Here is a 55,400-nt window from a genome sequence, read left to right as displayed (position 1 = left end):
ATCCACAGCCGGGATGCGCGCCTGGTCCACTTGGCCGACCACCGTGGACAATCAATCAACTACCCTGTGTCACAGCCTTGAGGACGGCATCACGCTGGTCGGATATTCACCGACAAACGATTTGGCACATCTTTTCGGCGCGCCTTTCCACAAAATCGATCCAGAAAAACGGCGCGAAGATCCAGGGCAGCGCTATCCGGCGTTGGCCAGCAGACCCGGCCCCGACGGCGCGCTCGCCATCAGGCACGCGTGGCACGGCATCCCGCGCAACCCGTCCAGCACCTCGGCTTGGCCCGGCCGGATCGCCTCGCCGCACAGCGCCGTCAGGTGCTCCGGCACCGGGCCCGTGGGCACCGGGATCAGGTGACAGACTCGTCTGCTTTCGCCGACGACGCCTCGGCGTAGCCGCACCAGCGCGAGCATCCCACCGTTTTCACCCATTGGGGAAAGGTAGGCCGAACGGCCGACCGGGGCTTCGTGCTCGCGGCCCAACGATCTTCGCCGCCGGTGGTCCGGGACACCAAACCCTCAGGCCGCCGCCAGCACCGCCGCACCCAGCCGCCGGCACAGGTTCAGCGCCAGCTCGACGTCCAGCCGGCCCTCCGCGAGCCCGCGCGGCAGCAGCTCCTGCGCCTTGCGGACGCGGTACTGCACGGAGTTCTTGTGCATCGTCAGCTCGGCGGCCGACGCGGTGTAACTGCCACCGGAGGCCAGGAAGACGCGCAGGGTCTCGCGCAGCCGGGCGCAGTTCTCGTCGTCGGCGGCCAGCGGCCCGAGAGTGCTCGCCACCCACAGCCGGGCCGCGTTCAGGTCGCTCGTCATCAGCGCCACCGTGCCCACCTCCCGGAAGGTCAGCACCCGGTCGCAGTGCTCACCGGCGGCGAGGGCCAGCGCGTGCACCCGGCGGGCCTGCTGGTGGGTGTCGCGGAAGCCGTCGACGCCGGTGGCGGGGTCGCCGACCGTCACGCGCACCCCGGGCTCGGTGCCCTCGAGCGCCGCGTCGAGGTCTTCGCGGCGGACCGCCGCCCCCGGCGCGAGCGGGAGCCACACCCACGCGCCGGCTTCGTCGCGGGGCACGAAGAGTGGACGGCCCTGGCCCCCGAGGCGCTCGAGCACCGCACCCGCGGCCGACTCCAGCAGCGACAGCGCGTCGCCGGCGTAGCCCTCCGACGCGTGCCAGACGATCATCCCCACGTGCGTGCCACGCAGGCGGTAGCCGATCACGGCTTCGGCCGCGTCGACGTCGGGCGGGCCGCTGTTGTCACCGAGCAGGTCGAGCACCTTCGCCGCCCGCGCGGCGCTCCGGTTGAGCAGCCACTTGTCGCGTTCGTCCTGGTAGACGCTCACGAGCTGGCGGACTACCCGCGTGATGAACTCGTAGGCGACCTTGAGCAGCCGGCGCATCATGGCCCCGAGCAGGGCCGCGTCGTCGACCAGCCGGATGCACTCCTGGAACCCGAAGTCGAGCATCGCGGCCTGCCCGAGGTCGTACGCGCGGATCAGGTCGAACACCGGTGTGCCGCGCTGCGCCAGCCGGCGCGCGTACTCCACGGCCGCCGCGGGCGGCTCGACCGTCGCGGGGTCGATGCCGTGCCGGAAGATCTGCAGGGCGGTCTCGATGTTCTGGTAGACGCTCGCCGACAGCAGGCTCACCATGCGCTCGTCGTCGTTGACCAGCTGCGGCAGGTCGTTGGCGTAGAGCTGCACCAGCTCTACGGTCAGCTCGCCGGCCCGGTCCGCCAGCGTGGCGGCGATCTGCCGGATCCGCTCCGAGACGACTTCTTCGTCCAGCATGGAGCCACCCTACGGGGTGATGGATCATGCTCGCCGGAGGAACTCGTCGATCTTCGTGAACGTCTCGGCCGGGGCCTGGGCGTGCGGCATGTGCCCGGCGCCCGGCACCACCTCGAACCGGGCGTCGGCGAACCCGGCCGCGTACGCCTTGCCGAACGCCGGCGGGACGACGACGTCGTCTTCACCCCAGATCAGCAGCGCCGGGATCCGGACCCGCGCCAGCCGGCGCAGCAGCTTCGGGTCGCCGATCGCCGGACCGGCGTAGGCCCGCAACGTGGCCAGGTCGGCCGGCGCCGGGCCCGGCGCGCCGGGCGGCGGCTCCGGCATGCGCACGGGGTGGCCGTCGACCTCGGGGCCGATGCCGTCGAGCACCACCAGCGCGCGGATGCGCCGCCCGCGGTCGCGCACGGCCATTTCGGACGCCACCCAGCCGCCGAAGGAACTGCCCACCACCACGACGTCTTCGAGGTCTTCGTCGTCGAGGAGGTCGAGGTAGGTGACGGCGAGGTCGTCGACGCCGGTGAACCAGTCCGGGCGCGGGGTGCCGGCCCAGCCCGGGTGCGTCGGCGCGAGCACGCGGGCCTCCGGCTCGAAGTGCTCGACGATGGGCGCGACGCCCCGCGGGCCGGCGCCGCCGTGCAGCGCGAGCACGGCGCGGTTGCCGCTCCCGGTGTCGAGGAGGGTGATCTCCAGTCCGGGGTGGGGCCGGAGCACCCGGGTCTGTTCGGTCATCGTGGTGCCTTTCGGTCAGTGGTGGGCGGTGTGGGCCAGCATCTGGTCGACCATCGCGGCGGGCGCGTCCGGCCGGAAGCAGGCTTCGAGGTTGGCCGCCGAGTCCCGGGCCGCTTCTTCCGCTCGCGGGAACAGCGCGGCTTCGTAGGCCGAGAGAGCGCTTTCGACGTCGGCGTGGTCCGCGAGGGCGAGGGCCAGTTCGGTGGCGTCGAGCATGGCCAGGTTCGCGCCTTCACCGGCGAACGGCGACATCACGTGCGCGGCGTCGCCGAGCAGCGTCACCCCTGGCACCCGGTCCCAGCGGTGGCCGACCGGCAGGGCGTGGATCGGGCGGGGCACCAAGGTGCCGTCGCTGTCGACGAGGAGCGCCCGCAGTCCGGCGTCGAAGTCGGCGAAGAGCTCGAGGAGCCGTTCGCGGTCCGCGAGGCCGGTGACCGCGGCCGGGTCGTCGGTCTCCACCGCGGCGTACACGCGGATGCGCCCACCGCCGTTGCGCTGGGCGATCAGGCCCTTCCCGCCGGCCAGCGCGAACATCGACCCGGAGCCGACGAGCGCCGCCGCGGCCGGGTGCTTGCTGTCCACATCGGACAGATTGGCCTCCACGAAGGAGAGTCCGGAGTAGACCGGCACCGCGTCGGACAGCAGCGGCCGCACCTTCGACCACGCGCCGTCCGCGCCGACGACCAGATCGGTCTCGACAACTTCGCCGGTGGCCAAGGTGATCGCACCGGCGGACACCGCGGTCACCTTGCTCCCCCAGCGGACGACGCCGTCAGGCAGGGACCCCGCCAGGATCCGCTTGAGCTCACCGCGGTCCACCTCGGGCCGGGTGCCGCCACTTTCTTCCGCGGTCTCTTCGAACCGGACGACGCCGTGCCGGTCGAGGATCCGCAGCGCCTCGCCCTCCTCGCGGGCGACGGCGCGGAACTGCTCCGTCAGGCCGGCTTCGGCGAGTGCGCGCAGGCCGGACTCCTCGTGCAGGTCCAGCGTGCCGCCCTGGTCACGGGCGGTCGGGGACGCGTCGAGCTCGTAGACGGCCGACGTGATCCCGCGGGTGTGCAGGACCCGGGCCAGGGTGAGACCACCCAGGCCGGCACCGACGATGGTGATCGAAGGCATCAGGACTCCTCGGGTTCGGGGCGCGGGGTGGTGAGCGCGCCGTTCAGCAACGCGTCGAACGCCCACCGCGTGCGGGCGGGGCCGGAGCCGGACACCAGGTCGGCGGCCATGGCGGCGATGTGCGGATGGGTCCGCGGCGAGGCGGTGGCGAGCGAGTCGACCATGACCTCGTGCTCGCGGGCCGCCCCCGGCTTCTCGCGGCGGCTGCCGTGCTCGACGGCGGCCGCGGTGGCGGTCAGGAGCAGCACATCGACCGCCCAGGCGGCCTGCCCCGGCGCCATGCCGCCCTCGTCGAGCAGCGCCAGCACCGCCTCGACGACGGCGAGGTAGTGCGGTCCGCTGAGCCTGGTCACCAGCGCGACCCGGGCCAGGCTCGGGTGCGCGAACAGCACCGACCGATAGGAGTCCAGCACGGCCCAGAGCCGCTCGCGCCAGTCCCCCGCGCCGTCGAGGCCGACCTCCCCGAGCAGTTCGTCGAGCACCGCGGCGTGCAGTTCCTCGGTGTCCTTGACGTACACGTAGAGCGACGCGGCACCGGTGTCGAGCTCCTTGGCGAGCCGGCGCATGGTGACCCGTTCGACGCCTTCGGCGCGCATCACGGCGACCGCCGTCGTCACGATGCCTTCGCGCGACAACGCCGGCTTCGCCGGGCGCTCGCGCCGGTTGTAGATGCTTTCCGGAGCCATGCCTCCACCGTAGCGAACATGTTCGTTACGAGCACGTTCGGGACGAACATGTTCGCGTGATCCATGTCACCCCGGTCGGCGGCTCACGTGCGGGTTCAGGGACCGATCGACCGCGGGCGGCGGCGCTCTGGGAGTGTCAGCACCGCCCACACGACCTTTCCGCCGGTCCAGCGGGTGCTGCTGCCCCACGCCCGGGCGGTCTGCGCGACGATCCGCAGCCCGAGACCCGGCTCCAGGATGTCCGGCCGCTCGATCAGGACGGCGGGTCGCGAGTCGTCGTCGCTGACGGCGATGGTCAGCAGGTCGTCGCGAAGCTCGAGCCGCAGCCGCGGCTCGGACGAAGTGTGCCGGGACGCGTTGTCGGTGAGTTCGGCCGCGATCAGGGTCCCGTCGTATTCGAGCGCGGGCACGCCCCACTCCTCGGTCCGGTCCCGGACGAACGCCCGCGCCTGCGCGATCCCGGCCTCCCCGCGCGCCAGCGTCCGCCCGGCCCGCCGCCGGATCCGGTGCGGCAGCGCCTGTTCGGCGGTTTCGACGTCCGGGTGCACGGGCACGAACCGGTTGAGGCCGTAGTCTTCGAACGCCCGGAGGTGGCCGGGCTGCCGGGTCACGACGGCCATCGGGATGCCGGGCCACTCCTCGAGCCGCCGGGCGACCAACGGGAACACGGCCGGCGGCCGGCTCCCCAGTGCCAAGCCGTCGATGTCGGCGATCAGGCCGGGCGGGACGTCGGCGCCGATCTTCAGCAGGCCGTCGCGCAGGAAGGGGTAACCCGTGATGTCGAGCTCTCCGGTGACGGTCACCAGCGCGCTCGACGCCCGGGTCCGCAGCAGCAGCTCGATGCCTTCAGCCACGAGGACCGGCCGGGTGACGCCGTCTTTCCATGTGTTTCACGCTAGTCCCCCACGAGGCGGGCGCATAGGCCGGTGACCCAACCTCTCCCCACGCTCGCTCGCCACCGGTCCCCGACTCGGTCGCGTCGCCGGACTCATCCGATGGGCGCAGCGCGCTCGGCCATTCCCCATTGACCGCACTCCCGGCGAAAAGAATCGGAAACATTTCCGAAACCCGGACCAGTTCCCCAACTGGTCTGGACCACAATGCGAAGATCACCCGTCCGGCGGTTTCCCGTTGCCCGGCAATGGAGAGTCTCCGCCACCGGGTAATCGGTGACCCACTCATACCACCGGTCTGCAATTACTCCGAAATTGCTCCACGCGACTTTCGGGGGGTGTGAGAACATCGCACTGGCGGTATATCTGAAACGACCTGATCCGCAGTGACCGGCCGGACTCCCCCGGCCGGTTCGACGCCGCCCGCCCCCCGTTACCGGAGGCCCCCATGCACCGCCTCGACCCCGCCCGCGAGCACGTCATCGGGCTCTACCGCATCGTCATCGGCTTCCTCTTCGCCTGCCACGGCTTGAAAACGCTGTTCGGCCTGTTCGGCGCGAAGGCGACCGCCACGGTCGGCGCGTGGCCCGGCTGGTGGGCGGCGGTCATCCAGCTCGTCTGCGGCGCGCTCGTCTGCTTCGGCATCGGCACCCGGACCGCCGCCGTGCTGGGCTCCGGCTCGATGGCCTTCGCGTACTTCACCGCGCACCTGCCGGACGGCCTGTTCCCCATCCAGAACGGCGGCGAAGCGGCCACCCTGTTCTGCTGGGCCCTGCTGGTCGTCGCGTTTGTCGGCCCCGGCCGCTTCGCGCTCAGCAATCTCCCGGCGCTGCAACGGAATTCGCAGCGCCCGGGGACCCGCGTCACCGCTTAGGGACGGGAGATCCCGACGCCACTGCGCGCGTCGGGCCCGTACTTCGCCAGTTCCCCCGCGAGGTCGAGCCGGCCGATCGACGCACCCTTCGCGCGGTCCGCGTCGGTCAGCAGCTCGCGGGGGATGATCCAGACGACCTCGAACTCGAGGCCGCTGGGATCCTTGGCGTACAACGACTTCGTGGTGCCGTGATCGGACGAGCCGACCAGGGCGCCGGCCGCCTCGAGCCGGCCGGCGATCCGGTCGAGGTCGCCGAGGGTGTCGACCTCCCACGCGAGGTGGTAGAGCCCCACCGACGTCCGCCCGGCGCCCGAGTCCGCGGCTTCCGAGCCGATTTCGAAGAGGCCGAGGTCGTGGTCGTTGGTCGAGCCGGGCGCCCGGAGGAAGGCGGCGCCGCGGTGCGCGTCACCACCGTCGATGTAGTCGAAGCCCAGCACGTCGCGGTAGAACGCGACACTTTTGGCCAGGTCCCGGACGTACAGCACGGCGTGGTTCAGGCGAAAGATCGACATCGGCTCCCCGCGGCTGCCCACAGATAGGTTGAAGTTTCAACTTAAGGCTAGGCGCGAACCGAGGGCCGGTCAAGCGGTGCACGACGCCACCCGGAGTACCCACTCTCAGTGGGTCTGACGACACGACCGGGCGACAACCTTCGACACCGCATCGAGGCCTGGCCGGACGGCCCGCCGGTTCGTAAGGTGGGTTCACCGCAGGACGTCGTGTCAGCCGTCCAGCGGGCGGTGGTGCCCCCGGATCCGACCTTTCCCCGAAGCCAAGTCCGGGGCGCCACCGCGTTCGTCAGCTCACCGTGCCGCTCTCCCACCACCAGCTCTGCGAGCCGTACGCGTACTCGACCCGGCTGTCGACGTGCTGGTGCGCGTCCGAGAGCGTGTACCGCTCCAGCCCGGAGAACCCGCAGGCTTCGGCGAGGACGTAGACCTGGCGGGTGGTCAGCCCGCTGACGTAGATGTCCGCCGCGACACCGTAGAGGTGCATGCTGTTCGACGCGCCGCCGACGGACTGGTTGTGCGCGATGCTGCGGAAGCCGGACGAGATCGTGATCGCGCGGCCGCCCGCCTTGAGCCGCAGGGCTTCCAGCTTGTACATCAGCCGCCGGACGTTCTCCTTGACCGTCGCCGAGCCGACCTTGCCGCCGCCGAACCCCGCGCCGTCCTTCGACGTGAACTCGCCGAATTCGAAGTGCGCGGTCGAACCGTCGGCCGACTCCAAGGCGTTGAGCGCCGCGAAGTCGTCGGCGTCGGCGATGCCGGTGGCCGTCAGGTGGTTCGCCTGCTGGAAGCGGGTCAGCGCGGCGGCCGTCGCGGGCCCGAAGTCGCCGTCGACGGTGACGCACGCCTGCTTCGGACCGTCGGCGGCCCACCCGGCGACGCGGATCTGCAGTTCCTTCACGGCGGCACCGGTCGAGCCGGACCGCAGCGAAGCCGGCCACGAGTAGGCGGCGGCGACGCCGGGGACCGCCGCCATCGCGGCGAGACCGCCGGCGAGGACCACACCGGTCTTGAGCAGCGTGCGACGGGACGGACTCATTCAGACCTCCGGAGGTTTAGGGGGTCGCAGCAGACACCGGACGGCCAAACATCCGCCAAGCACAGGCCGGGCCCGCGCCGGATCCTGCCGCGGTCGCCACCCTGGCGGTGAATTCTTGCCCGACTTGGCGACCATTTACATACGTACTGAATGTATGTAACCTCGCGGCATGACGAACCGCAGCGAATCCCTGGGTCAGGAGCACCGCGTCCGGCTGCCGGCCGGCGAGGTGCGGTACTTCGAGCGCGGCGCCGGGGCTCCGGTGGTGTTCGTGCACGGGGTGCTGACGAACGCCGAGCTGTGGCGGAAGGTGGTGCCGGACGTCGCCGCCGCCGGCTTCCGGTGCCTGGCGCCCGACCTGCCGCTCGGGTCGCACGACCTCCCGATGCGCGCGGACGCCGACCTGTCCGTGCCCGGCAACGCCGACCTGATCGCGGACTTCCTCGAGGCCCTCGACCTGCACGACGTCACGCTCGTCGCGAACGACACCGGCGGCGCGCTGACGCAGGTCCTGCTCAGCCGCCGGCCGGAGCGGGTCGGGCGGGTCGTGTTCACCCCGTCCGACTGCTTCGACCACTTCTTCCCGCCGATCTTCAAGCCGCTGCCGGCGATCGCGCGGATCCCCGGCTCGGTCGCCGTGCTCGGGCAGCTGCTGCGGTTCCGGGCGCTGTACCCGCTGCCGTTCCTCTTCGGCTGGGTGGTCAAGCGGCCGCTGCCGGACGCCGTCGCGCAGGCCTACCTGGCGCCGCTGCGGAAGTCCGCCGGGGTGCGCCGTGACCTGCGCAAGCTCCTGCGGGACGTGCACCCGCGGCACACACTGGCCGCCGCGGAGGCGCTGCGCACGTTCGACCGGCCGGTGCTGCTGGCCTGGGCGACCGAGGACAAGCTGTTCCCGATCCGGCTGGCCCACCGGCTCGCCGCCCTGCTGCCGGCCGCAAAACTCGTCGAAGTGCCGGACGCCTACACGTTCCTGTCCGAGGACCAGCCCGCGGTGCTGGCCCGCCACGTCGTCGAGTTCGCGGGTGTCATGGCAGATTAGGCGGGTGCGACGTACCCAGCAGGACCGTTCCACCGGCACCAAGGCCGCCCTGGTCGCCGCCGCGCGCGAACTGTTCGCCGCCCGCGGTTACCAGGCCGTCCCGGCGGACGAGATCACCCGCGCGGCCGGCGTCACCCGCGGCGCGCTGTACCACCACTACGCCGACAAGCAGGGCTTGTTCCGCGCCGTCGTCGAGGAGCTGGAACGCGAGCTGACCGAAGAGGTCGAAGCCGCCTTCACGCAGGGGCCGGACCCCCTGACCGGCATGACGCTCGGCCTCGGCGTGTTCCTCGACGCGTGCCTGCGCGACGAGGTCCAGCGCATTTCGCTGACCGACGCGCCCGCCGTGCTCGGCTGGGACGTCTGGCGCGAGATCGAGGCGGAGTACGGCCTCGGCCTGATCACCGGTGTGCTCGAGCAGGCCAGGGCGGACGGGCTGATCGTGGACATGCCCGTCCGCACCCTGGCCCAGCTCGTGCTCAGCGCGGTGATGGAGGCGGCCCGGATGATCGCCGCGGCGGACGATCCCGCGCGCACGCGCACCGAGGTCCAGCAGGTGCTGGCCGGCTGGTTCGCGAGCCTCCTGCGGACCTAACGCGTCCGGTAGGTGCTGAGCACCGCCGGTCCGACCTGCTCGCTGGTCACCAGCCGGAGGTCGGCGGGCACCTCGCCGTCGAAGAGCCGCCTCCCCTCCCCCGCCAGGCTCGGGAACACGAGCAGGCGGTACTCGTCGACCAGGCCCTGCCGGGCGAGCGTTCGCGCGATCCCGATCGAGCCGATGACGATCAGGTCGCGCTCCTCGCGGGTGACCTCTTCAACCAGGTCTCCGTGCAGCAGCGAGGAATTGTTCCAGGCGCCGACGTCGGTCAGCGTGCGGGACACGACCAGCTTGGGGATCGTGTTCATCCGACGGGAGAACTCGTCCGTGCGGCCGGGCCAGAGCTTCGAGAAGAGCTCCCAGGTGGTCCGGCCGAGCAGCAACGTTCCGGTGTCGAGCAGCGACCCGAGCCGGAACTTGTCCCCGGCGACGGCTTCCGGCCCGTGCCGGAACGCCCAGCCGCCGGTGGCCGTGCCGCCGGCGCCGTCGGGGTCCTCGACCACGCCGTCCACGGTGACGAACTCGACGACGATCACGCTCATGACGGCTCCCGGTGGTCCCCGCCGCACCCTCGTGGCGCGGCCGCACCGGTACCTACCGGCCGCGGCGGCCGGATTCATCGCTCAGGTCCGTGCGGCCGGTCCGCACGACGCCGATCGGGATGACCGGCCCGGCGTGGGGCCCCCGATCGGCGCCGTGCGCGACCACTACGCCGTGACGAGCGAGAGGCCGTAGGTCTGCAGGATCTCGTTCACCGGCTGGAACCACGTCTCGCCGCCGGAGCTGCAGTTGCCCCAGCCGCCGGAAGTGACCCCCTGGGCCTGGTCACCGGTGATGAACGAGCCGCCGGAGTCGCCGGGTTCCGCGCAGACGTTGGTGCGCGTCATCTGGTAGACCGCGCCCTGGGCGTAGTTGACGGTCTCGTTCTGCCCGAGCACCGTGCCGCAGTGCCAGTGCGTCGTCGAGCCCGAGCGGCACACCGACGTGCCGACCGGCGCCACCCAGGACCCGCGGACGAGCGCGTCGCTCACCGTGCCCCAGCCGAGCACGACCGGGGCGGTCCACCAGCCGTTGCCGATGCGGATGAACGAATAGTCGTTGCCGGGGAAGGAAGAGCCGGCGAAGCTGCCCATCGCCGAGCCGTCCCAGCCGACGACCGAGCTCCCGGCGCCGCCGCAGTGGCCGGCGCTGACGAAGCCGCCCTGCACGGAGAACCCGATCGAGCAGCGGGTGTTGCCGTTGATGTAGTACGGGTCGCCGCCGACGGTGCCGGCCGAGAACGGCTCGGCGGCCGGCGCGGTCGCGACGGTGACCGGGCCCGCCTTCGCCGCACGGGCCAGGAAGGCGTCGACGTCGGCGCCGTGCGCGCCGGGGCGCAATGTGACCACGACGCTGCCGGCACGCGGGTCGGTGCGCCAGCCGCTGACGGCGGCGGGCGCGGGGTCGGCCTTGGCGGAGGCGTCGATCGCGGCCTTCGCCGCGTCCAGCTTCGCCGCGCTGATCCGCGCGGTGGCGGGCTCGGCGCCGGCCTGCCGGACGGCGGTCGCCGCGGCCGGGTCGGTCACGCCGACCACGAGCTTGCCGAGCGCCGGGTCGAACCACGCGCCACCGAAGGCCGCACCGGCGGCCCGCTGCGCGTCCGGCAGCACTCGCGTGGCCGTCATTTCCTGGCCCAGCCGGGTCTCGGCCTGGGCGGCGGTCAGCCCGAGATCTCGCTGCATGGCGGCGACCAGCCCGGGCGACGCGAAGGCCGGGCTGAGTGACGCTGAGGCGAGGCTCGCGGCGAGCGTGACAACGCCGCCGAGGGCCAGGGCGATTCTTCGACGCATGGGAACTCCTCCAAGGCCGGGGGAAAGAAACACACCGTGGGCCGAGTGTGCGGGCGGGTCCGCGACAGGTCCAGAATTGTCCGGTTTTCTGTCCGGAGTTAGCAGGAGCGAACGTCTGTCCATTACGGACTCAAGACTGGAATCTGTTGCACGGTAAGCATTTTGTGCGCGCGCAGGTGAGGCGCGAACCGGCTTCCCCGGTCCGCGCCGCCTTCTGGCCAGCCTCCGTTGCAACGTTGCAAAAGGTCTGAACCAAGTAGAGCACACACCTTCCGGCACCGACCGAAACCAGAGTCGGCAGGGCACCAGAGGTGCATGACAGTCCCCTGCGGGCCCCGACGGCGCGCGGTGTCGATCCGCGCTGGAGCTCGTTGACAGAGCGGCCACCGTCGAGCCAAGATCCTATTTCCTATAGGATTCTGCGTCAGGGGGAACGGTGGCTGTTGTCACGCGGGCCGAGGTCTTTCTCGTCGACGTCGAGGTCGAGCAGGCGCGGACCGACGCCGTGCAGGCGTTCGTGTCCCAGGAGACCGTGTTCGTGGAGCTGACCACGGCCGACGGCGGCAGCGGGCTCGGTTACGCCTACACGATCGGCACCGGCGGCAGCTCCGTGGCCGCCCTGCTGCGGGACCACCTGCTCCCCCGGCTCGTCGGCCGGGACTCGCGGCTGGTCGAGGCGATCTGGCGGGACCTGTTCGCCGCCACTCGGGCGACCACCATCGGCGCCATCACCTCGCTGGCGCTGGCCGCCGTCGACACCGCGCTGTGGGACCTCAAGTGCCGCCGCGCCGGTGAACCGCTGTGGCGCGTCGCCGGCGGGTTCCGGTCGCGGGTTTCGTTGTACGACACCGAAGGAGGCTGGCTGCACCTGACCACCGAAGAGCTCGTCGCGGGCGCGAAGGCCGGCGCGGCCACCGGCTGGGGCGGGGTCAAGGTCAAGATCGGCAAACCCGATGCCGGTGAAGACCTCGAACGGCTCACGGCGGTGCGCGAGGCCGTCGGGACTCGGTTCGACCTGATGGTGGACGCGAACCAGTCGATGACGGCCGCCGAAGCGATCCGGCGGGCTGCCGCGTTCGGGCCCCTCGACCTGTTCTGGCTGGAGGAGCCGCTGCCGGCCGACGACGTCGCCGGGCACGCGCGGCTCGCCGCGACGACCGCCGTGCCGATCGCCGTGGGCGAGTCGCTCTACTCGCTCGGGCAGTTCCGCGACTACCTGCACCGCGGGGCCGCCTCGATCGTGCAGCCCGACGTCGCCCGGATCGGCGGCATCACGCCCTGGCTCAAGGTGGCCCACCTGGCCGAGGCGCACAATGTCGACGTCTGCCCGCACTTCCTGATGGAACTGCACGTGAGCCTCGCCGCGGCGATCCCGAACGGGCGCTACGTCGAGCACATTCCGCAGCTGCGGGCGATCACCCGCACCGAAATGACCGTCGAAAACGGGCACGCGGTGCCCCCGGAAACCCCCGGCCTCGGAATCGACTGGGACCGCGACGCGATGGACGACCGCCGCACCTCGTGAAACGGGCACGACGCCGTCCGGCCACCCGGGAAACGGGTGGCCGGACGGTTCCGCCGGAAATCAGATTTCGTCCACCTGGTAAGTCACCACCCGAGCGGGAACCAACAGCCCGCCGGAGCATTCCGCGACGGCCGGACCGAATCCGTAGGGCACAAAATCGCCGGCCACGAACCAGAACGCATTGCCGCTCGCGCAGTGCGCGACCACCCGGTACCCGTACCCCTCACCGGGGAAGCAGCTGACCGACACCCCTTGTCCGAAGAGGATCCCGTACCGCTCGCCGAAGCAGCCGGGCGGCGCGAAATCGCCACCGGCCGCGGCCGCGGGCACGACCGACAAACCCAGCAGCGAAAACACAGCAACCGCAAGAACTGCCAATTTCCTTCGCATGACCACTCCTCAGCGCGGAGAACCCCGAACGTTGTAAAGCCTAGAAGTGCGGAAGAATTACCGGCAATTCATCGGGCCAGTGAACGGCGCGCAGCGCACCGTCACCACGCTGCTCCATCCGGGCTAGCCCGCGCCCCTGGACGGATGGCGGACGGCGGCGCAATTCCTCAAGGGCTCACGCAAACCCGGTTCCGCCCGGAGTTCTTCGCTTCGTAAACGGCCTTGTCCGCAGCGCCGAGCACCTCGTCCACCGCGGCGCCCGCCGCCGGGTGCACCGCCACCCCGATCGACACCGACAGCCCGGTGACCGTCCGCGCGCCGCCGGTCACCTCGACCGCCAGTTCCGCCACCGCGTCCCGGATCCGCTCGGCGACCGCCACGCTGTGGCCCTGCCCGATGCCCGGCAGCAGCACGACGAACTCCTCGCCGCCGAACCGGCCGACCGAGTCGTAGATCCGCACCTCGCCCCGGACGGCTTCGGCGACCGCGCGCAGGACGTCGTCACCCGCCAGGTGCCCGTGGGTGTCGTTGACGCGCTTGAAGTGGTCCAGGTCGATCATCAGGATCCCGCAGCCGGCGCCGGTGCGCGCCGCCCGGCCCAGTTCGGCCTCCGCCCGCGCCCGCCACTCCGCGATCGCGAGCAGGCCGGTCTTGGCGTCACGGGTCCGCAGTTCCAGCCGCCGGCCGAGCTCACCGCGGTGCAGCAGCACGAGCGGCGGCACCAGCAACGGGACCAGCCAGGGCCGCACCACCAGCAGCGCCGCGGCCGCCGCGCCGAGGCACATGGTCGCCGCGTCGAGCAGGTTCTCCGCCGCCGATCCGGCGAAGGAGAAGATCGGGCGCGCCGGCTCGTGGAGCTTGAACCCGATCATCACCAGCAAGGTGTTGACCAGGAGGAAGGTGAGGCCGGCGGCGACCGTGCCGGCCGCCCCGCCACCGAACGCGCCGGCGACGGAGTGGGCGGCGAAGATGGTGACGACGTTGGTCGCGACCGAGCACGTCGCCCGGTACAGCCGGCTGCCCGGCACGCCTTCCGCCGTCCGCAGCCAGAGGTGCGCGTAGAGCAGCACGGCCAGCACGGACGCGAGCACGGCCGGCATCGACAGCGTCGCCGCGAAGAACCACACCGAAGTGACGCTGACGTGGGGGTTGCGGGAGAGGAACCGCCGCATCCGCTCGGCCTTCGCCGACAGCTCGGTCTGCGCGGCCGCCGAGCCGAGCAGGATCGCGAAGAAGAGCCATTCCCGCGCGGTCGGCGCCGCCGACGGCACGGCGAACGGCAGCACGACGGCGGTGGCCTCGACCACCAGGTAGTAGGGCAGGACGCCGGGCGGCGCGGTGCGCAGCCGGGTGTCCCGGGACGGGTGTGCGGCAGTGACGTCCCCCTGCGGATCCACTTACCCTCCCGTGTCCGTGGATCGGCCGGGCTCCCCCGCCCGGCACCACCACGATAGGCGCACCGGGCGGCGGGCGGAAGCCCGCGCGACCGGGAGGTGAGTGTCCGAAAAGGACGGTCAGCGGGCGAACGCGGTCAGGAAGCGGTCGCGGAAGGAGTCCATCTTCCAGACCGGCGCCTGCGCGGCCGGGTGCAGGCCGTCCGTCCAGCCCCAGCCGGAGATCCGGTCCAGCACCTTCGGGTCCTTCGCCACGATCGTGATCGGCACGTCGTGCACCGCGCCCTGCGGGGTGACGACCGGCGGCTGGTGGTCACCGAGGAAGACCAGCACCAGGTTGTCGTCACCGTAGTTCTGCACGAACGAGATGAGCGTCTTCAGCGAGTAGTCGGTGGCGTCGCGGTAGGCGTCCCGGATCTTCGCGGGGTCCTTCCAGACCGACTCCGGCGCCTCGCCCGCCGCCGGCTGCGGCGCGAACACGGAGCCGTCGCCGACCTGGTTCCAGTCGACGAGCGAGGGCCGCGGCGACCACGGCGCGTGGCTCGAGACGAGGTCGACTTCGGCCATCACCGGCTGCTGCCCCGCTTTGGCGAGTTCCTTGCGCTGCAACATCGAGAAGGTGAACTGGTCCGGCATGGTCGCGTAGGCGAAGCCCGGCCCGTGGTAACCGATGCTGCGAGCGTCGTAGTAGGCGTCCGGGTGGTAGAACTTCTGCCCCTCCGGCCAGTCCTTCGTGTGTGCGGGCACGTCCCAGACCGTCCGCCAGCCCGCCCGCTGGAACGCCCCGCCGAGGGTCAGCCGGTCACTGCCGAGCAGGTCGTTGTACCGCTGCTGGTTGTCGATCCACATGCCCGACTGCACGGTCGAGTGCGCCAGCCAGCTGCCGCCGCCGAACGTCGAGGACGACAGGAACGCGCTCTTCGCGCCGATGCCCGCGGCGCGCAGCTGGGCGGTGCCCGCGTCGAGTGTCGCGCCGATCTTCGGGCCGAAGCCCGGGTCGTCGAGCGCGATCCGGCCGTAGCTCTCCACGAAGGTGAGCACGACGTTCTTGCCGCGCAGCCCGGTCAGCAGCTCGTCGCCCGGCGTCTGCCGGAACGCGTCTTCCGCGGACACCTCGCCGAACGGCCGCTGGTCGCGCAGGTCGGAGCTGACCTGGCGCAGGTCGCCGTAGGCCAGCGCGGCGGCGCTCTGGGCGGCGACCGGCTGGCCCGGCGCGATCTCCACGCCGAACACCGAGCAGACGATCCAGATCACCCCGAGCACGGCCACCACGCGCGTCGCCCCGGTCCGGCGGCCGGCCGCGATCCGCGTCAGCCGCAGCATCGCGAGGACCATGCCCACGACGACGCCCACCGCGAGCAGCCCGGCGCCGGCGAGCGCGGCGATGGTGCCCGCCTCGCCGATCTGCCCGGCGAGGAACTCGACCCCGGCGTGGAAGAAGCTCCAGTCGTAGATCGGGTCGAACGGCTTCTCGAGCGTCGCGTAGAACCCCGTGTCGAGCGCCTTCATCAGGGTGAGCAGCCCGAGCACCAGCCCGACGGCCACCGCGACGACGCGGCGCGCCCGCGGCGGCAGGACCAGCACGAACGCCGCGACGATGAGCCCTTCCACCGGCACCCGCACCAGCGCCTCGGCGGAGAAGGACGTGAGGTCGTCCGGGGCGAGGAGCCCGAACAGCACGAGCAGCGTGGCCAGCGCGGTCAGCACCAGGCCCGCGACGGCGTGCCGCCGGCGGCCGGGGTTCGGCAGCCCGAAGTCGGGCAGTGCCGACCCCGGGACCGGGGTGCGGCGGCGGGCGCGCCGCGGGAGCGGCAGACCGGGATTTCCAAGCATGCGGGCCTCACGTCGTGGTTCACGGCGGTGACCGCCGGGCCCCTGCGGCGGGGCCGGCGATCCTCACCGGATATACGGTGCGCGGCAGCCCGCGGTTCAAGCCCGGCCGCCACCCCTCACGCGGCGGGCGGCCACACGTACAGCTTCTCCGGGACGATCCGGACGATCAGCCGTTCGTCCCCCGGTTCCGGCGGCGGAGTCGCCCCGCCCATGTGCCGGGCGTACATCTCGTGCAGCAGCACTTTGTCCGGGTCGTCGGTGATCTCGACGCTCCCGCGGATCTCGACGTACCGGCCGGGGCTGCTCGTCACCAGCAGGCTGACCCGCGGGTCGCGCCGCATGTTGCGGGTCTTCAGCCGGCCGTTGATCGTGCTGAACAGGACGGTGTCCCCGTCACGCAGCACGAAGATCACCGACGACTGCGGCCGGCCGTCGGCGTTCGAGGTCGCGATCACCGCCGTGTGCGGCCCGTCGAGCACTTCGCGGGTGGCTTCGGTCAGGGAAACGGTCATCGGGGAGTTCCTTTCGGCGGATCCGGAAGAGCCGGTGCTCATGCCCGTACCGACCGGCCCCGGTCCGGAAAGGAACCGGTCCCTACCCGCTGCCACCGCGTTCAAACACCCGACGTCGGCTTTCACCCGGGAAAGGGGCAGTAATACCCACGACAGGTGAGTGCATACGGCCGTTCGGTTGCGAGCCCGTTGCGCCGGTGTTCTGCTCGGAACGTCCGATGGCCCCGAAGGAACGGAAAGGCCGACCGATGAATCTGTTCGACAAGGCGAAGGAAGCGCTCGGGAACAACCCCGACAAGGCCGACCAGGGGGTCGACAAGGCCGCCGAGGCCGCCAAGGGGCGCTTCGGCGAGCACGCCGACAAGATCGACCAGGGCTCGGAGAAGGTGAAGGACTTCCTGCACAAGCAGGGTGGCGGGCAGCAGGACGCGCCGCCGCAGTAAGCCGCCGTGGTGAACCGCTGCCGGTGATGGCCCAGCCGTCCGGGGGAAGCACGCTTCGCTCCCCCTTCGGCTGGGTACCACCGGCTCCGTGGTCGCCACCTATCTCGTCCCCGTCCGGACCGCCCTCATCCTCTTCCCGTTCCTCGTGCTGGCCGTCATGCTGCCGGCCGCGTTCGTCAGCTACCGCCGCCGAGGGCGCGCCGGCGGCTGGACGACGTTCGTCTTCTACGCGTTCCTCTTCTACCTGCTGGCGATCGCGACGCAGACGGTGCTGCCGCTGCCCGCCGATCCGGCGTTCTGCGCGGGGCACACCTACGCGAGTTCTCCGCAGTTGCGGCCCTTCTACTTCGTCGAAGTCGTCTCGCAGCGGGCTCGCGGCCACTGGAGCCCCGGCGCGCTGCTGCACAACCCGGCGCTGTGGACCACCGCGCTGAACGTCGTGATGCTCGCGCCCCTCGGCTTCTACGTCCGGTACGCGCAGCGGATGCGGCTGGTGCCGGCCGCCCTGATCGGCTTCGGTCTCTCGCTGTTCTTCGAGCTCACCCAGCTGACCGGGCTGTGGTTCGTCTACCCGTGCCCGTACCGGCTGTTCAGCGTCGACGACCTGATCCTCAACACCGCCGGCGTCGTCGTGGGCTGGCTGCTGGCCGGCCCGCTCGGCCGGCTGCTGCCCGCGCCGGAGCCGGAGCACGACCGCCGCCGGTACGCCGAGAAGGTCACCTTCACCCGGCGCCTGTTCGCGCTGGTCACCGACCTGCTCGGGTTCGCCGCGCTGCTCGGCTTCCTGTTCGGCCTGCTGACGCTCTTCGGCGAGGACCTCGCGCACCGCGACACGCCGGTCGTCATCCTCGCCCTGGTGTGGTTCGTCGTGCTGCCGGTGGTGACCGGGTCGACGCCCGGCAAGCGCGCGATGCTGCTGCGGGTCGTCCGCCGGGGCCGCCGCCGGGCCGGGCCGATCGCGCTGCTGGTCCGCAACGGCGTCCTGCTTTCGCCGCTGTGGCTCACCTGGCTGCTGCTGGACCTGGACCACTGGGACCTCGGCAACCACCCCGAGCAGCTGCTCCTGCCGGTCGCGCTGGTCGTGTCCGGGTTCGTGGTGGGCGTCTGGACGCCGCTCGCGGTGCTGCTCGACGGTGAGCACCGGGCGCCCTACGAACGGCTGACGCGCACGGTCAACGTCGCCATCGTGCCGCCCGCTGCCGAGGCGCCCGGACCAGCGCCGGAGCCCGCCCCGGCCGAGGTCCTTAAAGGACGGTGACGGGAACCACCGTGCTGCCCCGGCCCGACCGCGCTGGTAGATTGCGACCGGAGCAGGTTGAGCCGCCAGCCCGCGCCCCTGATCCCCCTTCTTGGAGCTTGCATGACCACCGATGCCACGCGGCCCCGGCAGCAGTTCTCCGGTGACGGCTGGTCGCTGGACGTCCACGAGACCGCCGACCTGAGCGTCTACGCCCTGCGCGGCGAGTTCGACTTCGCGGTTTCGCCGAAGCTGGCCGAGCTGCTTCCGCCGGACCCCGGTGCCGGCCGGGTCGTCCTGGACATGACCGAGGTCGGGTTCTGCGACTCGAGCTGCCTGCAGGCCATGCTGCGGCTGGCGCGCCGCCTGCACGCGGCCGGCGGCCGGTTCGCCGTGGTCACGACCGTGCCCGCCGTCACCCGGCCCATCGACCTGCTCGGCCTCGGCGACGTGATGCCGGTGCACCCCACCCTCGACGCGGCGCTCGCCTCCTGGGGCGCGGAAACATGACCACCTCCGAAATCAGTGTCAGCGGGGCCGGTTCCGGGCATGAGGGAGGGGAGGGCTTTCCCCCGGGGCCCGGCACGGCGAAGGAGGCGGACGTGAATCTACGAGCTGTCCGGCACGAGCTCGGCATCTCCGCCGAGCTCACCGAGCTGGCCCGGGTCCGGCACTGGGTCCGGTCCGTCCTGGGCGGGTTCCCGGCCCACGTCGTCAGCACCGCCGTCATGGTGGTCGACGAGCTGACGTCCAACGCGCTGCGCCACGGCCGCGCGCCCTACCACGTGCGCCTGCTCCCCGGAGCCGCGAAGCTGCGGATCGAGGTCGACGACGGCGCGGGCGAGCCGGCTCGCCGGCGGCTGCCGTCCGACCACGGCGGCCGCGGCCTCCTGCTGGTGGAACGCTGCGCGGCGGCGTGGGGCCAGCTGCGCCGGCCCAGCGGCAAGACGCTGTGGGCCGAGCTGACCACCGACCCCGGCCCGTCGGGCGCCCGTGGCTGACCCGGTGCGCACCGCGCCGGCCACCCCGGTCGTCGTCGACCGGGTCTGGGAGGCCGCGCCCACGGCGGCGGTCGTCGCCGACGGCTCCGGTGTCCTCCAGGTCCTCAACGAAGCCGCCCGCGAGCTCTTCCCCGGCGCCGCGCCCGGCCGGCCCCTGACCGGCACGGTCGCGGCCTGGCTGGCCGACGCGCACGTCCGCGCCGCCGACGAGGTCGTCCGCGGCGCGGTCGGCGACCGGGCTTTCGCGGCGCACCCGATCCCGCACGGCGACGCGACGACGTGGTGGCTCATCGAGGAGACCGACGTCCGATCGGCACGCGAGGCGCTGGCACAGGAACAGCGGCGGACGGCGTTCCTCAGCGAGGCGTCGGCCGCCCTGCTGGGCTCGCTCAACCTCGAACGCTGCATGGAGGTCGCCGCCCGGCTGGCCGCACAGCACCTCGCCGACGCCGCGCTCGTCCTGGCCCCCACCACCGGCGGGACCTTTCCCGCGGTGACGTGCCTGCGCGGCGGTGAGCCGATCCGGGCCCAGCTGGAGATCGACCCGGACGACCTGCCCGGGCTCGGCGAGGCCCTGCAGGGCTTCCCGCCGGTGCCCTCGCGCTGGCTCGACCCGGACGCCGCGCCCGGCTGGGTGCTGCCCGGGGACTTCGGGCCGGTCGGCTCGATCGTCGTCACGCCGCTGCCCGGCCACGGCGTCCCGGCCGGTGCCCTGGTGCTGCTTCGCCGCGGCGACCGGGCGTCGTTCACCGACCAGGAAGAGCTCTTCGCCCGCCTCTTCGCGGCACGAGCGGGCGCGGCGATGTCCGCGGCACGCGTGTTCGCGCTCCAGGCGTCGATCACCGACACGCTGATGCGCGAGCTGCTCCCGCCGACGCTCGAACAGCTCGGCGGTGTCGAGTTCGCCGGCCGGTACCGCCCGGCCCGCGACGGCGAGCGGATCGGCGGCGACTTCTACGACGTGCACCCGACCGGCAACACCGAGGGCGAGGAGTCGCTGGCCGTGCTCGGCGACGTCTGCGGCAAGGGCCTCGACGCGGCCGTGCTCACCGGCAAGATCCGCACCACGCTGCGGGCGCTGCTGCCGATGGCGGACGACCACCACCGGCTGCTCAACCTGCTCAACCGCACGCTCGGCGACAACGAGGACGCCCGGTTCGTGACGCTCGTGCTGGCCTCGGCGCGCCGCGAAGGCGCCACGGTCGGGCTGCGCGTCACCTGCGCGGGACACCCGCCGCCGCTGATCGTGCGGGCCGACGGCCGGGTCCAAGAGGCCGAAAGCCACGGCAGCCTGATCGGCGTGCTGCCCGAGATCGAGTCGGTGAGCGCGGACATCACGCTCGGCCCGGGCGAGACCTGCCTGCTCTACACCGACGGCATCGTCGAAGCGAAGGGCGGCCCGCTGGGTGACGCCATGTTCGGCGAAGAGCGCCTCCGGCAGATCGTCGCCGAGTGCGCGAACATGCCGGCCGACGCCGTGGTCGAGCGGGTGCAGATGGTCGCCTCGCAGTGGATCGGCCGCGGCGCCCACGACGACATGGCCGTACTGGCGATCACCGCCCCGCGCGGGCAGCACCTGGCCGCGGTCGGCGGCCACAGTCGCGGGAGGTACACCGCATGAACACCTCGACCCGCACCGGCCCGGCCGGGGTGGCCGAGCAGGCCGAGCGGCTCTGGGCCGCCGTCACGACCGGGGACGAATACGCCGCCGCCGACCTCGTCGTCCAGGCGCTGGGCGCCGGGGCGGACCCGGAGAGCCTGCTGCTCGACGTGATCGGCGCGGTGCAGCGGCGGGTCGGGCAGGAGTGGGCGGCCAACCGCCTCACCGTCGCGCAGGAGCACGCGGCGACCGCGATCAACGACCGCGTCATCGCGACCTTCGGTCACGTGCTGAAGCGGCCGGAGCCGCACCTGGGCCGAGTCACGGTCGCCTGCGTCGACGGCGAGTGGCACGCGATGCCCGCCCGGCTGCTCGCCGAGGTGCTGCGGCTGCGCGGGTTCCAGGTCGACTACCTCGGCGCGCAGGTGCCCGCCCCGCACCTGGTGGCCCACCTGCACCGCACCGGGCCGGACGCGGTCGCGCTCTCCAGCTCGATCGCCACCCGGCTGCCGACCGCGCACGCCACGATCACCGCGTGCCAGGCCGCGGCCACCCCCGTCATCGCGGGCGGCGCCGCCTTCGGGCCCGACGGCCGCTACGCGCGGCTGCTGGGCGCCGAAGCGTGGGCCCCGGACGCGCGGGGCGCCGCCGACCGGCTGACCGAGCCGCTCCCCCGCCCGCACGGCGCGCACCAGCCGCTCGACGACCTGCCGCACCTGGCCGACCAGGAGTACACGCTGGTCACCCGCAGCTCCGGCCGGCTCGTCAAGGCGGTGCTGGCCGGGCTGGAGGAGCGGATCCCGGCCATGCGGAGCTACACCGACCAGCAGCGCCAGCACACCGCCGAGGACATCGCGCACATCGTCGAGTTCCTGGCGACGGCGCTGTACGTCGGCGACGCCGAGCTGTTCACCGGGTTCCTGACCTGGACCGCCGGGATCCTCACCGCGCGCGGCGTCCCGGCCGCCTCGCTGGTGCCCGCCCTCGACCTGCTCGAGGCGGAGCTCCGCGACTTCCCGCGAGCCACCAGCCTGCTCCGCGGCGCGCGCACGCACCTGGCGGCCCCGGCCGCCGGATCGGGGCTGTCGGCATGAGCGGCGCGTTGACCTGCACCTGGACCTGCCCGGACCGCGCCACGGCCCACGTTTCCGTCGTCGGCGAGCTGGAGTTCGCCACGGCGGGGATGCTGCTGAACCTGGTCACCGGGTGGCTGGCCGACCACCCCGGGGTGCGGGACGTGCGGATCGACTGCGGCGAGATCGCCTTCTGCGACTCCTCCGGGTTGTCGGCGCTGCTGCGGGTCCACCGCGTGGTGACCGGGGCCGGTGCCCGGCTGCACCTGGACAACCGGCGGCGTGCCCTGGACCGGCTGCTCACGCTGACCGGGACGGCCGCGTACCTGACCGGCGAGGCCGTGGTGTCCCGGGCACGCGTCGACTCCTAGTCCGGAAGCGGTCCAGCGTCCGGATCGTGAATGGCCGCCGCCGCGCCGTCCGCCTTGCGGGCCAGCGCCGACGGCCACCAAATCTTCCGGCCCACGTCGACCGTCAACGCCGGGACCAGCAGCGAGCGCACCAGGAACGTGTCCAGCAGGACGCCGAACGCCACGATGAACGCGATCTGGGCGAGGAACAGGATCGGGATCACGGCCAGCGCCGAGAACGTCGCGGCCAGCACGACCCCGGCCGACGTGATCACCCCGCCGGTCAGCGACAGCCCGCGCAGCGTGCCCTCACGCGTGCCCCGGGTCAGCGCCTCTTCGCGAACCCGGGTCATCAGGAAGATGTTGTAGTCGATCCCCAGCGCCACCAGGAACACGAACCCGAACAGCGGCACCACCGGGTCCGCGCCCGGAAAACCGAGGACGTGGTTGAACACCAGCGCCGACACGCCCATGGTCGCGGCGAACGACAGCACCACCGTGGCGATGAGCAGCAACGGCGCGAGCAGCGACCGCAGCAGCAGGGCCAGCACAAAGAAGATCACCAGCAGCACGATCGGGATGATCAGCGCGCGGTCGCGCACCGACGTCTCCTGCGTGTCGAGCTGGATCGCCGTCGGCCCGCCCACCTTCGCGTTCGCGCCGGGCACCGCGTGCACGGCGTCCCGCAGCTTGCCGACGGTCGCGACCGCCGCTTCGGAGTCCGCCGGATCGGTGAGCACGGACAGGATCTGCACCCGGCCGCCGACCACCTTCGGCTTGCCGTCGGGGCCCGGCAGCGGCAGCGACTGCGCCACTCCGTCCATTGTGGACGCCTTCAGCACGGCGGGCAGCGCGCCGGCGTCGGCGATGGTGATCGCGGGCGCGCCGAGCCCGCCCGGGAAGTGCCGGCCGAGGACCTCCTGGCCCGTCCCGGATTCGACCTGGGTGAGGAAGACGTCCGACTGCGCGGTGCCGGACGCCTTGAGCTGCGGCAGGAACGCGACGCCGATGCCGAGCACGAGCGCCGTCACCACCCAGACCGCGCGCGGCCGCTTGCCGACCAGGCGGGCCACCCGGCCCCAGATCCCGGCCGTCTCCGGGTGCGGCGAGCCGAGCGCCGGCTTGAACGGCCAGAACGCACCGCGCCCGCACAGCGCCAGCGCGGCGGGCAGGAACGTGGTGGACGCCAGCAACGCCGCGCCGATGCCGATCGCGGCGACCGGGCCGAGCCCCTTGTTCGAGTTGAGGTCGCTGAACAGCAGGCACAGCACACCGAGCACGACGGTGCCTGCCGACGCAGCGATCGGTTCGAGCGTCGCGCGCCAGGCGAGCTTCAGTGCGTCGAACCGGCTCGGCGTGTCGCGCAGCTGCTCGCGGAACCGCGCGACCAGCAGCAGCGCGTAGTCCGTCGCCGCGCCGAACACGAGGATCGAGAGGATGCCCTGGCTCTGGCCGTTGAGCGCGAGGACGTCGTGCTTCGCCAGCAGGTAGACGACGAGGCTGGCGAGCCCGAGCGCGAACACCGCCGACAGCAGCACCAGGAACGGCAGCAGCGGACTGCGGTAGACCGCGAGGAGAATCAGCGCCACCACACCGCCGGCGACGAGCAGCAGGACGCCGTCGATGCCGCCGAACGCCTTGACCAGGTCGGCGATCTGCCCGGCCGGCCCGGTGACGAGCACGGTGAGCCCGGCCGGGGCGCCGCTGAGCCGCTCGCGGACCTCCTTGACGACATCGGCGGGGTTGCCGTCGGCGAGGATCGGCACGGCCAGCTGCACGGCCTGGTCGTCCCGCGGCGCGTTTTCGGGTTTCCCGAGCGGCCCGACCACACCGGGGACGCTGCCCAGCTCCTGCGCCTTGGTCTCGAGGAACCGGCGGTCGTCCGCGGTCAGGCCGGTGGTGCGCTCGGCGACGACGGTCGCGGGCAGCACCTGGCGCGGGCTGAACCCCTTCTGCTCGTCGGAGACCTCGGTGGCTTCGGCCGAGCGCGGCAGGAAGGCGGCGTTGTCGTTCTTCGCGACTTCGCTGAGCTTCCCGGCGAACGGGCCGCCGAACCCGCCCAGCCCGAGCCAGGCGATCACCAGGAGGGCGGGGATCAGCCAGCGGAGCCGGCGCGGCTTGTCGTTCATGGTCGCTAAGGTCCTTTCGAGGGCGAACACGCCCAATTGTTCAGCAAGCTGAACATTCTGCACGACGACCCGGAGTGACGGTGAGCACAACCCCCGAACCCGACCTGAGCACCTGGCCGACGGGCCGGCTCCTGGCCGTCGCCGCACGACTCGTGGAGCAACGCTGGGCGGCCGTGCTCGACGGCATGGGCCTCACCCACGCGGGCCTGATCGCGCTGCACGTCCTGCGCGACGGCCCGCTCCCCCAGCGAACACTGGCGCAGCGCTGCCAGGTGACCGACCAGACGATGAGCCGCACGCTCGACCGGCTCGCCAAGGCGGGTTTCGTCACGCGGACGCCGGACCCGGCGGATGCCCGCCGCCACCTGACCCGGTTGACCACGCGCGGCCGGGCCGTCCACGAACGGGCGGTGCACGCCGAACCCGCACTGCTCGGTGTGCTCGGCGAGGACGACGCCTTCCGGGCGGGACTCCTGGACGTGATCACCCGGCTGTCCGCGGGTGGTTGAGATCAGCCGGGGCTGGGTAGCTCTTCTGACATGTGGATCGCGGTGAGCACCCCAGTGGCCCTCCTGATCGCTACCGTCCTGATGGAGCGGTTCGAGCGACGATGCACCCCGATGCCCGCCGCCGAGGTCGAACGCGTCGAACCCCGCGGCTGACCCGCGGCCCTTTCGAAACCACCGGCCACCCCTCGGTTCGAGCTGCGCAGCTCACCCTTGCTGTGATCCACGTCTCACTCCGCCCTGACGAGAACCTCGGCCGCGCCTGTCCGCGACTGACTGGGCAGATCCGGCTGATCCGGATCCCGGGGAGGAGATCACCATGCGCAGCACCAGCAAGCCCACCCGCAAGGTGGCCGGCCTGGCCCTCGCGGCCGGACTGGTCACGGCGGCGAGCATCGGGATCGCCGGCGGCGCGTCGGCGGAGCCGGGAACCACGGAGGGGACCATGACGAACGCGAACCACCAGCCGCCCCAGGGGGCGCGCGCCACCGTGCAGGTGAGCCCGAACCCCACCACTCATCGCGGCGAAGAAGTGACCATCACGGGCAACTGCGGCGGCGGCACCGGGCTGAAGTCCGTGCTCGGCGGGTTCCCGGAGCGGCCGGCACTGGAGAACATCCGGATCCTCGACGCCGGTCCGGACCACTTCGTGGCCAAGGCCACCGTGGCCCAGCACATCGGGAACGGCGTCGGCCCGGTGTTCGTCGACTGCGGTGGCGAGGCCGGGGTGACCCTGCTCGTCACCCACGTCTGACCGGGACGAACGGCCCGCTCACCGGCCGGTGTTTCCGGTGAGCGGGTCATCGGAGCGGAAAAGACCGCGGAATTCAGCAGGTCTTCCACGCGAAGTGGTAAATCGTGTCCACGCTCGCGTGCTCGGAATCCATTTCGATGTAACTCGTCCCGCCGGCGGTGCCCGCGTCGGCCCGCAGTTCCGCATTGATGTTCAGGTTGCGGTCTTCCCCGCACGGCGCGAACACCAGCTCGGCCACCTCGGTGACGTCGGTGGCCCGCCACACCCCGTGGAACGGGCCGGGGAACGTGTGCCGCACGCGGGCGGTCGGCGACGTCCCGGCGAAGTAGTAGTTCGCCTGCTCGAGCGCGCTCGACCCGCTCTCGATGTGCGCGAAGCCCCGGTACTCCGCCGAGGCGATCGCGTACGTGAACCCTTGGGGCACGTGGACGAGCACGTTGATCTGGCAGTTCTTCCGGGCGTCGAGCGCGGACGCGCCCCCACCGGCCTTGGCGGTGAAGTTCGTGTAGTGCACCGTGAACGACGTGTTGTCCGACGCGACGTCGGCCGAAGCCGTGGCCGTGCCGGCCGGGCAGCCGGAGCCGTTGATGGTCTTGATGTCGAGCGTGATCTTCTGGTCGGGAGCCGATTCCGCCACGGATTCGACGGGTGCGGCGACGGCGGACAGAATCATTCCGGCTACGACCAACATACCGAGCATGACGCTCCTCCAAATGGGCCACGATGCCTTTTTGATCACGATGATCGCGCGCGGAACGGATCGTAGCGCGATCGCAACCTTTTCGACGGCCACTGAACGGAGTAACACGGCAACCGAAAGTACGGGAAATCCATTTCCCCGCTGTTTCCGGTTTCAACTACGCGGTATTCTCGGAATCACTGTCGAAACTGGTCTGGACCAGTATCGTGCCGGAGTGAGTACGGCGGCGTCGAGCCCGCCAGCAGCGCCTCGGCGTCCAGCGTCGCCGCCCGGCTCCCCCGCTCGGCGAAGCGGCGCGCCACCAGCGCACCCGGATCGGCCACCCGGTCCACACGCCCGGACAGGAACGCCCACTCGTGCTCGTCGGAACCGAAGTACAGCACCGTGCCGAACACCTCGCCGAACCGCCGCCACGACGCGCGCAGCGTCTCGTTGCGCCACAACGTCGGGCAGCCCGCCTGGCAGGTCACCACACCGCCGGGAGCCAGGACACGCACGCAGTGCCGGAGGAAGTCCGTGCCGTACAAGCGGTTGTGCTGGGCCTCGGGATCGGTGTTCTCGTCCGGCAGGTCGATCACCACCACGTCGTAACTCCCGGCGGGAGCCGCGGCCAGGAACGCCCAGCCGTCCGCATAGGACACCCGGACCGGCCCTTCGCCCCGCGAAGCGCGGTCCAGCTCTTCGGCCGGGTAACCGTAGGGCAGGTGCTCGGCGCAGGCCCGGACCGCCTGCTCGTCGATGTCGACGTGGTCGACGTGCGCAGCGCCCGCCGCGACCGCCAGTTGACTGGCGACCCCCTCGCTCGACCCGATCACCAGGACCCGCCGCACCTGCTCGGCCAGCAGCAGCGCGGGCACCATCAGCGCCTCGTGGTAGACGAGCTGGCTCGCTTCGGTGCTCTGGCGCTCACCGTCGCAGAACAGCGAAACCCCTTGCGCGGTCTTCCCGATCAGCACCTGCTGGTACGGCGTGCGCGCGTCGAACACGACGTCGTCGACCTCCCACACGCGGGTGAGGCCGGCGCCGACCGGTTCGTGGATCGAGGGCATCAGCGTTCTCCCCGGTGGACGACGGACAGGTGGACCGAAGCGGCGTCCAGCGACTTCGCCAGCAGCCGCAGCGCGTGCTCGGGATCGGCCCGCTCGCCGCAGGTGAAGACGTCGGCGAACAGCGAGCCGTGCTCGGGGTAGGTGTGCACGGACGCGTGCGACTCGGCCAGCAGCGCGATCACCGTGGCGCCCTGCGGCGCGAACCGCTTGGCCACGACGTCGACCACCGTCGCGCCCGCCTCCGTCACGGCCGCGCGGAGCAGCTCTCCCAGCCGCGTGGCGTCGTCGAGCAGGCCCGGGTCGATGCCGTGCAGCTCGGCCAGGACGTGGCGCCCGGTGAACCGGCCGACCTCAGGCATCTCCCCACCTCCCGACGCAGTAGGTGCGCAGCGGCTCGATGCCGTTGAACGCGACGGACGCGTAGCTGGCGGTGTAGGCCCCGGTGCCGGGCAGGTCGAGCCGGTCGCCGGTCCGCAGGGACAGCGGCAGCTCGTACGGCGTGCGCTGGTAGAGGACGTCGTCGCCGTCGCAGGTCGGCCCGGCGAGCACCACCGGACCGACGGGCCCGGGGTGCGGCTCGACCGGCTCGAACCGGTAGGCGATGGCCTCGTTCTCGGCCTCGGCGAGCCCGTTGTAGCGGCCGATGTCGAGGTACACCCAGCGCCGCTCACCCCGGTTCGCGACCAGCACGACCTCCGCGCGCAGCAGGCCCGCGTCGGCGACGAGCACCCGGCCGGGCTCGAGCAGCAGGTCCGGCCGTCCGGCGGGGAAACACGAGTCGAGCGCGGAGGCGATCGCCGTCGCGTACGCGGCCAGCGGCGGGACGGCGGTGCGGTGGGTGGTCGCGAAGCCGCCGCCGAGGTTGAGCCGCGTCATCTCGACGCCTTGCGCCGCCGCCTCGGCGAACAGCTTCGCCGCGGTGGTGACGCCGATCTCCCAGGCGGCGACGTCCGGCTGCTGCGACCCGACGTGGAAGGCGATGCCGGGCCGCAGCCCCAGCCCGGCCGCACGCAGTACCAGGTCGAGGGCCTCGGCCGGCTCGCAGCCGAACTTGCGGCCGAACGGCGTCACCGAGTCCGGCGCGTCGAGCACCACCCGGATCGAGACGGCCGAGCCCGGCGCGTGCCGGCCCAGGTGGTCGACGTCGTCGGCGGCGTCCGAGGTGAACTCGCGGACCCCGCGCCCGTAGGCGTAGGCGATGTCACGGGGTTTCTTGATCGGGTTGCCGTAGGCGAGGTCGGCCGGATCGGCGCCCCGCTCGAGGCACAGCGTCAGCTCGGCCGGCCCGGCGACGTCGAAGCCGGCCCCCGCCGCCACCAGCGTGTCGAGCACCGGCGGCGCCGGGTTGGCCTTGACCGCGTACCGGACCAGCGCGCCGGGGAACGCGGCCCGGAACTCTGCCGCCCGGGCCGCGACGACGTCGGTGTCGACAACGAGGCACGGGGTCGGCGGATCCCGCTCGTCGAGGAACCGGCGGATCCGGCTGAGGTCGGCGCACACTTCGCCAGTCTTGCAAACGACGTCAGCCGAACCGCCACAGGTGGTCCGGCGAGCCGTTGTCGTCCCACTGCGTCACCTGCGCGCCGTCCGCCGTGGACTGCTGGTCGACCGCCAGCACCTTGCCGCTGCGGACGTTGACGAGCTTCGACCAGCCGCCGCCCGCGTCGGTGATCCGCCAGTTGTGGTCCGGGGTGCCGTTGTCCCGGTACTGCTGCACGTGGGCGCCGTTGTCGAGGCTCTGGTCGTGCACCGCCAGGACCTTGCCGCTGTTGCGGTTGACGATCCGCACCGTGCCGTCACCGTTGTCGACCACCGTCCAGAGGTGGTCTGCGGTGCCGTTGTCCGCCCACTGCGTGACCTCGGCGGTGTCGGCCAGGGACATGTTCGACACGGCCAGGACCTTGCCCGACCGCTGGTTCTGGAGCTTGCGCCACACCGTCGTCGACCCGGCCGGACGGGTCAGCAGGGCCAGGTAACCCCCGGCGACCGGGCGGGCCTGGAAGCCGCGCTGGGTGGCGTCGGCGACGACGTACCAGTCGCTGAACGGGACACGCTGCGGTGTGCTGTTCGCGTAGCTGTAAACACCCTCGACCAGTGTGTTCCGGATGTTCGGCTGGTCGGTGAGCCAGGCCGCGGTCCACAGCTCCCAGTCGGCCTTCGTGTAGTTGTTGCGCGGGTCGAGCAGCACACCGTGGGCGCCCGCCCGGGCGTGGTACCAGGCGGCCTCTTGCGCCGCGACGCCGAGCGGGACCAGGTCGAGGCCGAGCACGCGGTCGGCGAAGCCGTTGTACTTCAGGCTCCACGTGCCGGGCTGGTCGTAGGCGAGCTTCAGGTGCTGGTTCGACGTGTCCTGCGCGAGCGTCACCCATTGGCTGACGTAACTGCGGGACGTCGACCGGTAGCGCTGGGCGTCGGCGGTGTTCCCGGTGGCGGTGGCGATGATCCCCATCGCGCCGACCCCGATGATGCCCTTCAGCGCGAGGTTCGCACTGTGCGCGATGAACCCGGTGAAGTCGTCGGTCTGGTTCTGGAAGCCCGGGTCGAGGGTGGTGCCCACCAGGTACTCGGCCCACTGCCGCAGGATCCGGTAGTGCGTGGTGGCGAACGCGCTCGCCTCCGCCGACGGCAGCCGCTGGACCAGCGCGGCGGCCATGATCAGCAGGTTGGCCGACTCCTCGACCGGCATGCTCTCCTCGTTGCCGTCGTTGTGCCCGGTCGCGTCCGGGTAGTGGGTGCCGAGGTCGTGCTCGGCGAACTCCTTCGGCCAGCCGCCGCGCTCGGCGTAGTCCAGCAGCGGCTCCAGGATCAGCCGCAGGTAGGCCGGGGACAGGTACAGGTAGCCCGGGAACGCCGGGTAGGTGACGTCCACAGTGGACATGTTGCCGTTGGAGGAGATCTCCTTGAGGAAGGCCCACGGCGCGCCGCCGCGGTCGACCAGCTCGGTCCCGCCGAACGCCTGGCGCAGCGCCAGCGCGCAGATCCCGGCGTAGTGCTCACCCGTGGTCCCGCCGCCGGCCGCGGTGACGGCGTCGTCGTGCAGCCGCTGGTCGATCACCGTCGCGGCCGCGAGCGCGGCGGCGTGGTCGTTGGCGAACCAGACCGCCATGTCCTGCCAGCTGCCCCAGTAGTGCGTCCACCAGGGCCGCAGCTCGGTGCCGAGGTAGCGGACCGCGGGCGTGCGGACGTGCCCGATCGACAGCGTGAACGGCGCCGACGTGCCGCCGGCCGCGATGGTGCCGAGGTTCCTGTTGAAGGCGAGCACCGGCCAGCGGTCGTTGATCGCCCGCGGCTGGGCGGTGTCACTGCTGTTGCCGAGACCGCCCTGGCCGGCCGAGGCGGCGCGCACGACGGTGTCCTGCCCGATCTGCCAGCTGACCCCGGACGTCGGCGCGGCCAGCACCAGCGAGCCCCAGCCGGCCTGGTCGCCGTTTTCCTGCAGCACACCCGGGCTCGCCGGGGTGCAGCTCAGCAGCGTGTAGCCGTTGGACTGCTGCTGCGTCCAGGTGACCGGGGTGGCGGTGTTGCCGTGCACCCACTCGGCCGAGGAGTCGAAGTGCAGGTCGACGGCGTGCGCGCGGCCGTCGGTGCTGGCGGCCTGGATGGTGACGTAGCCGAACGGCACGGACTGGCGCTGCAGGTTCGCCGGGTCGACGGGCGAGAAGAACGTGACGGTGAGGTTCACCCCGCCGCCGCTGAGGACATACGTCGATCGTGTGCCGGTGACCTGCAGCGACACCTGCGTCATCGGGGTCAGCGCCGGCCCGGACGGCAGGGCGGGCGACCCGGCGAAGACGTACGCGACACCGTCGATGCGGGCGAGGCCGCACAGCGCGGTGGTGTGCCCGGTCCAGAAGCTCGCCCAGGTGCCGGGCAGGTTGTCGGCGGGCTGCCAGGTGGACAGGTACGGCGAGCGGACGATCAGCGGGGTGGCCGGCGGCCGGATCGGGCTGAAGGTGCCCGCGGCGGCCGCCGTGCCGGGCAGCCAGAGCGCCGCGGCGACGGCGGCGGCCGTGCCCCCGGCGAGCCGGAGCAGGTCACGACGGGACAGGTGATCGCGTTCTCGGGCGGACATCGGTGGCCCCTTCCACGGCGTGAAGCCGGAGCGACGAACAGCGCAGGGACACTTCTACCTCGTTGATACAACGTTGTAAATCCGCCGATAGTCTGTCCGCCCGCTGTCCACCGGACCACCGCGTCCGCAGGTCCGGTGCGGTTTTCAGGCGGTGCGCCGCGGCCGGTCCGAGGGCGGCCAGACGTACGGCAGGTCCCCCGGCACGTCCGGGAACTGCGCCCGGTAGTGGTCCGGGTCCTTCCGCACCAGTGCGGACCGGTGACTGCGGTGCACGGCGTCGTCACCGAGCCACGGCGGGACATCCCCGGTGGCCGTGAGCTCGGCCTGCGTGCGGACGGCGGCGTCGCCGAGTGACCGGGTGTACTCGTCGGCGAGCTTTCCCGCGCACGTGTCGGCCGCGCCGAGGGCACACCACGCCGCGCAGACTTCGAGGCCGTAGCGGGTCAGTGCTTCTTCGTAGCCCGTCCACATCTTCGCCGCGGGGTGGTGACGCCAGCCGTAGTCCGGGACGACGAGCGCGCGCAGCACCTGCAGCGCCTCCACCCGCTGCTTGCCGAGCCGGCGGCGGTCGAGCGTGCGGGCGCTCTCGGCGAAGCCGGCGCACGGCAGGAACGTCTGCATGCCGGGTGGGTACCCCGGCGCCGCGCCGCCGATGCGGGAAGATCGGCGCATGCACGCCGACCTCGTCTTCACCGGCGGCCCGGTGCACACCGGGGACGCGGCCCGCAGCCGGGCCGGGTCCGTCGCCGTCACCGGCGACCGGATCACCGCGGTGGGCGGCGACCCGAAACCGTTGATCGGCCCGCGCACCGAGGTTGTCGACCTACGCGGCCGCCTGCTGCTGCCCGGGTTCCAGGACGCGCACGTCCACGCCGTCGGCGCCGGGATCGAGTTGGGCCGCTGCGACCTCACCGGCGCCACCACGGTCGCGGAGTGTCGGGACGCCGTCGCCGCCTACGCCGAGGCGAACCCGCGGCTGGCGTGGCTGACCGGCAGCGGCTGGTCCATGGAGACCTTCGTGGGCGGCCTGCCGCACCGGCGGCTGCTCGACGACGTCGTCGCGGACCGGCCGGTGGTGCTGGTCAACCGCGACCACCACGGCGCGTGGCTGAACGGCGTGGCGCTCGCCCGCGCCGGAATCACCGAGGACACGCCCGACCCGCCCGACGGGCGCATCGAACGGGACGCCGACGGCGCCGCGACCGGCGTGTTGCAGGAAGGCGCGATGGACCTCGTCACCCGGCTGCTGCCGCCGAGCACCGCCGCGGACGAGCTCGCCGGGCTGCTGCGGGCACAACAGCTGCTGCACTCCTTCGGTGTCACCGCCTGGCAGGACCCGCTGCTCGGCGCGTACGGCGGCATGCCCGACCCGTCGGGCGCGTATGTCGACGCGATCGCGCGGGGCGTCCTGACAGCAAGGGTCACCGGCGCACTCTGGTGGGACTGCGACCGCGGCGCCGACCAGCTCCCAGACCTGCTGGAGCGCCGGGAATCGTTGCGCGACAGCGGGTTCCGCACCGGGAGTGTCAAGATCATGCTCGACGGTGTGGCGGAGAACCAGACCGCCGCGTTGCTCAGGCCCTACCTGTGCGGTGACCACAGTGGACTGAGCTTCGTCGATCCGGCGGCGTTGCGCGAGCACGTCACGCTCCTCGACGCGCATGGGTTCCAGGTGCACTTCCACGCGCTCGGCGACCGGGCGGTGCGGGACGCGCTCGACGCCGTCGAAGCCGCCCGCGCGGCCAACGGCTGGAGCGACCACCGGCACCACCTCGCGCACCTGCAGGTGGTGCACCCCGACGACGTCCCGCGGTTCCGGCGGCTCGGCGCGACCGCGACGATCCAGCCGCTGTGGGCCGTGCACGAGCCGCAGATGGACGACCTGACCGTCCCGTTCCTGGGCGCCGAACGGGCGGCGCGGCAGTACCCGTTCGGCGCCCTGCTGCGGTCCGGGGCCACCCTGGCCGCCGGGAGCGACTGGCCGGTGAGCAGCCCCGACCCGCTGCAGGGCATCCACGTCGCGGTCAACCGGACGCCGCACGGGGAGAACGTGCCACCGTTCTTCCCCGCGCAGCGGATCGACCTCGGCGCGGCGATCGCGACCTACACGGCGGGCTCGGCCTACGTCAACCACTTCGACGACGCCGGCTCGATCCGGCCGGGCCTGCGCGCCGACCTCGTCGTGCTGGACCGCGATCCCTTCGACGGCCCCGAAAGCGAGATCGGGGCCGCGAAGGCCGAGCTGACGTTCACCGGGGGCCGGTGCGTCCACGGGCCATGACGGCCGGTTCCGCGTCGACGGTCACCCGCGGGTGCAGGGGCAGGTCGTCCAGCCCCTCGACGTCGAGCACCAGGAACCAGTGCGCGTTGGCCGGAATGTGGATCTTGAACATCGGTGCGGTGGCCACCCCGCCGTGCATCCGGTAGTACTGCCGGCGCCGGTATGCCTGGAGGTTGACCTCCGTCAGGAGCCTGACGTTGGCCATCGCGTCCAGGCGGATGGTGACCACCGCGTCTCTTCGCACCTTCCCGAGGTCGAATACTGTCGCTTCCATTTTTCGTCCCTACTTCCACGCGTGGTTTTGTCGGCTCGCGAGCAGCGCGGAGCACGCCGCGAAGCGCACGACGGAACGGAGTTTCGGGACGCGATCTAGCCGGGGCCGGTGCCCGGCTTGCAGGGCCGCCAAAGCGGCAGGAAGTCCCCGTGCGACCGCGTGAAGCCCCCGGTGGCGCGGGGTCCGTGGTCGGAGGTCAGGAAGGCCGGCGGGATCGAGGAGCCGCCGCCGAAGGTGGCATCGGACGACGCCGGGGCGTGCGGGGCCGGCGGGTTTTCGGGGGCTTGGTGGCGCTTCGGGGCCGGGTGCTTCGGCTGCGGCCGGACCGGCGCCGGGCGCTGTTCGTGGGCCGGGCGGGGTTCGGCGGCCCGGAATCCGGCGTGGGTCGCGGCAGCCAGCTTGGCCGGTTCCGTTGCCGGGCGCAAGACCGGGCTCGCCGGGGATTCCTGCTGCGCGGGGTGCGCTTCCCGCAGTTCGCCGGCGCGGGTGGCCGGGGCGGGCAGAACAACGGCATCGGGATCCGGCACCGGTTCGGCCACTTCGCCGACGACGGGGTCGAGGACGTCGGGCAGGACGGGCGCCGTGGCATCAAGAACCGGCGCGACGACGGTCGAGGTGACCGGGCGCAGGAGGTCGGCGACTGGTGCGACGGCGTCGGTCAGCGGGGCGACGAGGTCGGAGACCGGCTTGGTCACGGTCGCGAGGATCGGCGCGGTGATGTCGGTCAGCGGCGAGAGGGTGCCGTGGACGGCCTGGGTGACTGGCGCGACCACCTCGGCGGCGGTGGTTACCACCGGCGTGACGGTCTTGATCACTGGCGAAGCTGCGGTCTCGACGATGCGCGCCACCGGCTCGACCACGGGCACGGTTGAACGCACCACCTGCGAGACCGGCTCGATCACTGGCGCCGCAGTCTTGACCACCGGCGATACAGCCGCCGCGACGACCTGCGCCACGGGCTCGACCACGGGCGCGGCAGTTTTGATGATGCGCGCCACCGGCTCCACCACGGGCGCGGTCGCACGGACCACCTGCGAAACCGGCTCGACCACCGCAGTGGCAGTCTTGGCCACCTGCTCGACGAGCTGCGACACCGGCTCAACCGCCGTGGCGGCGGTGTTGGCCGCCGGCCTGGCGGCCGCCTCGACTACGCCCGCTGACGGTTCGACCACCGGCGCCGCCGCGCGCACCACTCGCGACACCGGCTCGACCACGGTCGTGGCGATATCGGCGATCGGCGAAGATGTCGCCTCGACAACCCGCGCCACCGGCTCGACGGGCGGTGCCGGAGATGAAGCCGACCCGGTATTGGGCGAAATCGGCGCGGCCGAACGTACTTGCGACACCGGCTCCACGACAGGCACCGCAATCCCCGCAACCGGCGACGAAGCCGACCCGGCAGCTGGCGAAATCGGCGCGGCCGAACTCACTTGCGACACCGGCTCAACGACAGGCGCCGCAGTCCCTGCAACCGGCGACGAAGCCGACCCGGTAGCGGACGAAACCAGCGCGGCCGAACCCACCGACTCAACAGGCGCCGCAATCCCTGCAACCGGCGACGAAGCCGACTCGGCAACTGGCGAGACCGGCGCGGCCGAAATCGCCCGCGACACCGGCTCGACGAGCTGCACCGCAGTTCCAGCGACCGGCGACGAAGCCGACTCGGCAATACCGTCAGCCGGCGATGAAACCGACTCAACGCTCCGCGAAATCCCCGCGCCAGCCACCTTGACCGCCGGCTTCACAACATCAGTCGCCTCAGCGACGGGCGAAACCGCACGCGCCGCATCGGTCACCGGCGCCAGACCAGCCACCCGGACAACCGACGAAGAAGGCCCCGACACAGACCCCACCGGATCCGGCAGCCTCGGCGTGGCAGCCTCCGCGTGACCGGACACCAGCCACGACACCAGCCATAGGCCCGCCACGGCCCCGGCCAGCACCAGCAGCCGACGCGCGGCGACCGTTGCGCCGCCCGCGTCGTGAGCCCGGGTCACGTCGGCGAACCTCCCCTCGGCGAGAGCAGACCTCTGACCTACCCCTCAACGCCGCCGGTCACACGCGCGCTACGCCCTCGGAGGCCCCTTCCACTCGACCGGCCTAGTGCTTTGGTCTCAGTAAGCCTGAGTAAAGAGCCCAGTCGGCGGAGCCTGATCCCCCAGTCGTCAGCAAAAAGTTGCGTAAGCGAAATATCAGGGTTGCTGAGAGCGACGCAAGAGCGCTCCCAATGCCGTAACGCCGTGCTGGAGCCCCTCGCGGAACGTCGCGCGCTGGCCCGGGCTCAGGTCGGCGAGCAGGGCGTGCTCCACCTCCGCGATCGCCGGCGCGCAGTCCGCCAGCAGCGTGCGGCCGGCGTCGGTGAGGCCGGCCAGCAGCACCCGCTTGTTGCCCGCCTTGGGGGTGCGCGCGATCAGCCCGCGCTTTTCCAGCGCCAGCACCATTTCGTGCATGGTCTGCGGCCGCAGGAACGACCGGCGGGCCAGCTGCGCCGAGGACAGCGCGCCGCTGGCTTCGAGCACCGTCAGCGCGGTGTACTGCAGCGTGGTCAGCCCGAGCGGCCGCAACGCGTCGTCGAGCAGCGCCCTGACCACCAGCTCGAGCCGTTTGACCAGGTAGAGGGTCAACGGTGCGCCGGCGGGGTGCTGCTCCGCGGAGGTGCTCACGCCGCCCATCATGACACGCGGCGGCCGTTATGCTGCGATCATGGACCACGGTCGGCAGACCCGCGTGCGGCAGGCGTTCGACACCTTCTTCGGCCCGCCGGAACCACCGTCCGAAGACCACGTGCTCGACCTGGTCCACCGCACCGCGGAAACCGTGCCCGCGTACCGGAAGTTCCTGCGGGAACACGGGATCACGCCCGAAGACGTCAAGACGATGGCGGACTTCCGCACGCTGCCGCTCGTCGACAAGGCGGGCTACCACCGGAAGCACCCGCTGCCCGAGCTGTGCCGCGGTGGCACGTTCGCCGGAAACGACATGATCGCCGTCTCCTCCGGTTCGAGCGGCCGGCCGACGATCTGGCCCCGCGCCCTCGAGGACGAGCTGCACGTCGCCCGCCGCTTCGAGCAGGTCATGGTCGACGGCTTCGGCGCGGACGAGCGCAGCACCCTCGCCGTCGTCTGCTTCCCGCTCGGCACCTGGGTGGGCGGCCTGTTCACCACGGCGTGCGTGCGCCACCTCGCGGCGAAGGGCTGCCCGATCACCGTGGTGGCGCCGGGCAACAACAAGGCCGAGATCCTGCGGGTGCTCCCCGAGCTGGCGCCGCACTTCGAGCAGGTGGTGCTGCTGGGTTACCCGCCGTTCGTGAAGGACGTCGTCGACACCGGGCTCGCCGAGGGCGTCGATTGGCCCGCGTACACGATCAAACTCGTGCTCGCCGGCGAAGTCTTCAGCGAGCAGTGGCGGGACCTCGTCGCGCAGCGGGCCGGGGTGGCCGACCCCGTTCGCGACATCGCATCGCTGTACGGCACCGCCGACGCCGGGGTGCTCGGCACCGAAACCCCGGTGTCGGTGGGCATCCGCCGGTTCTTCGCCGGCCGCCCGGACCTCGCCCGGGAGGTCTTCGGCGACGCGCGGCTCCCGACCCTCGTGCAGTACGACCCGGCGAGCCGCTTCTTCGAGGTGCACGAAGGCACGCTCGTCTTCACCGCGGACGGCGGGATCCCGCTGATCCGCTACCACATCGCCGACGACGGCGGGGTCCTGCCGCACGCCGAGCTGCTCGCCTTCTGCGCCCGGCACGGCTTCACCCCGCCGCCCGGGCCGGAGCTGCCGTTCGTGTACGTGTTCGGCCGGTCCCTGTTCACGGTTTCCTTCTTCGGCGCCAACGTCTACCCGGAGAACGTCACCGTCGGGCTGGAGCAGCCCGGCATCAGCGACACCGTCACCGGCAAGTTCGTCATCGAGTCGGTCGAGGACGCCGACCGCGACCGGCGGCTGCGGATCACCGTCGAGACGGCGCCGGGTGCGACCGCCGACGCCGGGCGGATCGCCGGCTCGGTGCGCGATCAGCTGCGCCGGCTCAACAGCGAGTTCGCGCACTACGTGCCGGCGGACCGGCAGCTGCCCGACGTCGTCCTGCGCCCGGCGGGTGATCCCGAGTACTTCCCGGCCGGGGTGAAGCACCGCTACACCCGGCCGTCCTAGGGCCGGGCGAGCTTCCGGAACCGCTCACGCCGTTCGCCGGCCGAAGAGCCGTCGGCGATGTCGTCGTCGAACCACGACCAGAGTGCCGCCCACAGCTCGGCGCGCGTGGTGAAGTCGTCTTCGGCGACCAGGCCGTGCTCGAGCTCGGTGATTTCGGTGACGAGCTGGTCGAGCCGCTGGTCGCACAGCCGCACGTACTCGCGGACGACGACGTTGGCGTCCAGGCCGGTCTTGACGCGTGACCCGGCCGCGCCACGCAGCTGGGCGTGCAGCCGTTCTTCGTCGTAGAGCGGGAACCCGGTGATGGCGCCCGGGTAACCCGAGTCGGCCGACCATTCGCGGAACGCGCAGATCGCCTGGTAGCGGGTGTACCAGTCCTGTTTCCCGGTGGCCAGCCGCGACAGCTTCCGCCAGGCGTCGCGGTCGGCGGAGCGCCAGCGGTCGAGCGTCCGGCCGTCCGGGGCCGGGCCGGGCTCGAGGGCGCGGGTCCGCCAGAAGTGCGCGCGGCAGCCGGCGATCTCCCCGACGAGCCGCCGCACGTAGCTGACCTGCTCCCAGACGTGGGCGCGCTGCGGCCGCAGCGGGGCGGCGCGGTCCGGCGAGAAGGTGACCATCTCGAAGACCCGGAACAGCTCGTGCCCGCGCAGCGCGGCGAGGTCGGGGTCCTCCCCCATCACCCACGACCGGCGCTCCGGCAGCCGCCCGCTGTGGCTGATCGTCGCCGCGTGGTACAGCTCGCGGATCGCGCGGCGGGCCACTTCGTCGCGCGCTTCCCCGGTGAGCCGGGGATTGCGGGCGCGGTCGCGCAGGTCGCGTTCGCCGCGCGGACCGACTTCGAGCATGGCGACGGCGTACACGCTCGCCGCGTTGTAGCACTCTTCCCACGACCGGCGGGATCCCGCGGCCTCGACGGTTTCGTCGAGCGCCTGCGGGTCCGGCGGCCAGCGCCGGTCCGGGCAGACGTCGGCCAGCCGGACGCGACTGCCCGGGTAAGCGGGCTGGGGCACCGGAACCGCGCCCGTGACCGGCTCGACGTCGGCCATCGCGCGCCGCACCACCGTCCAGATCAGGGACAGGTCGAGCGCGCGGTTGGTCAGCTGCTGCCAGCTGCGGCGCCAGCGCCGGCCGAACCGGCGGTAGTCCTCGATGAGCCGCTCGATCTCGTACTGCGACAGCGCGCCGAGGTACGAGCGCATCTCGGCGGCACGCTGGTTGTACTCGGCCAGCTGCGCCGGCGTCGCCTCCTGGACGACGAGCTCGCGCACCGGCACCCGCATCACCCGGCGGTGCAGCTCGAGCCGTTTCTCCCGCGGGATCGTGTACGGCCGCGTCCGGACGTCGAGGTCGATGTACCGGCGGAACCGCAGTTCCAGCGCGGCCCGCAGTTCGGCGCGGCGCAACGCCCGCGCGTCGTCGGGCACGCTCGCGGTGGTGCGGCGCACCCACCAGGAGCCCGCCACGGAGTCGCCGTGCCCGAGCACGAGGGCGTGCCGGTACCGGGCGATCAGCAGCGCGACGTCACGGCCGCGGCCGGCGTAACGCGGCTGCTTCGCGAAGTCGGCGCCGATCCACCAGCGGGCGAGGGCCGGGTGGCCCCGGCTGCAGACGGTGATCACGTCGTCGTAGGTGGCGAGCGCGTCGAGGTGCAGGTCGAGCTGCTCCTGCAGGGCGGCGATCTCGAGTCTGATGTAGACGTTCGACGGGTCGAGACTGACTGCCCGGTAGTACTCGGCGAGGGCTTCGTCGTAACGGCGGTAGGTGACGAAGTGGTTGGCGCGCTGGTAGGCGTCGAAGAGCTCGTACGGGATCTTCGCGTCGCGCCAGGCGGTCCAATGGATGTTCGTGCGCACGTAGGCGCTGCGCGGGATGACCAGCGCGGCGACGGCGTTCGCGGCCCGGTGCAGCACGCGCGGCCAGTTCTCGTCCTCGATCACCAGCGGGCTGGCAGCGAACCGCGGGACGCGCACGAGCTCGAGGATGAGCTGGTAGCGGCCGGTGGTGTTGCCCGGCCGGACGGTGCCGGTCACGGTGAACGCGGCGGGCGGCTGGGCGAGCCGGATCAGCTTGGTGGCGGCCTTCCACCAGCCGTCCGCGGAGTCGCCGGCGTGCTCGACGATCTGGATGAAGTCGTACGAGCTGCCGACCCCCGGGACCGGGGTCGGGGTGTAGAGGCGGGAGTCGTTGAGGAACCGCTTGAAGGTGGCGGTCAGCTCGACGGCGGAGTCGATCTCGCGGTCGTGGCTGCCGGTCGGCCGTTCGTCGACGAAGAGGCGGATGTCGATCTGGTTGCCGCGGAAGGCGGCGGTTTCGAGGCGGGCCTTCCCCACGAAGAACAGCGTGAGGATCGTGGAGATGACCACGACGGACGTCTGCAGGACGGTCCAGGTGATGACACTGGCGACCTTCGGGTCGCGGACGAACGTCCAGCCCTGGAAGAACGGCAGGTAGGGCACCACGGCGAAGCTGACCGCGACGAGCCCGGCCGCCACCGCCGCCAGCCACCACCTGATCCGGTGAGCCTTGGGCAGTTCGGCTTGGTCGAAACCGACGTGTCGTCGCGCGAGCACCGTCGATCACCCCCTCGTGTCGCCAGGTTACTCGCAGAGGGGGTGTGTTTCGTTACCGCCCGTGATCTGCGAGTTCGGCGATCACCTGGGCGTGGCACGGCTCGGGCACGCACCAGCACCCGAGGCGCCGTCCTACGCGGCGGCCGCCTGGTGGTCCGCCACCAGCTCGTCCAACCGCCGCCGCGCCCGGCCGGCGTCCGGACCGGTCAGCTCCGCCCGGGTCGGCAGCACCGCCGTCAAACCCCAGGCGCGACCGCGCGCCCAGGTGGCGTCGTCGATGTCGAGCGCCGCGCGGAACACCCGCCGTCCCGCCGGGGACAGCACCGACCACGCCGCGATGAGGTCGCACGCGGGGTCGCCGACGGCCATCGTCCCGAAGTCGATCACCGCGCTCAGCCGGCCGTCGCGGGCCAGGAGGTTCGCCGGCGCCGGATCGCCGTGGATCCACACCGGCGGGCCGTCCCACGGCGGGGCCGCGCGGGCCGCCTCCCACACCGCCGCCACCGCGCCGACGTCGATCAGGCCGGCCAGCGCCTCGATCCGGGAGGCGAGCCGGACCGGCGCGATCGCCGAATCACGCTCGTCGGTCGTCGAGACGCCGCGGAAGCCGTTGCTCCACTGCGGAGGCGGCCCGCCGGTGGTGTCCGCCCGGCGCAACGCGGCGAAGAACCCGGCGAGGCCTTCCGCCGGGTCCGCCACCCCGTCCGGATCCAGCGGGCCGCCGGGCAGCCAGCTCAGCACCGACCACGGGAAGGGGTAGCCCGCCCCCGGCTTCCCGGCACCCAGCGGCACCGGGACCGGCAGCGGCAGCCCGGGCGCCAGCTTCGGCAGCCATTCCTGCTCCCGCGCGACCTGCCCGGCCCAGCGCGCGAACCGCGGCAGCCGCACCGACATCTCCGGTCCCAGGCGGTACGTGGCGTTGTCGACGCCTTGCGCCGGCGCGGGCTCGAGCGGCAGCCCGGCCCACTGCGGGAACTGCGTCTCGACCAGGCGCCGGACGACGGGCACCGTGATGGTCGCTTCGGCGGAAGACAGGTCTCCGGTGGTCAAGGCGCCCCTCACGTCGGCTGCGGTCCGCGGCCGATCCCACCGGGCCGCGCCGCGGCTGTCCACCGAATTTGCCCCGCTGGTCCACCTAGTGCAGATGCACTATGCTGACCGTTCACGGTTGAGCCGTCAGCCGCCGCCGGACGTTCCGCGCCCGGGCCGGCAGGCTGCCCTCACCGGCACCTCCTCCCCCGACGTCCGGTCCGCTTCCGCTGCCCGATGAAAGGGTGTGCCGCGATGGTTCCCGAACCACGCCCGGCCGACCACGAGCTCACCACCGCCTGGATCAACGCCCACGGCCGCATGACCCTGCGCGTCCTCCGCCCCGCCCGGCACACCGTCCTGGTCGAGGTGGCCGGCGAAATCGACCTGAGCACCGCCCGCCGGCTCGACGAAGTCCTCGGGTCCCGGATCCGCAGCCAGGTCCGGGAGGTCGTCGTCGACCTCACCGGCGTCACGTTCTTCTCCGTCGCCGGGCTGAACTCGCTGCTGCGCGCCCAGCTCCTCGCCGACGCCGCCGGGGCCCACCTCACCGTGGAACCCGGGCAGTCCCGTGCCGTGCGGCGGCTGTTCACCTTGCTGCCGATGGACTTCTACGGCGTGATGAACACCCGGCCGGTCGGCTGACCGCTCACGAGGAGGACGTCCCGCGGCCCAGCCGCCGGACGGCTTCGACGATCGCCCGGTTCGGCGCGCCCTTCACCAGGTACTCGGTGACGCCGGCCGCGGCGAGGCCGGCCATCGAGGCCCGGTCCGCGTAGGCGGAGAAGGCCAGGATCGCGGTGCCGGGACTGCACCGGGCGATCTCGCGCGCGGCCCGGGCGCCGCCCCCGCCCGGCATCCGGACGTCGAGGACCGCGACCGAGGGCCGGTGGTGCTCGGCGAGCCGGATCGCCTCGTCCGCGTCGGCGGCGACCGCGACCACGGCGATGTCGGGCTCCTCGTCCAGGACCTCCTTGAGGACGTCGCGGATCAGCACGTCGTCGTCGGAGATCAGCACCCGCAGCTCGGTCACGGTTCGAGTCCCGTCGCGTCGGGCAGCATCGGCAGCCAGAACTCGACAACCGTGCCGTCACCCGGGACGCCGGCCACCGACAGCCAGCCGTGCGCCGCTTCGGCGCGTTCGTGCATCTCGACCAGCCCGAAGTGCCCGGAGCCGGCGTCGTCCCCCGGCGTGCCGACACCGTCGTCGGTGATCCGCACCAGCGTTCCGTTGTCCACTGTGGACAGCGTGAGGTCGACCCGGGTGGCCCGGGCGTGCTTGTGGACGTTGCTCAGCGCCTCCTGGCAGATCCGGTAGACGGTGATCGCCGCCGCCGGGGACGGTTCGGCGGTGAGCTCGTCGCGCACCGAGTGCGCCAGGCCCCACCGGCCCGCGACCTCGTCGACGTACCCGGACACCGCCTCCACCAGCCCGCGCTGGTCGAGCTCGGGCGGCCGCAGCCGGGACACCAGGCCCCGCAGCCTGGCGATGGCGGCCTGCACCGACTCGTCGAGCCCGCCGACCGCGCTCGCGTGCGGCTCCGGCAGCCGGGAGGCGAGCAGCTGCAGCCGCATCCCGACCGCGACCATGGACTGGATCGACTCGTCGTGGACGTCCCAGGCGATCCGGCGCCGCTCCACCTCCTGCGCGTCCACGAGGTGGCCGACGAGCCGGCGGCGTTCGCGCAGGGCCTGCTCGGCGTTGCGGCGTTCGGTCATGTCGCGGGTGACCTTCCCGAAGCCGTGCAACCGGTGCTCCTTGTCGAACAACGCCGTGATCACCACGTTCGCCCAGAACCGGGTGCCGTCCTTGCGCACCCGCCACCCTTCGTCTTCGAGACGTCCCTGGTCGATCGCGATCTCCAGCTCACGCGCGGGCTTTCCCGCCGCCACGTCCTCGGGCGGGTAGAACACCGAGAAGTGCTGGCCGATGATCTCGCCCGCCGCATAACCCTTGATCCGCTCCGCCCCCGCGTTCCAGCTCGAAATCCGGCCGTCCCGGTCCAGCATGAAGATCCCGTAGTCCTGGACGTTCTGCACCAGGAGCCGGAACCGTTCTTCGCTTTCCTGCAGCGCCAGTTCGGCCGCGCGGCGTTCGGTCAGGTCCCGGGTGACCTTGCCGAAGCCCCGCAGCCGCCCCTGCTCGTCGACCAGCGCCGTGATCACCACGTTGGCCCAGAACCGGCTGCCGTCCTTGCGCACCCGCCAGCCCTCGTCCTCCAGCCGGCCCTGCTCGGCCGCGACTTCCAGCTCACGCGCGGGCTTTCCCGCCGCCAGGTCCTCCGGCGGGTAGAACACCGAAAAATGCTGCCCGACGATCTCCCCCGCCGCATAACCCTTGATCCGCTCCGCCCCCGCGTTCCAGCTCGAAATCCGCCCGCCCGGGTCGAGCAGGAAGATCGCGTAGTCCTGCACGCTGCGCACCAGCAGGCCGAACCGGTCTTCACTCGCCGGCGACGGCCCGCCGAGGCCGGCCGGATCGCGGACGACCTGGCCGAAGCCGCGCACCCGCCCCTGCTCGTCGAACAGGGCCGCGATCGACGTGACCGCCCGGAACCGGGTGCCGTCCTTGCGCACCCGCCCGCCCTCGCCGTCCAGGTGCCCCCGCTCGGCCGCGATCTCGAGGTCGCGGGCCGGCTTCCCCGCCGCCACGTCTTCCGGCGGGTAGAGGATCGAAAAATGCCGGCCGACGATCTCCCGCGCCGGGTAGCCCGTGACGCGTTCGGCCTCCGCGTTCCAGCCCGCCACCCGTCCGTCCGGGTCGAGCAGGAAGATCGTGTGTCCCGGCCGAAGCGCCTCGTCCATGCGGCAACTGTGCCGGACGGACGTCCGCGTGGCACGGCGTGGCCGGCGCTCAGCCCGCGAGCTCGGCGGACGTGGCGGGCAGCGCACACCAGACCACCTTCCCCCGGCCGTGGCGCGCGATCCCCCAGTCCAGGGCCAGCCGGTCGACGAGGGCGAGCCCCCAGCCACCGTCGTCACCGGCGGGCCGGCGCACCGGCGGTGCCGGGTCGTCGTCGAACACCTCGACGCGGATGCGTTCGGCCCCCACGCTCAGCCGCAGGACGGGATTCGCGCCGCCGTGCTGCAGCGCGTTGGTCGCGAGTTCGGTGACCGCCAGCAGGACGTCGTCGACGGCGGTGGCGTCCGTCCAGGCCAGCAGTGCGAGGCGGGTGAACCGGCGCACGGCGGCGAGTCCGCCCGCCGGATCGGTCAGGGCGCACTCCGCGACGAGCGGGGCCGGGCTCTCCACGACGTCAAGGGTGCTCCGGGGCGCGGCCCTGCACGAGATGCAAGCGGCACCGGTCCCCCTGGTGCACCTGCATCAGGTGATGAGGCCCTCCCGGCGGGCCACGGCGACCGCTTCGAGCTTCGAGCGCGCGCCGAGCTTCTCCAGCACACGCTGCACGTGGTTGCGCGTGGTGTTGCGGGAGACGCCCAGCCGCCGGCCGATCTCGTCGGTGGTGGCGCCTTCGGCGAGCAGGTCGAGCGTCTCCCGCTCCCGCGTGGTCAGCGCCGCGCCGGGGGCACGTCCGGTGAGCTGGTCGAAGACCCCGGGCAGCAGGTCCGGGTCGAAGACGACTCCGCCGGCGGCGACGTCCCGCACCGCCGACTCCAGCACGCCCAGCTGCGACGACTTGAGCAGCAGCCCCGCTCCGCCCGCCTTGGCCACCTGCACGGCGATCGCCGGGGTCGCGTCGCCGGTCAGCACGAGCACGCGGGCGCCACCCGAACCGAGCTCCGCGATGACACCCAGGGCGTCGCCGTCCGGCAGCCGCCGGTCCAGCACCACGACGTCCGGCCCGTGCGCACGCGTATCGGTGACGGCTTCGGCCCGCGACCGGGCCCGGCCGACCACGGTGATCCCGTCGGCGCGGTCGAGAGCCAGTTGCAGCGCCTCCGCCACCATGTCGTGGTCCTCCACCAGGAGAACGCGGACGGGCGGGGGTGCATCAGGGCTCACGGGGGTTCCCTCACTGGACGGTGCCGACGGCCCATCCTATGCGCCGGACGCCGGCGCCGAGGCCGCTCACCAGGTCGGGGAGCTCGATCGCAGCAGGCCCTCGGGTCCGATGACCGGCAGCCGGCCGACGAGCTCTTCGTGGTCACCCGCCGTCCGGAACACCGGCGGGCGGAGCGGACCGGCGGGTGCGCCGGCCGTCCGCAGCACCTCGACGAACCGGCCGACCGTGCGCGGCGGCGGCACGACTTCACCGCCGCCGAGGTAGGCGAGCACCTCCGCCGTCTCCCCGCTCGCGGGTTCGACAACCGCCGACCAGCCGTGCACCTCGTCCCAGACGAGGGCGAGCTCGTGGTCCGGCCGGTCCGGCAGCGCGCGGTCGAGGGCGACGTACCCGGAGCTGGGCACACCGAGGTCGAGCGAACACGATTCGAAGCCGACTCCGACGGTCTTCGCGACCCGCGCGAGGTAGGCCCGCAGGCCGCGGGCGAAGTGGTACTCGCTGTCCTTGCCGAAGTCCATGTGCGTGGTCACGATCGTGCCTCCTGGGCCGGTGCGCCGTCCGGATACCCGGTGACGGTGCAGCTCACACCCGATCGGGTCACTCCTCGACCGCACCGCCGACGGCACGCAGGTGCGCGCGGAAGGTCAGCGACGGGTCCGCCTCCCGCGCGGCGAGGAAGTCGGCGAAGCGCACCTGTTCCCGCAACGACTCGCCGGCGCGGATCCGGTCGGCCTGGCGGCGTTCGGTGTCGCGGATGCCTTCGGCGAGCGTGAACAGCTCGCCGGCCCGGGCCAGCGGGACGAAGAGGACACCGTCGTCGTCACCCAGCACGAGGTCCGACGGCCCGATCCGCCAGGTGCCGACCACCGCTTCGGCCAGGCCGCCGTCGATGCGCGGGCCGAGGCTCAGCGGGCCGGTGGGGAGCGAGCCGAGGCTGAACACCGGCAGGCCGATGGCGCGGATGTCGGCGGTGTCGCGGTGCAGGCCCCAGATGACGACGCCGGACAGCCCGGCCGCGCGCGCCTCCAGCACCATGAGGTCGCCGACGCAGCTTTCGTCGAGGCGGCCGCCGTTGTCGACCACCAGCACCCCGCCGGCGGTGGCGGTTTCGAACACCTCCAGGAAGACGTCGACACTGCCGACGTGCCGGACCGGGATCGCCGGTCCGAAGAGGCGGTTGCCCGGCGTCACCGCGCGGGTTCCCGCCGGGGCGCAGCGCACCGGGAGCCCGGCGCGGATGCACGCGTCCGCGAGGTGGGCCGTGGTCAGTGTCGCGAAGCGCTGCTTGAGTCCTTCGTGCTCCATCCCCCGACCGTAATCAGGAATCCGGGCGTCAGCCACGGGTTTCGGCGGTCAGCCAGGCCAGGTACCCGGCGCTCCCGCCTTCGACGGGCGTGGCGATGATCTCCGGCAGGTCGTAGGTGTGCAGCTGCCCGAGGCGCTCGGTCAGCTCGGGCACGCGGGCGGCGGTCGTCTTGATCTCGACGCGCCACTCCTGGTCGGTGCGCACCTCGCCCTCCCAGCGGTAGACGCTGGTCACCGGCCCGACCACCTGCGCGCAGGCCCCCAGCCGGGCTTCCACCGCCGCGGCGGCCAGCTCCCGCGCCGCCGCTTCGGAGTCGGTCGTGGACGTCACGATCACGTGCTCTGCCGCCATGTCCGCGACATTACCGGCGGCGCAGGCCGTGCATCGCCACTGCACCGAGCAGCGGCCCCACCGCGAGCGCCGGCCCGGCCGCACGCCAGCCGGCCGCGTCGGCCACCAGCGGCAGCAGCTGGATCGTGGCCGCGCTCAGCAGGAACCCGAACGCCGTCATCGCGGTGAGCGCGGTGCCGACGTACCGCGGGTCCGCCGTCTCGGCGAGGGCGGCGGAGAACTGGCCGGAGTCGGCGATGACGGCGACACCCCACACGAGCAGCACCGGCAGCAGCAGGCCGGCACCGGCCGCCGGGTAGGACAGCAGCGCGCAGCCCGCGCTGACGAGCAGCGCCGTCATCGCGACGGCCGCCCGGCCGCAGCGGTCCGAGAGGGCGCCGCCCAGCAGGCACCCCACCGCGCCGCACAGGCCGATCACGGCGAACGTCGTCAGCCCGCCCGGCCCACCGGTCGCGGCGAGGTAGGCCGGCAGCCACGCCCACAGCGCGTAAAGCTCCCACATGTGGCCGAAGTAGCCGAGGCACACCAGCCGCTGACGGCGGTCGGCCACCATCCGCAGCAGGTACCGGAGCGACCACGGCGGCGCCGCGGCCGAGGCCGGTCCCGGGCGGACGAACACCAGCGTGATGCCCGCGCCGAGCGTCGCCAGCGCGGCCGAGCAGAGCAGGACCGCTTGCCACGGAACGGAAGTCAGCGCCGCCGGGAGGCTGGGCAGGGCCGACCCGAGGGTCAGCGCGCCCAGCAGCACGCCGAGCGCGATCCCCCGCCGCCGCGGAAACCACGACACGACGACCTTCATCCCGACGGGGTAGACCCCGGCGAGCGCGAAGCCGGTCAAGAACCGCAGCGGGACGACCACCCCGTGCGCGCCGGCGCACCACGGCAGCACCGCCGTCACCACCGCCGCCAGCAGGGCGCTGCCCGCGATCAGCACCTGCGGCCGGACGCGGTCGGCGAGGTTGAGCGCGGCCGAAACGACCGCGCCACCGGCAAAACCCACCTGGACGGCCACCGTCAGCAGGATCGTGTGCTCGCGGGAAAGCCCCCATTCCGCGCGCAGCGCCGGGACCACCGCCGACGCCGAAAACCAGACGCTCATCACGCACACCTGCACCGCGGCCAGCAGCGCGAGCTGCCGGGCACCGGTGGTGGGCCGCGCCGGTGCGGGCCGGAGAGTGATCACCCGCTCTACTTGTGATCACCCGGCGGCCCCGGTCAACGCCGGCGGCCGCCCCTTCACCCCATGGGCTGGAAAACTTCTCACATCCTGGGCTCAGGTCGTGGTCTTCGCACTCGTCGTGGTCGTCGGCGTGGTGGTCGTGGTCGTCGGTGTGGTCGTCCGGGTCGGGGTGGTGGTCCTCGGCGGTGTCTTGCGCCGGGTCGACGCCGGCGGGTTCGTGCGCTGCGGCACGACCGACGCCTGGGTCGTCTGCGGGTCCTCCGGCGACGGCAGCGTCACCAGGGTCGGCGTCTCGGTCGCCGAGCTCGAAGGTGCCGTCCCGCCGGACGGGCTGCCGCCGGAGCTGGCGACCGCGACGGCGACGCCGCCGATCGCCACCACCGCGACCGCGCACAGCCCGATGACGACCCCGCGGCGCGAAGCCCGCCGTCCGGGGCTCGCGGCGTCGGCTTTGCCCCGCCCCAGCGACGGCGGCGGCGCACCCGCGCCGAACCCCGGGGTGGCCAGCTCGCGCGTTTCCTCGCGCGGCGCCGGCACCCGGGCGACGTCGGGCTGCGGAGGCGGCGGCACCGGCCGGATCGCCGGCTGCGAGCGGGTCGCCTGCACCAGCCCGGACCGGCCGGACGCCAGCGCCGCCGCCCCGAGCGCGACGCCGTACTTCGGGTGGATGTCGACCGCGGTCGGCCGGCCGAGCTCGGCCGACACCAGCTGGGACACCAGCGGGATCCGCGACGAACCGCCGACCAGCAGTACCGCGCCGAGGTCGGCCGGGCGCAGGTTCGCCGAGCGCAGCGCCCGGTGCAGCGACCCGATCGTCGCGGTGATCGACGGGCGGACCATCTCCTCGAACTCGCCGCGGGTCAGCCGCACCTCGGTCTGCACCGACGGCAGCAGCACCGGGACGGCGGTTTCGGTGTCGGCGGAGAGGGCTTCCTTGGCCAGCACGCATTCCTGCCGCAGCCGCACGACCGCCGCCACCGCACCGGCGTCGTCGGGGTCGATCTGCGACAGCTTGCCGTCGAGCGCGCGGTCGACGTGCCCGAACACGGCTTCGTCGAAGTCGACACCGCCGAGGCCTTCGATCCCTTCCGGGGTGCCGAGGATCTCGAAGCCGCCCCCGCGCTTGCGGAGCACAGTCGCGTCGAAGGTCCCGCCGCCGAGGTCGTACACCGCGACGACGGCGCCGTCCTCCAGCCGTTCCTGGGCCGCGTAGTGCGCCGCCGCGGCCTCGGGCTCGGTGATCAGGCCGACCCGTTCGATCCCGGTCAGCCGGGGCACCTGCTCGAACAGCTCCCGCTTGTACGGCCCCCAGTTCGCCGGGTGGGTCAGGGTGATCCGGTCGGGCCGGCCGCCCTGCTGCCCGGCGACCGTCCGCACCACGTACCCGAGCAGGTGCGCCATCAGCGACGCCACCGAATGCGGCGCGCCGCCGAGCAGCACCGGCGTCGGGTCGCCCAGGCGCCGCTTGAACTCCCGCGCCACGCGGTCCGGCTCCACGGCCGCCCGCCGGCTCGCCGCGTCCCCGACCAGCACACCGCCGTCGGCCCGCAACAGCACCACCGACGGGATCGCCGCGGTGCGGTCGCCGAGGGACACCATTTCGACGTGGCCGGCGCTGTCGACGGCGGCGGCCGTGAAGGTCGTGCCGAGGTCGATGCCCAGTCCGTAGCCCATGTCAGCCTCCGCCATCCGCGTGCGCGTGATCCAGAATCGGGTGATCGTCCGGAACCGGCTGCGGCTCCTCGACGGGGTGTTCTTGGTGGTCTTCGTGCGCCGGTGGGCCGGGCGGCTCCGCCGGCGGTTCCGGCGGCAGGTCGTGCGGCTCCCGCGGCGGCTCCTCCGGGACGCGCCCGGTGTCCGGCTCGGGGTGCCGCTCGCGGGGCGGTTCGAACGGGCGCTCCTCTTCGGCCGGGTGCGCCCGGGTCCCCGTGACCTCGCCGGCGTCGTGGTGCTTCGGCTCGGGTTCGGTGACGAAGCTGTGCTTCACCGCCGGCTGCTCGGTCAGCGCGGACGTCGCGGCGAGCGTCGTCTCGACCGCGACCGGCTGAGCGTCCACAGTGGACGGCTGACGGCTGAACGTGACGACCGGCGGGGCCGGCGGCCCGGGCAGCGACGGCGCCGGCGCGGTGACCGACGCGGTCACGGTGGTGCCGCGGGCCTTGTCGGTGATCACCTCGGTCTGGTGGATCGTCGGCCCGGCGGGCTCGCCGAACGGGTCCTCGGCCGTGGCCGCCTCGTCCACCGTGACCTCGACCTCGATGCCGGGCGGGCCGGTCTCGGCCTCGTCGAGCACGACGGTCTCGTCCTGGAAGACCTCGATGTCGCCGTGTCCCGGCGCGTCGGGCGTGAGCTCGTAGGTCAGCGACCCCTCGTGCTCCACGGTGATCGTGCCGTCCGGGTTCTCGTGCACGACGATGTCGGCGTCCTGGAAGATGTCGATGTCCGTGTCACCCGGGGTCCCGTCGCCGGGCACCACGAGGTGCTGGTGCTCCACGTAGACCTCGTCGTGGCCGTTGTTGTGCACCACGAACCGCTCGGTCGCATCGATGACGAAGTTGCCGAACTCGTCCTCGCGGACGTCGATCTGCTCGAACTCCTCGACGGTGGGCAGGTCCTCCAGCGGCACGCCGTCGGCGGTCTCCGGGTGCCAGACGGTGCCGGTCTCCGCCGCCACCGAGCCGTCCTCGCCGCGGGTGACCGTGCTGATCTCCACCTCGGGCACGTACTCGTGGCCGGTCTCCGGCTGCGCGGTCTCCGCGGCGGCCGGCTCCGGGTCGGGGGGCGGCGGTGGCGGCGGGGTCTCGCCGGGGGTCAGCGCGTTGCCGACGACCTCGGACAGAACGGCGCCCGCGCCGGCGACGACCGCCCTCTTGACCTTCGACTTCGGGTGGTCGTTCACGACAAGACCTCCGCCCGGGCTTCGCTGAGCAGGATTCCTTCGCAGGTGCGGACGAGCACGCGGGCGGCGTCGCGGACGTCGCGCGGGGAGGCGGGGTGCTCGGCGCGCCGCTGCCACCTCAGCAGCTGCGCGCCGAGCGCCTGCCGGACCGCGGCGCGGCCCGCGTCCGCCGGCAGCCCCAGCCGGCTCGGCACGTCCACCCCGGCCGCGCCGAGCAGGCGTTCCGCGTCGCGGGCTTCGTCGGTGGTGAACAGCACCACCCCGAGCCGGATCGAGTCGATCAGCTGGATCTCGGCGAACTCGTGCGCGCCGGCGACGATCCGCTCCCACTCGTGCAGCAGTCCCCCGGTGCGGTCCGGGAAGGTGCGCAGCACGAGCTCCACCGCCTGCAGCGCCGAACGCGCCTTGAGCACGTCCGCCCGCGCGGCGAACTGCGTGGTCAGCAGCGACCGCAGGCCGTGCAGGCCGCTGCGGGCCAGCAGCTCCCCCGACAGCGCCCGCGCGCCGGTGACCAGCCCGCCGCGCGTCAGCTCGACCGACAGCCGGACGCCGAACAGGCCGTAGCGGGCCAGCAGGTCGGTGCGCTCGGCCGCGGAAACGTCCACTTCGGACTCGCCGCGGGCGAACCGGTCGGCCGACGTCAGCAGGCGGGCGACTTCGGCCTCCGGCGCGGCGGCCAGCACCCGGAACGCCCGGTGCTCGGACTCCTTCAGCGACGCGGCCGAGCTGGCCAGCAGGCCGGCCACCGGCACCACGGTCTGGCAGAGCCCGCGAACCCGGGCGTCGCGGGCGTACCGGCCGGCGATCTTCGCCGCCGAGTCCAGCGCGTCGGCCCGCGCGTGGCCGACCTCGTCGGCCCGGGCGAGCACCCCGATGGTGTTCACCGGGCGCCGCTGCGCCGGGTCGTCGTGGAACGCCTCGAGGAACCGGACGTCGTCACCGTGCACGTGCCGCATCAGGTAGATCACCGCGTCCGCGGTGCCGACGCCGTCCCCCTCGGGGACCAGCGCGACCTCGGTGCGCTCGGACACCGCCGGCCGTGCCGAGCCCAGCCCGGGTGTGTCGATCAGCGTCATCACCCGCAGCGCGGGGGACGGCCAGTCGACAACGAGCCGGTCGACGTCGCCGGGCGGCATGCCCAGCTCGAGGCCGAGCGTGCCGGACAGCCGCCCGAACGGCAGCTGGCGTGGCATCCCGCGCACCGGGTGCAGCATGATCCGGTAGGTCGGGCCGTTGCGGTACCAGGTGACGACCCGGGTGCACTCCCCCGCGTCGGTCGCCGCGAGCTCCTGGCCGACCAGCGCGTTGAGCAAAGTGGACTTCCCGGCCTTGACCCGGCCGGCGATCGCGACCCGCAGCGGCTCGGCGAGCCGGCCGGCGATCTGCCGCAGCGCGGGCTCGGCGGGGGTGCCGGCGTACCCGGCACACGCGCGGGCGATGAACCCGCGAACCTGGACGTAGAGCGTGGTCATCGGGTCACCGCCGGAACCGGCTTCGGCGCACTGCGCAGGGTGAGCTCGTCCGCGCGGCGGCCGAGGACTTCGAGGGCTTCGATGTCGGCCTCCAGGCGCTTGAGCTCGCCGGACTCGGCGTCGTCCTCGACGACGGCCTTCTTCGCCGCGGCCAGCGCTTCGGTCAGGGACCGCTGCAGTTCTTCGACGCGTGCGCTGTAGGCGTCACGCAGCTCCCGCTGCACGATCCGCATCGCGTCGCGGGAGTCCTTGCCGACCTGGAGGTTGAACTCGTCGACGAACCGGCGTACCGCGGTCTTGGCCAGGGTGCGGCGCTTTTCCAGCTGCCGCTTGCGTTCGTCGACAAAACCGGAGCGGCCCATCAGCAGGCCGGCGGCGACGCCGAACGGGGTCGGGATGGCCAGCGCGGCCATCTTCGTCAGCATGGAGAACATCAGGAAGCCGCTGTAGGCCTTCTGGAACGCGGCCATCCCGGTGGCGCCGCGGGTCTTGACACCGGTGAACGACGAGTCGATGTCGATCTCCTCGACGACCTTCACCGGCGCCTGCACCTCGCGCGGCAGCACGGCCTGGGACTCGGCGAGCTCGAAGTGCTCGGCCACCCGGGTGGCGAGGCCGCGGGCCTGCTTGACGAACGTCGCGTAGTTCTCGAGCGTTTCGTTCGCCAGGCGCTGCCGCAGCCACTTCTCGAACTCGGCCCAGTTCTTGGCGGGATCACCGTCTTCGATGGCCTCTTCGGCCTCGTGCAGCACACCGCGGGAGCGGGCGCGCAGGTCGTAGTCCACATCGGACGAAATGTCGGCGAAGCCGTCGAAGAGCAGCTGCTGCCACTTCGCGGACTGGCTGCGCAGCGCGTCGACGCGGTCGTTGACCCGGCCGAGCTCCGCGACGAGGGCGGCGGACTGCTCGGGGTGCGCGAGCGAGGTGCGGCGGGCGCGCAGGGCCGCGTGCAGCTGCCCGACCGCGGACCCGACGTGCAGGCCGACGGCGTTGAGCGCGGACCGCTCGGCGTCCCCGACCACGCCCTGCAGGTACTTGACCAGCTGCGGGAAGCCGGATTCGACGTTCATCCCCTGGTCGGCCGACCGGGCGGCCACGGTGCGCAGCTCCGACGACACCGCGACGGTGTCGAGCGGGATGCCGCACGCTTCGAGGTGGCCGGTGTTGAGCTCGAGGATCCGCCGCCACTGCGGGTAGAGGTCGATCTTGGTGAGGACGAAGAAGACGCTCGGGCAGAGTTCTTTCACCGTCCGGAGGAACCGGAGCTCGGCGCCGGTCAGCTCCTGCGAGGCGTCGGAGAGGAACAGCACGGCGTGCGCCCGCGGCAGCGAGCTGACCGTGACGGCGTTGTGCAGCGAGCCGAGCCCGCCGACACCGGGGGTGTCGACCAGCACCAGCCCGCCCGAGAGCAGCTGGCGGCTGATCGACGCCGTGACCGACCGCAGCTTCCGCAGGTTGCCGGGATTGCCGGCTTCACTCACGTGAGTGGGCAGGTCTTCGAGCGAGATCCGCTCGGTCCACGGCGGCGACGACGGATCGGCCGGCTCGTAGGTCGCCAGAGCCCCGGACTCCGGCGCGAACCGGACGACCGTCGGCACCGCGGTCGCGATGTCGTCGTCGACCGGGCAGATCTTCGCGGTCAGCAGGGCGTTGATGAGCGAACTCTTGCCCTGCTTGAACTCCCCGACGACGTAGACGGTGACGTCGGGCTCGGACAGCAGGCGCCGGGCGTCGGTGAGGCGCCGGACGAGGTCGTCCCGCCCGTACGCCTGCGCACCCTTGACCGCGAGGTCGAGTGTGTCGAGGGCGATGGGCCCCCCGCCGCTCGGCTCCTGCATGACCGCTCCTTCAGCTTCCCGCCGGCTCAGCAGTGCGGGTCGACGTCGTGGTGCTGGTAGTCGGCGTGGTGGTCGTGGCCGCCGTGGTGCTCGCGCTCGTGGCCGTGGTGCTCACGTTCGTGGCCGTGGTGCTCGGCCTGCTCGTTGAACTGGTTCCCACCGTGGCCGCCCGAGCCCTGTTCGTTCTGGAAGATGTTGCCGTGGCCGCCCGTGGAGGCCTGCTCGTTGAACTGGTTCCCACCGTGGCCGGCGCCCTGCTGGTTCTGGAAGATGTTCCCGTGGCCGCCGGTCGAGGCCTGCTCGTTGAACTGGTTCCCGCCGCCGTGCCCGCCGGAACCCTGCTCGTTCTGGAAGATGCTTCCGTGGCCGCCCGTGGAGGCCTGCTCGTTGAACTGGTTCCCGCCGCCGT

56 protein-coding genes and 2 pseudogenes are annotated in these 55,400 nt (G+C 72.5%); 18 read left to right on the top strand and 40 right to left on the bottom strand.

The genetic code is table 11. From position 1 onward, the window contains the following. Positions 1-192: 192 nt before the first annotated feature. The 6 genes from ACIA5G_RS32350 to ACIA5G_RS32325 form a co-directional block, all read right to left on the bottom strand. Entirely contained in the window at positions 193-423 is a 231-nt protein-coding gene (locus tag ACIA5G_RS32350) for a hypothetical protein (RefSeq protein WP_395930336.1), read from the bottom strand. A 105-nt stretch (positions 424-528) separates the two neighbouring features. Continuing rightward, a complete protein-coding gene (locus ACIA5G_RS32345; RefSeq protein ID WP_395930058.1) occupies positions 529-1,794 on the bottom strand; it encodes a PucR family transcriptional regulator in 1,266 nt (421 codons plus the stop codon). A gap of 24 nt (positions 1,795-1,818) precedes the next feature. Next, entirely contained in the window at positions 1,819-2,526 is a 708-nt protein-coding gene (locus ACIA5G_RS32340; RefSeq protein WP_395930056.1) for an alpha/beta fold hydrolase, read from the bottom strand. A gap of 15 nt (positions 2,527-2,541) precedes the next feature. Further along, positions 2,542-3,645 carry an FAD-dependent oxidoreductase gene (locus ACIA5G_RS32335; RefSeq protein WP_395930054.1) on the bottom strand — a complete coding sequence of 368 codons (1,104 nt, stop codon included), beginning with the start codon at positions 3,643-3,645 and terminating at the stop codon, positions 2,542-2,544. Continuing rightward, on the bottom strand, positions 3,645-4,331 hold the full coding sequence (locus ACIA5G_RS32330; RefSeq protein WP_395930052.1) for a TetR/AcrR family transcriptional regulator: 687 nt from the start codon (positions 4,329-4,331) through the stop codon (positions 3,645-3,647). Before ACIA5G_RS32330 ends, ACIA5G_RS32335 begins: the two co-directional genes overlap by 1 nt. A gap of 95 nt (positions 4,332-4,426) precedes the next feature. Next, a complete protein-coding gene (locus ACIA5G_RS32325) occupies positions 4,427-5,185 on the bottom strand; it encodes an ATP-binding protein (protein WP_395930050.1) in 759 nt (252 codons plus the stop codon). Positions 5,186-5,672: 487 nt separating this feature from the next. Here ACIA5G_RS32325 and ACIA5G_RS32320 point away from each other — a divergent pair, with 487 nt between their 5' ends. After that, positions 5,673-6,098 (top strand): DoxX family protein, encoded by a 426-nt coding sequence (locus tag ACIA5G_RS32320; RefSeq protein WP_395930048.1) that lies wholly within the window; start codon positions 5,673-5,675, stop codon positions 6,096-6,098. Here the strand turns inward: ACIA5G_RS32320 and ACIA5G_RS32315 are convergent. Together ACIA5G_RS32315 and ACIA5G_RS32310 are read right to left on the bottom strand one after the other, a co-directional pair. Next, positions 6,095-6,610 carry a VOC family protein gene (locus tag ACIA5G_RS32315; protein ID WP_395930046.1) on the bottom strand — a complete coding sequence of 172 codons (516 nt, stop codon included), beginning with the start codon at positions 6,608-6,610 and terminating at the stop codon, positions 6,095-6,097. The genes ACIA5G_RS32320 and ACIA5G_RS32315 overlap by 4 nt on opposite strands. A gap of 286 nt (positions 6,611-6,896) precedes the next feature. Then, positions 6,897-7,646 carry a D-Ala-D-Ala carboxypeptidase family metallohydrolase gene (locus tag ACIA5G_RS32310; RefSeq protein ID WP_395930044.1) on the bottom strand — a complete coding sequence of 250 codons (750 nt, stop codon included), beginning with the start codon at positions 7,644-7,646 and terminating at the stop codon, positions 6,897-6,899. Between the two features lie 169 nt (positions 7,647-7,815). Here ACIA5G_RS32310 and ACIA5G_RS32305 point away from each other — a divergent pair, with 169 nt between their 5' ends. Next, entirely contained in the window at positions 7,816-8,685 is an 870-nt protein-coding gene (locus tag ACIA5G_RS32305; protein ID WP_395930042.1) for an alpha/beta fold hydrolase, read from the top strand. 4 nt (positions 8,686-8,689) lie between these two features. Then, positions 8,690-9,280 carry a TetR/AcrR family transcriptional regulator gene (locus ACIA5G_RS32300; RefSeq protein WP_395930040.1) on the top strand — a complete coding sequence of 197 codons (591 nt, stop codon included), beginning with the start codon at positions 8,690-8,692 and terminating at the stop codon, positions 9,278-9,280. Here ACIA5G_RS32300 and ACIA5G_RS32295 read toward each other — a convergent pair. Next, positions 9,277-9,825 carry a dihydrofolate reductase family protein gene (locus ACIA5G_RS32295; protein ID WP_395930038.1) on the bottom strand — a complete coding sequence of 183 codons (549 nt, stop codon included), beginning with the start codon at positions 9,823-9,825 and terminating at the stop codon, positions 9,277-9,279. The genes ACIA5G_RS32300 and ACIA5G_RS32295 overlap by 4 nt on opposite strands. Positions 9,826-9,990: 165 nt before the next feature. After that, entirely contained in the window at positions 9,991-11,112 is a 1,122-nt protein-coding gene (locus ACIA5G_RS32290) for a S1 family peptidase (protein ID WP_395930036.1), read from the bottom strand. Between the two features lie 436 nt (positions 11,113-11,548). Between ACIA5G_RS32290 and ACIA5G_RS32285 the strand changes: the two genes are divergently transcribed. Next, the gene (locus tag ACIA5G_RS32285) at positions 11,549-12,637 is read left to right on the top strand and encodes a mandelate racemase/muconate lactonizing enzyme family protein (protein WP_395930033.1); all 1,089 of its coding nucleotides are present in this window, start codon (positions 11,549-11,551) and stop codon (positions 12,635-12,637) included. Between the two features lie 60 nt (positions 12,638-12,697). On the opposite strand, the gene ACIA5G_RS32280 is transcribed toward ACIA5G_RS32285, so the two are convergent. The 4 genes from ACIA5G_RS32280 to ACIA5G_RS32265 all read right to left on the bottom strand — a co-directional run bounded on the left by ACIA5G_RS32280 (position 12,698) and on the right by ACIA5G_RS32265 (position 16,766). Next, positions 12,698-13,027, bottom strand: a complete 330-nt coding sequence (locus ACIA5G_RS32280) for a hypothetical protein (RefSeq protein ID WP_395930031.1) — start codon at positions 13,025-13,027, stop codon at positions 12,698-12,700. A gap of 167 nt (positions 13,028-13,194) precedes the next feature. Next, positions 13,195-14,424, bottom strand: coding sequence for a diguanylate cyclase (locus ACIA5G_RS32275; RefSeq protein WP_395930029.1), 1,230 nt, complete (start codon positions 14,422-14,424; stop codon positions 13,195-13,197). Positions 14,425-14,541: 117 nt separating this feature from the next. Further along, complete coding sequence (locus ACIA5G_RS32270) at positions 14,542-16,254, bottom strand: sulfatase (RefSeq protein WP_395930027.1); 1,713 nt, start codon at positions 16,252-16,254, stop codon at positions 14,542-14,544. 116 nt (positions 16,255-16,370) lie between these two features. After that, positions 16,371-16,766, bottom strand: coding sequence for a PPOX class F420-dependent oxidoreductase (locus ACIA5G_RS32265; protein WP_395930025.1), 396 nt, complete (start codon positions 16,764-16,766; stop codon positions 16,371-16,373). 248 nt (positions 16,767-17,014) lie between these two features. On the opposite strand from ACIA5G_RS32265, the gene ACIA5G_RS32260 reads away from it, so the two are divergent. The 7 genes from ACIA5G_RS32260 (at position 17,015) to ACIA5G_RS32230 (ending at position 22,491) form a co-directional block, all read left to right on the top strand. Continuing rightward, a complete protein-coding gene (locus ACIA5G_RS32260; protein WP_395930023.1) occupies positions 17,015-17,209 on the top strand; it encodes an antitoxin in 195 nt (64 codons plus the stop codon). An 88-nt stretch (positions 17,210-17,297) separates the two neighbouring features. After that, positions 17,298-18,467, top strand: a complete 1,170-nt coding sequence (locus tag ACIA5G_RS32255) for a VanZ family protein (protein WP_395930021.1) — start codon at positions 17,298-17,300, stop codon at positions 18,465-18,467. A gap of 102 nt (positions 18,468-18,569) precedes the next feature. Further along, positions 18,570-18,956, top strand: a complete 387-nt coding sequence (locus ACIA5G_RS32250) for an STAS domain-containing protein (protein ID WP_395930019.1) — start codon at positions 18,570-18,572, stop codon at positions 18,954-18,956. Between the two features lie 92 nt (positions 18,957-19,048). Beyond that, on the top strand, positions 19,049-19,447 hold the full coding sequence (locus tag ACIA5G_RS32245) for an ATP-binding protein (RefSeq protein WP_395930017.1): 399 nt from the start codon (positions 19,049-19,051) through the stop codon (positions 19,445-19,447). Then, positions 19,440-21,068 carry a SpoIIE family protein phosphatase gene (locus tag ACIA5G_RS32240; protein WP_395930015.1) on the top strand — a complete coding sequence of 543 codons (1,629 nt, stop codon included), beginning with the start codon at positions 19,440-19,442 and terminating at the stop codon, positions 21,066-21,068. The genes ACIA5G_RS32245 and ACIA5G_RS32240 overlap by 8 nt, the downstream gene beginning before the upstream one ends. Continuing rightward, on the top strand, positions 21,065-22,141 hold the full coding sequence (locus tag ACIA5G_RS32235; protein ID WP_395930013.1) for a B12-binding domain-containing protein: 1,077 nt from the start codon (positions 21,065-21,067) through the stop codon (positions 22,139-22,141). The genes ACIA5G_RS32240 and ACIA5G_RS32235 overlap by 4 nt, the downstream gene beginning before the upstream one ends. Continuing rightward, entirely contained in the window at positions 22,138-22,491 is a 354-nt protein-coding gene (locus tag ACIA5G_RS32230; RefSeq protein ID WP_395930011.1) for an STAS domain-containing protein, read from the top strand. Before ACIA5G_RS32235 ends, ACIA5G_RS32230 begins: the two co-directional genes overlap by 4 nt. Here the strand turns inward: ACIA5G_RS32230 and ACIA5G_RS32225 are convergent. Beyond that, a complete protein-coding gene (locus ACIA5G_RS32225) occupies positions 22,488-24,599 on the bottom strand; it encodes an MMPL family transporter (protein WP_395930009.1) in 2,112 nt (703 codons plus the stop codon). The two genes, ACIA5G_RS32230 and ACIA5G_RS32225, sit on opposite strands and share 4 nt — an antisense overlap. A 74-nt stretch (positions 24,600-24,673) precedes the next feature. On the opposite strand from ACIA5G_RS32225, the gene ACIA5G_RS32220 reads away from it, so the two are divergent. Continuing rightward, positions 24,674-25,108, top strand: coding sequence for a MarR family winged helix-turn-helix transcriptional regulator (locus tag ACIA5G_RS32220; protein WP_395930007.1), 435 nt, complete (start codon positions 24,674-24,676; stop codon positions 25,106-25,108). A gap of 316 nt (positions 25,109-25,424) precedes the next feature. After that, complete coding sequence (locus ACIA5G_RS32215) at positions 25,425-25,859, top strand: hypothetical protein (RefSeq protein WP_395930005.1); 435 nt, start codon at positions 25,425-25,427, stop codon at positions 25,857-25,859. A gap of 73 nt (positions 25,860-25,932) precedes the next feature. Here the strand turns inward: ACIA5G_RS32215 and ACIA5G_RS32210 are convergent, their stop codons facing one another. From ACIA5G_RS32210 to ACIA5G_RS32185, 6 genes are all read right to left on the bottom strand, one after another. After that, on the bottom strand, positions 25,933-26,559 hold the full coding sequence (locus ACIA5G_RS32210) for a DUF4360 domain-containing protein (RefSeq protein ID WP_395930003.1): 627 nt from the start codon (positions 26,557-26,559) through the stop codon (positions 25,933-25,935). Positions 26,560-26,735: 176 nt separating this feature from the next. Further along, a complete protein-coding gene (locus ACIA5G_RS32205) occupies positions 26,736-27,608 on the bottom strand; it encodes a spermidine synthase (protein WP_395930001.1) in 873 nt (290 codons plus the stop codon). Further along, positions 27,608-27,967, bottom strand: coding sequence for an adenosylmethionine decarboxylase (speD, locus tag ACIA5G_RS32200; RefSeq protein WP_395929999.1), 360 nt, complete (start codon positions 27,965-27,967; stop codon positions 27,608-27,610). Before speD ends, ACIA5G_RS32205 begins: the two co-directional genes overlap by 1 nt. Next, the gene (locus tag ACIA5G_RS32195; RefSeq protein WP_395929997.1) at positions 27,960-29,108 is read right to left on the bottom strand and encodes a type III PLP-dependent enzyme; all 1,149 of its coding nucleotides are present in this window, start codon (positions 29,106-29,108) and stop codon (positions 27,960-27,962) included. Before ACIA5G_RS32195 ends, speD begins: the two co-directional genes overlap by 8 nt. A 22-nt stretch (positions 29,109-29,130) precedes the next feature. Then, on the bottom strand, positions 29,131-31,680 hold the full coding sequence (locus ACIA5G_RS32190; protein WP_395929995.1) for a glutaminase domain-containing protein: 2,550 nt from the start codon (positions 31,678-31,680) through the stop codon (positions 29,131-29,133). A 144-nt stretch (positions 31,681-31,824) separates the two neighbouring features. Continuing rightward, positions 31,825-32,301, bottom strand: a complete 477-nt coding sequence (locus tag ACIA5G_RS32185; RefSeq protein ID WP_395930334.1) for an MSMEG_6728 family protein — start codon at positions 32,299-32,301, stop codon at positions 31,825-31,827. 49 nt (positions 32,302-32,350) lie between these two features. Between ACIA5G_RS32185 and ACIA5G_RS32180 the strand changes: the two genes are divergently transcribed. Next, a complete protein-coding gene (locus ACIA5G_RS32180) occupies positions 32,351-33,961 on the top strand; it encodes an amidohydrolase (protein ID WP_395929993.1) in 1,611 nt (536 codons plus the stop codon). Here the strand turns inward: ACIA5G_RS32180 and ACIA5G_RS32175 are convergent. From ACIA5G_RS32175 to ACIA5G_RS32165, 3 genes are all read right to left on the bottom strand, one after another. Further along, entirely contained in the window at positions 33,930-34,235 is a 306-nt protein-coding gene (locus ACIA5G_RS32175) for a DUF1883 domain-containing protein (protein WP_395929991.1), read from the bottom strand. The genes ACIA5G_RS32180 and ACIA5G_RS32175 overlap by 32 nt on opposite strands. A gap of 95 nt (positions 34,236-34,330) precedes the next feature. After that, the gene (locus ACIA5G_RS32170; protein WP_395929989.1) at positions 34,331-36,232 is read right to left on the bottom strand and encodes a hypothetical protein; all 1,902 of its coding nucleotides are present in this window, start codon (positions 36,230-36,232) and stop codon (positions 34,331-34,333) included. Between the two features lie 195 nt (positions 36,233-36,427). After that, the gene (locus ACIA5G_RS32165) at positions 36,428-36,910 is read right to left on the bottom strand and encodes a MarR family winged helix-turn-helix transcriptional regulator (RefSeq protein ID WP_395929987.1); all 483 of its coding nucleotides are present in this window, start codon (positions 36,908-36,910) and stop codon (positions 36,428-36,430) included. A 28-nt stretch (positions 36,911-36,938) separates the two neighbouring features. Here ACIA5G_RS32165 and ACIA5G_RS32160 point away from each other — a divergent pair, with 28 nt between their 5' ends. Further along, positions 36,939-38,384 (top strand): phenylacetate--CoA ligase family protein, encoded by a 1,446-nt coding sequence (locus tag ACIA5G_RS32160; protein ID WP_395929985.1) that lies wholly within the window; start codon positions 36,939-36,941, stop codon positions 38,382-38,384. Here the strand turns inward: ACIA5G_RS32160 and ACIA5G_RS32155 are convergent. From ACIA5G_RS32155 to ACIA5G_RS32145, 3 genes and pseudogenes are all read right to left on the bottom strand, one after another. Next, entirely contained in the window at positions 38,381-40,951 is a 2,571-nt protein-coding gene (locus ACIA5G_RS32155) for a hypothetical protein (RefSeq protein WP_395929983.1), read from the bottom strand. The two genes, ACIA5G_RS32160 and ACIA5G_RS32155, sit on opposite strands and share 4 nt — an antisense overlap. A gap of 52 nt (positions 40,952-41,003) precedes the next feature. Further along, positions 41,004-41,081, bottom strand: a pseudogene (locus ACIA5G_RS32150) (DUF4326 domain-containing protein); the annotation flags it as partial. 2 nt (positions 41,082-41,083) lie between these two features. Then, on the bottom strand, positions 41,084-42,001 hold the full coding sequence (locus ACIA5G_RS32145; protein ID WP_395929981.1) for an aminoglycoside phosphotransferase family protein: 918 nt from the start codon (positions 41,999-42,001) through the stop codon (positions 41,084-41,086). A 234-nt stretch (positions 42,002-42,235) separates the two neighbouring features. Between ACIA5G_RS32145 and ACIA5G_RS32140 the strand changes: the two genes are divergently transcribed. Then, a complete protein-coding gene (locus ACIA5G_RS32140) occupies positions 42,236-42,625 on the top strand; it encodes an STAS domain-containing protein (RefSeq protein ID WP_395929979.1) in 390 nt (129 codons plus the stop codon). A 4-nt stretch (positions 42,626-42,629) separates the two neighbouring features. Here the strand turns inward: ACIA5G_RS32140 and ACIA5G_RS32135 are convergent, their stop codons facing one another. The 10 genes from ACIA5G_RS32135 to ACIA5G_RS32090 form a co-directional block, all read right to left on the bottom strand. Continuing rightward, entirely contained in the window at positions 42,630-43,013 is a 384-nt protein-coding gene (locus ACIA5G_RS32135) for a response regulator transcription factor (RefSeq protein WP_395929977.1), read from the bottom strand. After that, complete coding sequence (locus tag ACIA5G_RS32130) at positions 43,010-44,785, bottom strand: PAS domain S-box protein (RefSeq protein WP_395929975.1); 1,776 nt, start codon at positions 44,783-44,785, stop codon at positions 43,010-43,012. The genes ACIA5G_RS32135 and ACIA5G_RS32130 overlap by 4 nt, the downstream gene beginning before the upstream one ends. Before the next feature lie 49 nt (positions 44,786-44,834). Beyond that, entirely contained in the window at positions 44,835-45,233 is a 399-nt protein-coding gene (locus tag ACIA5G_RS32125) for an ATP-binding protein (protein WP_395929973.1), read from the bottom strand. A 72-nt stretch (positions 45,234-45,305) separates the two neighbouring features. Next, the gene (locus ACIA5G_RS32120) at positions 45,306-45,944 is read right to left on the bottom strand and encodes a response regulator transcription factor (protein WP_395929971.1); all 639 of its coding nucleotides are present in this window, start codon (positions 45,942-45,944) and stop codon (positions 45,306-45,308) included. A gap of 66 nt (positions 45,945-46,010) precedes the next feature. Beyond that, positions 46,011-46,463 (bottom strand): DUF6292 family protein, encoded by a 453-nt coding sequence (locus ACIA5G_RS32115; RefSeq protein WP_395930332.1) that lies wholly within the window; start codon positions 46,461-46,463, stop codon positions 46,011-46,013. 79 nt (positions 46,464-46,542) lie between these two features. Further along, a complete protein-coding gene (locus ACIA5G_RS32110) occupies positions 46,543-47,250 on the bottom strand; it encodes an RraA family protein (RefSeq protein ID WP_395929969.1) in 708 nt (235 codons plus the stop codon). Positions 47,251-47,278: 28 nt separating this feature from the next. Next, positions 47,279-47,602 (bottom strand): divalent-cation tolerance protein CutA, encoded by a 324-nt coding sequence (gene cutA, locus ACIA5G_RS32105; RefSeq protein WP_395929967.1) that lies wholly within the window; start codon positions 47,600-47,602, stop codon positions 47,279-47,281. Between the two features lie 10 nt (positions 47,603-47,612). After that, complete coding sequence (locus tag ACIA5G_RS32100) at positions 47,613-48,785, bottom strand: MFS transporter (protein ID WP_395929965.1); 1,173 nt, start codon at positions 48,783-48,785, stop codon at positions 47,613-47,615. A gap of 90 nt (positions 48,786-48,875) precedes the next feature. Then, on the bottom strand, positions 48,876-50,456 hold the full coding sequence (locus tag ACIA5G_RS32095; RefSeq protein ID WP_395929963.1) for an Hsp70 family protein: 1,581 nt from the start codon (positions 50,454-50,456) through the stop codon (positions 48,876-48,878). Between the two features lies 1 nt (position 50,457). Continuing rightward, positions 50,458-51,192: a hypothetical protein gene (locus tag ACIA5G_RS32090; RefSeq protein ID WP_395929961.1), complete on the bottom strand. Its 735-nt coding sequence runs from the start codon at positions 51,190-51,192 to the stop codon at positions 50,458-50,460. Between the two features lie 4 nt (positions 51,193-51,196). On the opposite strand from ACIA5G_RS32090, the gene ACIA5G_RS32085 reads away from it, so the two are divergent. Both ACIA5G_RS32085 and ACIA5G_RS32080 read left to right on the top strand, forming a co-directional pair. Continuing rightward, on the top strand, positions 51,197-51,280 hold the full coding sequence (locus ACIA5G_RS32085) for an FDLD family class I lanthipeptide (protein ID WP_395930330.1): 84 nt from the start codon (positions 51,197-51,199) through the stop codon (positions 51,278-51,280). Between the two features lie 48 nt (positions 51,281-51,328). Beyond that, on the top strand, positions 51,329-51,709 hold the full coding sequence (locus ACIA5G_RS32080; RefSeq protein WP_395929959.1) for a hypothetical protein: 381 nt from the start codon (positions 51,329-51,331) through the stop codon (positions 51,707-51,709). Here the strand turns inward: ACIA5G_RS32080 and ACIA5G_RS32075 are convergent. The 3 genes and pseudogenes from ACIA5G_RS32075 to ACIA5G_RS32065 form a co-directional block, all read right to left on the bottom strand. Beyond that, on the bottom strand, positions 51,678-53,153 hold the full coding sequence (locus ACIA5G_RS32075) for a dynamin family protein (RefSeq protein WP_395929957.1): 1,476 nt from the start codon (positions 53,151-53,153) through the stop codon (positions 51,678-51,680). The genes ACIA5G_RS32080 and ACIA5G_RS32075 overlap by 32 nt on opposite strands. Then, on the bottom strand, positions 53,150-54,991 hold the full coding sequence (locus ACIA5G_RS32070) for a dynamin family protein (protein ID WP_395929955.1): 1,842 nt from the start codon (positions 54,989-54,991) through the stop codon (positions 53,150-53,152). Before ACIA5G_RS32070 ends, ACIA5G_RS32075 begins: the two co-directional genes overlap by 4 nt. A 26-nt stretch (positions 54,992-55,017) precedes the next feature. Further along, positions 55,018-55,400: pseudogene (locus ACIA5G_RS32065) on the bottom strand (glycoprotein); the annotation flags it as partial.

Source organism: Amycolatopsis sp. NPDC051758 (assembly GCF_044453095.1).
GTDB lineage: Bacteria > Actinomycetota > Actinomycetes > Mycobacteriales > Pseudonocardiaceae > Amycolatopsis.
The sequence above is the reverse complement of the archived record's forward strand: the minus strand, read 5'-3'. Positions and strand labels throughout refer to the sequence as shown.

Bases quoted from the DNA above. Each gene is read 5' to 3' on its own strand.
- ACIA5G_RS32350 (WP_395930336.1), bottom strand. From the start codon at position 423: ATGCTCGCGCTGGTGCGGCTACGCCGAGGCGTCGTCGGCGAAAGCAGA.
- ACIA5G_RS32345 (WP_395930058.1), bottom strand. From the start codon at position 1,794: ATGCTGGACGAAGAAGTCGTCTCGGAGCGGATCCGGCAGATCGCCGCC.
- ACIA5G_RS32340 (WP_395930056.1), bottom strand. From the start codon at position 2,526: ATGACCGAACAGACCCGGGTGCTCCGGCCCCACCCCGGACTGGAGATC.
- ACIA5G_RS32335 (WP_395930054.1), bottom strand. From the start codon at position 3,645: ATGCCTTCGATCACCATCGTCGGTGCCGGCCTGGGTGGTCTCACCCTG.
- ACIA5G_RS32330 (WP_395930052.1), bottom strand. From the start codon at position 4,331: ATGGCTCCGGAAAGCATCTACAACCGGCGCGAGCGCCCGGCGAAGCCG.
- ACIA5G_RS32320 (WP_395930048.1), top strand. From the start codon at position 5,673: ATGCACCGCCTCGACCCCGCCCGCGAGCACGTCATCGGGCTCTACCGC.
- ACIA5G_RS32315 (WP_395930046.1), bottom strand. From the start codon at position 6,610: ATGTCGATCTTTCGCCTGAACCACGCCGTGCTGTACGTCCGGGACCTG.
- ACIA5G_RS32310 (WP_395930044.1), bottom strand. From the start codon at position 7,646: ATGAGTCCGTCCCGTCGCACGCTGCTCAAGACCGGTGTGGTCCTCGCC.
- ACIA5G_RS32305 (WP_395930042.1), top strand. From the start codon at position 7,816: ATGACGAACCGCAGCGAATCCCTGGGTCAGGAGCACCGCGTCCGGCTG.
- ACIA5G_RS32295 (WP_395930038.1), bottom strand. From the start codon at position 9,825: ATGAGCGTGATCGTCGTCGAGTTCGTCACCGTGGACGGCGTGGTCGAG.
- ACIA5G_RS32290 (WP_395930036.1), bottom strand. From the start codon at position 11,112: ATGCGTCGAAGAATCGCCCTGGCCCTCGGCGGCGTTGTCACGCTCGCC.
- ACIA5G_RS32280 (WP_395930031.1), bottom strand. From the start codon at position 13,027: ATGCGAAGGAAATTGGCAGTTCTTGCGGTTGCTGTGTTTTCGCTGCTG.
- ACIA5G_RS32270 (WP_395930027.1), bottom strand. From the start codon at position 16,254: ATGCTTGGAAATCCCGGTCTGCCGCTCCCGCGGCGCGCCCGCCGCCGC.
- ACIA5G_RS32265 (WP_395930025.1), bottom strand. From the start codon at position 16,766: ATGACCGTTTCCCTGACCGAAGCCACCCGCGAAGTGCTCGACGGGCCG.
- ACIA5G_RS32260 (WP_395930023.1), top strand. From the start codon at position 17,015: ATGAATCTGTTCGACAAGGCGAAGGAAGCGCTCGGGAACAACCCCGAC.
- ACIA5G_RS32250 (WP_395930019.1), top strand. From the start codon at position 18,570: ATGACCACCGATGCCACGCGGCCCCGGCAGCAGTTCTCCGGTGACGGC.
- ACIA5G_RS32235 (WP_395930013.1), top strand. From the start codon at position 21,065: ATGAACACCTCGACCCGCACCGGCCCGGCCGGGGTGGCCGAGCAGGCC.
- ACIA5G_RS32230 (WP_395930011.1), top strand. From the start codon at position 22,138: ATGAGCGGCGCGTTGACCTGCACCTGGACCTGCCCGGACCGCGCCACG.
- ACIA5G_RS32225 (WP_395930009.1), bottom strand. From the start codon at position 24,599: ATGAACGACAAGCCGCGCCGGCTCCGCTGGCTGATCCCCGCCCTCCTG.
- ACIA5G_RS32215 (WP_395930005.1), top strand. From the start codon at position 25,425: ATGCGCAGCACCAGCAAGCCCACCCGCAAGGTGGCCGGCCTGGCCCTC.
- ACIA5G_RS32210 (WP_395930003.1), bottom strand. From the start codon at position 26,559: ATGCTCGGTATGTTGGTCGTAGCCGGAATGATTCTGTCCGCCGTCGCC.
- ACIA5G_RS32205 (WP_395930001.1), bottom strand. From the start codon at position 27,608: ATGCCCTCGATCCACGAACCGGTCGGCGCCGGCCTCACCCGCGTGTGG.
- speD (WP_395929999.1), bottom strand. From the start codon at position 27,967: ATGCCTGAGGTCGGCCGGTTCACCGGGCGCCACGTCCTGGCCGAGCTG.
- ACIA5G_RS32190 (WP_395929995.1), bottom strand. From the start codon at position 31,680: ATGTCCGCCCGAGAACGCGATCACCTGTCCCGTCGTGACCTGCTCCGG.
- ACIA5G_RS32185 (WP_395930334.1), bottom strand. From the start codon at position 32,301: ATGCAGACGTTCCTGCCGTGCGCCGGCTTCGCCGAGAGCGCCCGCACG.
- ACIA5G_RS32180 (WP_395929993.1), top strand. From the start codon at position 32,351: ATGCACGCCGACCTCGTCTTCACCGGCGGCCCGGTGCACACCGGGGAC.
- ACIA5G_RS32175 (WP_395929991.1), bottom strand. From the start codon at position 34,235: ATGGAAGCGACAGTATTCGACCTCGGGAAGGTGCGAAGAGACGCGGTG.
- ACIA5G_RS32165 (WP_395929987.1), bottom strand. From the start codon at position 36,910: ATGATGGGCGGCGTGAGCACCTCCGCGGAGCAGCACCCCGCCGGCGCA.
- ACIA5G_RS32160 (WP_395929985.1), top strand. From the start codon at position 36,939: ATGGACCACGGTCGGCAGACCCGCGTGCGGCAGGCGTTCGACACCTTC.
- ACIA5G_RS32140 (WP_395929979.1), top strand. From the start codon at position 42,236: ATGGTTCCCGAACCACGCCCGGCCGACCACGAGCTCACCACCGCCTGG.
- ACIA5G_RS32130 (WP_395929975.1), bottom strand. From the start codon at position 44,785: ATGGACGAGGCGCTTCGGCCGGGACACACGATCTTCCTGCTCGACCCG.
- ACIA5G_RS32115 (WP_395930332.1), bottom strand. From the start codon at position 46,463: ATGGACTTCGGCAAGGACAGCGAGTACCACTTCGCCCGCGGCCTGCGG.
- ACIA5G_RS32110 (WP_395929969.1), bottom strand. From the start codon at position 47,250: ATGGAGCACGAAGGACTCAAGCAGCGCTTCGCGACACTGACCACGGCC.
- cutA (WP_395929967.1), bottom strand. From the start codon at position 47,602: ATGGCGGCAGAGCACGTGATCGTGACGTCCACGACCGACTCCGAAGCG.
- ACIA5G_RS32095 (WP_395929963.1), bottom strand. From the start codon at position 50,456: ATGGGCTACGGACTGGGCATCGACCTCGGCACGACCTTCACGGCCGCC.
- ACIA5G_RS32085 (WP_395930330.1), top strand. From the start codon at position 51,197: ATGTCGGCGTCCTGGAAGATGTCGATGTCCGTGTCACCCGGGGTCCCG.
- ACIA5G_RS32080 (WP_395929959.1), top strand. From the start codon at position 51,329: ATGACGAAGTTGCCGAACTCGTCCTCGCGGACGTCGATCTGCTCGAAC.
- ACIA5G_RS32075 (WP_395929957.1), bottom strand. From the start codon at position 53,153: ATGACCACGCTCTACGTCCAGGTTCGCGGGTTCATCGCCCGCGCGTGT.
- ACIA5G_RS32070 (WP_395929955.1), bottom strand. From the start codon at position 54,991: ATGCAGGAGCCGAGCGGCGGGGGGCCCATCGCCCTCGACACACTCGAC.